Annotated in this window: 52 protein-coding genes and 1 tRNA gene (1 of these 53 cut by a window edge); 39 read left to right on the top strand and 14 right to left on the bottom strand. The window is 41.1% G+C overall.

What is annotated here, in order from left to right; translation table 11 throughout:
* From BLR37_RS18425 to BLR37_RS18395, 8 genes are all read left to right on the top strand, one after another.
* A protein-coding gene (locus BLR37_RS18425; protein ID WP_090771370.1) for a type I polyketide synthase crosses the window boundary here: on the top strand, window positions 1-980 show its 3' end. Its footprint begins 3,256 nt before the window's first position; the window shows 980 of its 4,236 coding nt (coding positions 3,257-4,236); its start codon lies beyond the left edge, outside the window; it ends in the stop codon at window positions 978-980.
* Window positions 968-1,264: an acyl carrier protein gene (locus tag BLR37_RS18420; protein ID WP_039479746.1), complete on the top strand. Its 297-nt coding sequence runs from the start codon at window positions 968-970 to the stop codon at window positions 1,262-1,264. The genes BLR37_RS18425 and BLR37_RS18420 overlap by 13 nt, the downstream gene beginning before the upstream one ends.
* Window positions 1,252-2,022, top strand: a complete 771-nt coding sequence (locus BLR37_RS18415) for an alpha/beta fold hydrolase (protein ID WP_090771155.1) — start codon at window positions 1,252-1,254, stop codon at window positions 2,020-2,022. The genes BLR37_RS18420 and BLR37_RS18415 overlap by 13 nt, the downstream gene beginning before the upstream one ends.
* Before the next feature lie 6 nt (window positions 2,023-2,028).
* Entirely contained in the window at window positions 2,029-3,231 is a 1,203-nt protein-coding gene (locus BLR37_RS25415) for a glycosyltransferase (RefSeq protein WP_167356644.1), read from the top strand.
* Window positions 3,232-3,237: 6 nt separating this feature from the next.
* Window positions 3,238-4,437, top strand: a complete 1,200-nt coding sequence (locus BLR37_RS25410; protein WP_167356643.1) for a glycosyltransferase — start codon at window positions 3,238-3,240, stop codon at window positions 4,435-4,437.
* 165 nt (window positions 4,438-4,602) lie between these two features.
* On the top strand, window positions 4,603-5,892 hold the full coding sequence (locus BLR37_RS18405) for a condensation domain-containing protein (protein ID WP_090771153.1): 1,290 nt from the start codon (window positions 4,603-4,605) through the stop codon (window positions 5,890-5,892).
* Window positions 5,889-7,157, top strand: a complete 1,269-nt coding sequence (locus tag BLR37_RS18400) for a phthiocerol/phthiodiolone dimycocerosyl transferase family protein (protein ID WP_090771151.1) — start codon at window positions 5,889-5,891, stop codon at window positions 7,155-7,157. Before BLR37_RS18405 ends, BLR37_RS18400 begins: the two co-directional genes overlap by 4 nt.
* On the top strand, window positions 7,150-7,656 hold the full coding sequence (locus tag BLR37_RS18395; RefSeq protein ID WP_090771149.1) for a hypothetical protein: 507 nt from the start codon (window positions 7,150-7,152) through the stop codon (window positions 7,654-7,656). The genes BLR37_RS18400 and BLR37_RS18395 overlap by 8 nt, the downstream gene beginning before the upstream one ends.
* A 265-nt stretch (window positions 7,657-7,921) precedes the next feature.
* On the opposite strand, the gene BLR37_RS18390 is transcribed toward BLR37_RS18395, so the two are convergent.
* On the bottom strand, window positions 7,922-10,000 hold the full coding sequence (locus BLR37_RS18390) for a CehA/McbA family metallohydrolase domain-containing protein (protein ID WP_090771147.1): 2,079 nt from the start codon (window positions 9,998-10,000) through the stop codon (window positions 7,922-7,924).
* Window positions 10,001-10,162: 162 nt separating this feature from the next.
* On the opposite strand from BLR37_RS18390, the gene BLR37_RS18385 reads away from it, so the two are divergent.
* The gene (locus BLR37_RS18385; RefSeq protein ID WP_090771368.1) at window positions 10,163-10,999 is read left to right on the top strand and encodes an alpha/beta fold hydrolase; all 837 of its coding nucleotides are present in this window, start codon (window positions 10,163-10,165) and stop codon (window positions 10,997-10,999) included.
* 31 nt (window positions 11,000-11,030) lie between these two features.
* On the opposite strand, the gene BLR37_RS18380 is transcribed toward BLR37_RS18385, so the two are convergent.
* Window positions 11,031-11,798: a response regulator gene (locus tag BLR37_RS18380; RefSeq protein WP_090771144.1), complete on the bottom strand. Its 768-nt coding sequence runs from the start codon at window positions 11,796-11,798 to the stop codon at window positions 11,031-11,033.
* Between the two features lie 5 nt (window positions 11,799-11,803).
* The gene (locus BLR37_RS18375) at window positions 11,804-12,499 is read right to left on the bottom strand and encodes a LytR/AlgR family response regulator transcription factor (RefSeq protein WP_090771142.1); all 696 of its coding nucleotides are present in this window, start codon (window positions 12,497-12,499) and stop codon (window positions 11,804-11,806) included.
* A 249-nt stretch (window positions 12,500-12,748) separates the two neighbouring features.
* Between BLR37_RS18375 and BLR37_RS18370 the strand changes: the two genes are divergently transcribed.
* From BLR37_RS18370 to BLR37_RS18350, 5 genes are all read left to right on the top strand, one after another.
* Window positions 12,749-13,363, top strand: coding sequence for a peptidase M16 family protein (locus BLR37_RS18370; RefSeq protein WP_090771140.1), 615 nt, complete (start codon window positions 12,749-12,751; stop codon window positions 13,361-13,363).
* Window positions 13,364-13,522: 159 nt separating this feature from the next.
* A complete protein-coding gene (locus BLR37_RS18365) occupies window positions 13,523-13,996 on the top strand; it encodes a TspO/MBR family protein (protein WP_090771138.1) in 474 nt (157 codons plus the stop codon).
* Between the two features lie 47 nt (window positions 13,997-14,043).
* Window positions 14,044-16,341 carry a patatin-like phospholipase family protein gene (locus BLR37_RS18360; RefSeq protein ID WP_244154693.1) on the top strand — a complete coding sequence of 766 codons (2,298 nt, stop codon included), beginning with the start codon at window positions 14,044-14,046 and terminating at the stop codon, window positions 16,339-16,341.
* Entirely contained in the window at window positions 16,338-16,868 is a 531-nt protein-coding gene (locus BLR37_RS18355; RefSeq protein ID WP_090771136.1) for a hypothetical protein, read from the top strand. The genes BLR37_RS18360 and BLR37_RS18355 overlap by 4 nt, the downstream gene beginning before the upstream one ends.
* A 159-nt stretch (window positions 16,869-17,027) precedes the next feature.
* Window positions 17,028-17,603, top strand: coding sequence for a 2'-5' RNA ligase family protein (locus tag BLR37_RS18350; protein WP_090771134.1), 576 nt, complete (start codon window positions 17,028-17,030; stop codon window positions 17,601-17,603).
* On the opposite strand, the gene tamL is transcribed toward BLR37_RS18350, so the two are convergent.
* Window positions 17,604-20,006 (bottom strand): translocation and assembly module lipoprotein TamL, encoded by a 2,403-nt coding sequence (tamL, locus tag BLR37_RS18345; RefSeq protein WP_244154692.1) that lies wholly within the window; start codon window positions 20,004-20,006, stop codon window positions 17,604-17,606.
* Between the two features lie 11 nt (window positions 20,007-20,017).
* Between tamL and BLR37_RS18340 the strand changes: the two genes are divergently transcribed.
* From BLR37_RS18340 to BLR37_RS18320, 5 genes are all read left to right on the top strand, one after another.
* Window positions 20,018-20,764: a TrmH family RNA methyltransferase gene (locus tag BLR37_RS18340; RefSeq protein ID WP_090771130.1), complete on the top strand. Its 747-nt coding sequence runs from the start codon at window positions 20,018-20,020 to the stop codon at window positions 20,762-20,764.
* Window positions 20,765-20,833: 69 nt separating this feature from the next.
* Window positions 20,834-20,907, top strand: a tRNA-Cys gene (locus BLR37_RS18335).
* Between the two features lie 33 nt (window positions 20,908-20,940).
* Window positions 20,941-21,111: a hypothetical protein gene (locus BLR37_RS18330; protein ID WP_029275070.1), complete on the top strand. Its 171-nt coding sequence runs from the start codon at window positions 20,941-20,943 to the stop codon at window positions 21,109-21,111.
* 525 nt (window positions 21,112-21,636) lie between these two features.
* Window positions 21,637-22,302 (top strand): DNA alkylation repair protein, encoded by a 666-nt coding sequence (locus tag BLR37_RS18325; protein ID WP_090771128.1) that lies wholly within the window; start codon window positions 21,637-21,639, stop codon window positions 22,300-22,302.
* Window positions 22,303-22,345: 43 nt separating this feature from the next.
* Window positions 22,346-22,825: a hypothetical protein gene (locus BLR37_RS18320; RefSeq protein WP_090771126.1), complete on the top strand. Its 480-nt coding sequence runs from the start codon at window positions 22,346-22,348 to the stop codon at window positions 22,823-22,825.
* Between the two features lie 42 nt (window positions 22,826-22,867).
* Here BLR37_RS18320 and BLR37_RS18315 read toward each other — a convergent pair whose 3' ends face one another.
* From BLR37_RS18315 to BLR37_RS18305, 3 genes are all read right to left on the bottom strand, one after another.
* A complete protein-coding gene (locus BLR37_RS18315; RefSeq protein WP_090771124.1) occupies window positions 22,868-23,914 on the bottom strand; it encodes a quinone-dependent dihydroorotate dehydrogenase in 1,047 nt (348 codons plus the stop codon).
* A gap of 188 nt (window positions 23,915-24,102) precedes the next feature.
* Window positions 24,103-24,753 (bottom strand): NAD(P)-dependent oxidoreductase, encoded by a 651-nt coding sequence (locus BLR37_RS18310; protein WP_090771122.1) that lies wholly within the window; start codon window positions 24,751-24,753, stop codon window positions 24,103-24,105.
* A 252-nt stretch (window positions 24,754-25,005) separates the two neighbouring features.
* Entirely contained in the window at window positions 25,006-25,416 is a 411-nt protein-coding gene (locus BLR37_RS18305; RefSeq protein WP_090771120.1) for an Rrf2 family transcriptional regulator, read from the bottom strand.
* A gap of 126 nt (window positions 25,417-25,542) precedes the next feature.
* Here BLR37_RS18305 and BLR37_RS18300 point away from each other — a divergent pair, with 126 nt between their 5' ends.
* Complete coding sequence (locus BLR37_RS18300) at window positions 25,543-28,623, top strand: AsmA family protein (RefSeq protein WP_279615746.1); 3,081 nt, start codon at window positions 25,543-25,545, stop codon at window positions 28,621-28,623.
* A gap of 42 nt (window positions 28,624-28,665) precedes the next feature.
* Here the strand turns inward: BLR37_RS18300 and nudK are convergent, their stop codons facing one another.
* Entirely contained in the window at window positions 28,666-29,250 is a 585-nt protein-coding gene (gene nudK / locus BLR37_RS18295) for a GDP-mannose pyrophosphatase NudK (RefSeq protein ID WP_090771116.1), read from the bottom strand.
* Between the two features lie 337 nt (window positions 29,251-29,587).
* Between nudK and BLR37_RS18290 the strand changes: the two genes are divergently transcribed.
* From BLR37_RS18290 to BLR37_RS18265, 6 genes are all read left to right on the top strand, one after another.
* Window positions 29,588-31,495, top strand: a complete 1,908-nt coding sequence (locus BLR37_RS18290; RefSeq protein WP_090771115.1) for an ABC-F family ATP-binding cassette domain-containing protein — start codon at window positions 29,588-29,590, stop codon at window positions 31,493-31,495.
* Window positions 31,496-32,092: 597 nt separating this feature from the next.
* Window positions 32,093-33,370, top strand: a complete 1,278-nt coding sequence (locus BLR37_RS18285; RefSeq protein ID WP_090771113.1) for a type IX secretion system plug protein — start codon at window positions 32,093-32,095, stop codon at window positions 33,368-33,370.
* A 167-nt stretch (window positions 33,371-33,537) separates the two neighbouring features.
* A complete protein-coding gene (locus BLR37_RS18280) occupies window positions 33,538-34,503 on the top strand; it encodes a formylglycine-generating enzyme family protein (protein WP_090771110.1) in 966 nt (321 codons plus the stop codon).
* Between the two features lie 31 nt (window positions 34,504-34,534).
* Window positions 34,535-35,854: a Gfo/Idh/MocA family oxidoreductase gene (locus BLR37_RS18275; RefSeq protein WP_090771109.1), complete on the top strand. Its 1,320-nt coding sequence runs from the start codon at window positions 34,535-34,537 to the stop codon at window positions 35,852-35,854.
* Window positions 35,855-35,866: 12 nt separating this feature from the next.
* Window positions 35,867-36,880 carry an FAD:protein FMN transferase gene (locus BLR37_RS18270; protein WP_090771107.1) on the top strand — a complete coding sequence of 338 codons (1,014 nt, stop codon included), beginning with the start codon at window positions 35,867-35,869 and terminating at the stop codon, window positions 36,878-36,880.
* 3 nt (window positions 36,881-36,883) lie between these two features.
* Window positions 36,884-37,810, top strand: coding sequence for a hydroxypyruvate isomerase family protein (locus BLR37_RS18265; protein WP_090771104.1), 927 nt, complete (start codon window positions 36,884-36,886; stop codon window positions 37,808-37,810).
* A 179-nt stretch (window positions 37,811-37,989) separates the two neighbouring features.
* Here the strand turns inward: BLR37_RS18265 and BLR37_RS18260 are convergent, their stop codons facing one another.
* Window positions 37,990-39,480: an alpha-amylase gene (locus BLR37_RS18260; RefSeq protein WP_090771102.1), complete on the bottom strand. Its 1,491-nt coding sequence runs from the start codon at window positions 39,478-39,480 to the stop codon at window positions 37,990-37,992.
* Between the two features lie 572 nt (window positions 39,481-40,052).
* Here BLR37_RS18260 and BLR37_RS18250 point away from each other — a divergent pair.
* Both BLR37_RS18250 and BLR37_RS18245 read left to right on the top strand, forming a co-directional pair.
* A complete protein-coding gene (locus BLR37_RS18250) occupies window positions 40,053-40,574 on the top strand; it encodes an acyl-CoA thioesterase (protein WP_090771096.1) in 522 nt (173 codons plus the stop codon).
* Window positions 40,575-40,645: 71 nt separating this feature from the next.
* Window positions 40,646-41,827 carry a cation:proton antiporter domain-containing protein gene (locus BLR37_RS18245; protein ID WP_090771094.1) on the top strand — a complete coding sequence of 394 codons (1,182 nt, stop codon included), beginning with the start codon at window positions 40,646-40,648 and terminating at the stop codon, window positions 41,825-41,827.
* 64 nt (window positions 41,828-41,891) lie between these two features.
* On the opposite strand, the gene BLR37_RS18240 is transcribed toward BLR37_RS18245, so the two are convergent.
* Together BLR37_RS18240 and BLR37_RS18235 are read right to left on the bottom strand one after the other, a co-directional pair.
* A complete protein-coding gene (locus tag BLR37_RS18240; RefSeq protein WP_090771092.1) occupies window positions 41,892-42,455 on the bottom strand; it encodes a hypothetical protein in 564 nt (187 codons plus the stop codon).
* Window positions 42,456-42,673: 218 nt separating this feature from the next.
* A complete protein-coding gene (locus BLR37_RS18235; protein ID WP_039479809.1) occupies window positions 42,674-43,078 on the bottom strand; it encodes an EVE domain-containing protein in 405 nt (134 codons plus the stop codon).
* A gap of 338 nt (window positions 43,079-43,416) precedes the next feature.
* On the opposite strand from BLR37_RS18235, the gene BLR37_RS18230 reads away from it, so the two are divergent.
* The 8 genes from BLR37_RS18230 to BLR37_RS18195 all read left to right on the top strand — a co-directional run bounded on the left by BLR37_RS18230 (window position 43,417) and on the right by BLR37_RS18195 (window position 50,533).
* Complete coding sequence (locus BLR37_RS18230) at window positions 43,417-44,043, top strand: DUF4145 domain-containing protein (RefSeq protein ID WP_090771090.1); 627 nt, start codon at window positions 43,417-43,419, stop codon at window positions 44,041-44,043.
* A gap of 1 nt (window position 44,044) precedes the next feature.
* Complete coding sequence (locus tag BLR37_RS18225) at window positions 44,045-44,854, top strand: hypothetical protein (protein ID WP_090771089.1); 810 nt, start codon at window positions 44,045-44,047, stop codon at window positions 44,852-44,854.
* 934 nt (window positions 44,855-45,788) lie between these two features.
* Entirely contained in the window at window positions 45,789-46,391 is a 603-nt protein-coding gene (locus BLR37_RS18220; RefSeq protein WP_090771087.1) for a hypothetical protein, read from the top strand.
* Window positions 46,392-46,435: 44 nt separating this feature from the next.
* A complete protein-coding gene (locus BLR37_RS18215; RefSeq protein WP_090771085.1) occupies window positions 46,436-46,873 on the top strand; it encodes a DUF4304 domain-containing protein in 438 nt (145 codons plus the stop codon).
* A gap of 230 nt (window positions 46,874-47,103) precedes the next feature.
* On the top strand, window positions 47,104-47,643 hold the full coding sequence (locus BLR37_RS18210; RefSeq protein ID WP_143009620.1) for a hypothetical protein: 540 nt from the start codon (window positions 47,104-47,106) through the stop codon (window positions 47,641-47,643).
* A gap of 115 nt (window positions 47,644-47,758) precedes the next feature.
* Window positions 47,759-48,391: a hypothetical protein gene (locus BLR37_RS18205; RefSeq protein WP_090771081.1), complete on the top strand. Its 633-nt coding sequence runs from the start codon at window positions 47,759-47,761 to the stop codon at window positions 48,389-48,391.
* A 467-nt stretch (window positions 48,392-48,858) separates the two neighbouring features.
* Complete coding sequence (locus tag BLR37_RS18200; RefSeq protein WP_090771079.1) at window positions 48,859-49,413, top strand: SMI1/KNR4 family protein; 555 nt, start codon at window positions 48,859-48,861, stop codon at window positions 49,411-49,413.
* Window positions 49,414-49,636: 223 nt separating this feature from the next.
* Window positions 49,637-50,533, top strand: coding sequence for a hypothetical protein (locus tag BLR37_RS18195; RefSeq protein WP_090771077.1), 897 nt, complete (start codon window positions 49,637-49,639; stop codon window positions 50,531-50,533).
* A gap of 310 nt (window positions 50,534-50,843) precedes the next feature.
* On the opposite strand, the gene BLR37_RS18190 is transcribed toward BLR37_RS18195, so the two are convergent.
* A complete protein-coding gene (locus tag BLR37_RS18190) occupies window positions 50,844-51,179 on the bottom strand; it encodes a hypothetical protein (protein ID WP_090771075.1) in 336 nt (111 codons plus the stop codon).
* A gap of 376 nt (window positions 51,180-51,555) precedes the next feature.
* Here BLR37_RS18190 and BLR37_RS18185 point away from each other — a divergent pair, with 376 nt between their 5' ends.
* Window positions 51,556-52,368 carry an MOSC domain-containing protein gene (locus BLR37_RS18185; RefSeq protein ID WP_090771073.1) on the top strand — a complete coding sequence of 271 codons (813 nt, stop codon included), beginning with the start codon at window positions 51,556-51,558 and terminating at the stop codon, window positions 52,366-52,368.
* A 124-nt stretch (window positions 52,369-52,492) separates the two neighbouring features.
* On the opposite strand, the gene BLR37_RS18180 is transcribed toward BLR37_RS18185, so the two are convergent.
* Together BLR37_RS18180 and holA are read right to left on the bottom strand one after the other, a co-directional pair.
* On the bottom strand, window positions 52,493-54,751 hold the full coding sequence (locus tag BLR37_RS18180) for a glycosyl hydrolase family 95 catalytic domain-containing protein (RefSeq protein WP_090771071.1): 2,259 nt from the start codon (window positions 54,749-54,751) through the stop codon (window positions 52,493-52,495).
* A 139-nt stretch (window positions 54,752-54,890) separates the two neighbouring features.
* Window positions 54,891-55,913, bottom strand: coding sequence for a DNA polymerase III subunit delta (gene holA, locus BLR37_RS18175; RefSeq protein ID WP_039479836.1), 1,023 nt, complete (start codon window positions 55,911-55,913; stop codon window positions 54,891-54,893).
* A 106-nt stretch (window positions 55,914-56,019) separates the two neighbouring features.
* Between holA and BLR37_RS18170 the strand changes: the two genes are divergently transcribed.
* The gene (locus tag BLR37_RS18170) at window positions 56,020-56,700 is read left to right on the top strand and encodes a formylglycine-generating enzyme family protein (protein WP_208599687.1); all 681 of its coding nucleotides are present in this window, start codon (window positions 56,020-56,022) and stop codon (window positions 56,698-56,700) included.
* Window positions 56,701-56,848: 148 nt separating this feature from the next.
* Window positions 56,849-57,319 (top strand): type I restriction enzyme HsdR N-terminal domain-containing protein, encoded by a 471-nt coding sequence (locus tag BLR37_RS18165; RefSeq protein ID WP_090771069.1) that lies wholly within the window; start codon window positions 56,849-56,851, stop codon window positions 57,317-57,319.
* Window positions 57,320-57,671 lie beyond the last annotated feature (352 nt).

Below are 57,671 nucleotides of genomic sequence, written 5' to 3'. Positions count from 1 at the left end.
GCGAACAAGGTATAACCGGAATTATTGAAGCTGCAGGCGGCAAAGGTTCATTGCTAGATAATGCCGGACAATTGTTTGGCTTATGGCTGCAACTCACCTTAACAAAAGACAGGATTGCCTTTCCGGTTAAAATTCAGGAAATAGAATTTTTCGGCGATATGGCCGATCAACAAGGCACGTTCGAATGTACCTGTGTACTAACCGAACTGAACGACGAATTCGCCACAGCCGACATCGTGATGAAAAGAAATGGCCTTACCTGGCTCATCATTACCGGATGGCAAAACCGTCGACTGGAAATAGATGAACCACTTTGGAATGTTTCGATGTCGCCATTGCATAACCGTTTATCGACAGAAGTGGCTCCAGGGGTTTTCATTTTTGGCAATGCTTATTCGCGGGTAGTTTCCTGGGATTTTATCCTGAAAAGGTATTTTAATCAGATCGAAAAAAAACACCATAATAACCTTTTGCCCAACAAGCGCAGAACCTGGATGATTAGCCGCGTAGCCGCCAAAGATGCTGTGCGCAACCTGCTAAATACCCAAAAACAACAGGCCTGTTATCCCATTACTTTCGAAATCTATGCCGACGATGTGCACAAACCCCATGTAAAAGGTGGTTTAACCGAAGACATTGAAATTTCCATTGCACATAAAGGAACCGATGCCGTGAGCATTGCCCGTTTGGGCCGGCCAGTCGGCATCGACATCGAAAATATAGAAGAGCGTAGTCCGGGCTTTTTCGATCTGGTTTTTAACGATCACGAAATGGCTTTACTGGCTAATCGCGATAAAACAGAATGGGCCACCCGCTTTTGGGTAGCGAAAGAAGCATATGGCAAATATCTGGGCAAAGGCCTGCAGGGCAACCCCAAAGCCTATACCGTTGAAGCGGTAAATGGCGAAGAATTAACCATCAATAACATCATCATTAAAACAATCAAACATAAAAACTATATCATCGGATGGACACTATAACTACAAAAATGAGCCGCGAAGAGATCTTTGATCTCATGAAAAAATTTATCACCGAAGTAATCGGAGAAGAATTTGTTGAAGAAATGGATATCAGTCCCGAGAGCTCTTTTACCAAAGACCTGGAGATGGACAGCATCGAAATCGTGTCTTTTTCAGAGAAAATTAAAGCCCATTTTGGCGAACAGATCGATTTTACCGGCTGGTTATCGGCAATGGATTTAGACCAGCTGATTAATTTAAACCTGGGCATGATCATTTCTTATATCGAAGAATGCCAATCTTAAACATAAACGGCAAGTCGGTTCATATTCAGGAGCTAAACAAAGGCGCTGCTGAAACCATCATCCTCATTCACGGGATGTTCAGTAACCTCTCTGTCTATTACTTTAATATCGCCCCTCTGCTCGCCACTCAATTTCACGTAGTGTTGTACGATTTGAAAAGCCACGGCATGAGCGAAAAAGTTTTGGAGGGCTACGACCTTGAAAGTATGACTGACGACCTGCTGCACTTAATGGAGGCGCTTGAACTTAAAAAAGTGCATTTAGGCGGCTATAGTTTCGGTGGGCTAATTGCCTTAAAAATGGCTATCCGCTTTCCTGAACGCATTCATAAACTGGCGGTTATAGAGGCGCCAGATCCCAACGACGATAAAACCCGGGGGATTATTGATGAATATAGCCGCGAATTTCTGGAGCATTACGTCGAAAATTTTACCGACACCACCAAAGTGAAAATGGGTAAAAGGCAAATGGAACGCAACCACCGCATGTATGAGTACCTGTTTTACCAGACTTCGATCAAAGCCGATATGGAACTGGAAAAGGGCTTTTTTGGTAGTGCGGCAATAACAACCATTGAACAGCCAACTTTATTACTCTATGGAACCGATTCTAACTGCCTCAATGCAGGTAAGCAACTGGAAGGCTTAATCGATCAGGCGTCGTTAATTGCAGTTCCCGGCGATCACAACATCCCCATTCAGGAACCTTTGGTTATTGCAGAAGCATTATTTCATTTTTTTAAGGAAACATCTAATTAAACATCAATGGCAAAATTCGTATTCGTTGTTCCTCCTTTAACTGGTCATATCAATCCCACGCTAAGTATGGGCACGGCCTTGCTCGAAAGGGGGCACCGTGTAGCCTGGATTACTTTAGACCAATCTTTAGGCACCAAACTTCCCGCTGGTGGCGAATTGCTCGTTATCCGCTACGATCAAAACGATCAGCAGAAAAAAGATGCTGAAAAATACCTTGATATCATTACCAAAAAAATCGTATACGGCATTGATAGCATCAAATTTCTATACGAAGAAGTACTCATTCCGCTCAACAGGCACAGTTACGAAGGCATTGCCAGTCTCCTCGATCAGTATCGGCCCGATTTGGTGATTACCGATCACCAGATGTTTGCCGGAGCCATTGCCGCCACCAATAAAAATTACCCTTATGTAACCTCGGTTACTGCGCCGGCAGCCATTAAGGTAATGGATGAGCTGCCCAAAGTGCACGAATGGGAAGTAAACCAGATTGTGGCATTGCAAAAAGAGTTCGGCATAAACGAAGTCGGCTCTATTGCCTGCTCTACTTTGGCAACACTGGTATTTACCTCGAAAGCATTTTTTGGCGAGATGGAATTGCCCGAACATTATCAATTTATCGGTCCGGTTTTCAATCGCCGTAAAACTAATGTTTCTTTCAATTGGGAAGCTTTCCATGCCAACAACCAACCTAAAATACTGGTGAGTATTGGCACCACTTTCGATCATGAGCACAAAAAAAGTTTCTTCGCCAAAGTAACCGAAGCTTTTGCAAATGAAAATCTGCATGTGGTTGTGGTATCCGATCCGGATTTATTTGAAAGCTGGCCTGCCAATTTCAATGTACAACGCGAAGTACCCCAGTTAGACCTCCTGCCCTATCTCGATGCTGTGGTTTGCCATGGCGGCCACAATACAGTTTGCGAAACTTTAATGCACGGCCTACCCATGGTGGTGATTCCTATTGCTTATGACCAAAGTCATGTGGCTGGGCGCGTATTCAGGGTTGGTGCAGGTGAACGACTTAATTTTAACCGTTTTAAAGCCAGCCACCTTAAAGAAGCCGTAAACAAAGTAATGCAAGATAGCAGCTACAAGATGGCTGCTGAAGAAATTAAACAATCTTTTACCGATGCCGGAGGAACAGCAAGTGCTGCCGGAGTATTGGAAGCATTAAATCAAAAAACCTCAAACCTACTCATCAGCTAATATCCTATGTCAAAATTCCTTTTTGTTGTTCCACCTTTTTTCGGTCACATCAGTCCCACGCTGAGCATTGGTGCAAGCTTACTGGCCCGCGGCCACGAAGTAAAGTGGTTGGGCATAACCCCGCTGGCACAAACGCACCTCCCTGAGGGTGGCGAATTCATTTACCCCGAAGCAGACCTGGCCGAATATCAGGATGAAATACAACGCATATTAAAACGTCAGGATGATGGACCGGCCTGTTCTGGCCCGGAAGTGATGAAACTCGCCCTGGAAGAAACCTATGTGCCTTTTGCCAAAATGATGATGAAAGGCCTAAACAATTTTGTAGACCGCTGGCAACCCGATGTGATCATTAACGATTGTATCACTTTTGCCGGTGCGTTGTGCGCGCATTTAAAAGGCATTCCCTCGGTTACCACTACGCCTGTTCCACCCGATGTTATGGGCAATACGGCCAATAGTGCGCCTAAAATATTTGAATGGCAGCAAAACCTGATTAAAGGTTTACAACGAGAAGTGGGCATTTACAGTGATGACATCCACATCCATTCGCATGCGCTGAACATGGTTTTTACCTCGCAAACCTTTGCCGGTTTTGAAGAAAAACCACCGCACATGCATTTTGTTGGCCCTGTTAAAGGCCGCCCCAATTTAGCCCCTTTCGATTGGGAACGTTTAAAACAGGTTACCACACCTAAAATTTTTGTTTCATTAGGCACTTTGCTGGTCGATATTCGTGCAGCATTTTTTCAGAAACTGATTACTGCTTTCGAAAACCAGCCCGTAACCATCGTAGCGGCAACCAATCCCGATATTTTTGAAAAATGGCCCGATAACTTTATCGTAAATGGTTTTGTGCCACAATCAGAACTGATGCCCTATATGGATGCGGTAATTTGCCATGGCGGGTTTAATACGGTAAACGATACCTTCACCAATGGTTTGCCCATGCTGATTACGCCTATTGCTTACGATCACTTCCACACGGCTAAATTAATTGAACAGGCGGGCTGTGGTATCAGCATCCGCTATAAACGTTTGCGCACAGATGAACTGCGCAATACTGTTTTTGAGCTTTTAGAAAACCCGAAATACCGTGAAGCAGCCCAGAAAATCAGACAAACCTTTATAGATGCCGGAGGTAATGATAAAGCGGTGCAATTGTTAGAAGATTTTGCAAAAACTGGAACATTAGAAACGGTTTAACAAACCTCTAGCTGGGATCGTCATTCCCACGAAAGTGGGAATCTTAAAGCGGCTTGCATCCAGATTCCCATCCGATAGCTATCGGATTTATTTCAGCATCTCTCTTAATTATTGAGACCCTGAAATAAATTCAGGGTGACGATCAACTTTATAAAATAGACCAATATGAAAAGAAAACTCCTGTTTGGCGAAAGAATGTTGTACGGAGACGGAACAAGCCCATTCAACGTAATTATACCTTTCAAAATCAAGGGAAATATAAACGAAGCAGATTTAAAATTTGCTTTATTCCGGATCCAGAAGAAACATCCCTGGTTATCGGCTGCCATACGTTTTGACGAGGATAAAAAACCCTGGTTTGTAACCAACCGTACCGAAAATTTTAAGGTACCGGTAAGGATAGTTGAACGCTTAGATGACCAAACCTGGGAGCAGGAATCGACCCAGGAGTGGAAAACGCTTTTCGATGCAACAGCAGCGCCGCTTTTCCGTGTGGTGTGGGTTAAGGGTAATCTGGTTTCCGAATTTCTGCTGGTTTTTCACCACTGTTTATGCGATGGCACCGCTGCTTTATCGATTTTAACCGAGCTGCTGCAATTGTTAGATGATCCGGATAGCCATATTGGCAGCGAAATCCCGATTATGGGAATTGAAGACCTAATCCCGGGCAAGATTCTGAATAGCTACCGCAACCGCACCAAAAACAGCATCATTGGCAAAATGGCTACGCTTGCCTTGTGGATCATCCCGGTTAAGAAAACAGCCATAGAACGCAAAAGGGATTTTATGCTTCGCTGGAAATTTGATGAGGAACTTACTACAAAGATTGTGCAGTACTGCAAAGCCAACCAATTTACTGTAAATACCTTGCTCAGCGCCGCGGTATTAATGGCATTTAAAAATGTGCGCAAAGAAAAAGCCTTTAATAAAATATCGCTCCCGGTCGATATCCGGAACTTTAACCCGTTGATTAAAAAAGACCACATTTTTGCTTTCGGTTTGATGATTGTGCTTTCCCTCTTTCCGGACAGGTTTTTTTTGAGCCAGGTAAAAGCCTTGCAGGCTGATGTAAATACAAAGTCGGCTAAACTCAATCCATACAGCTTAATGATGATGATGGAAGCCTGCCACCCAGCCCTGAAAAACTTTACCAACCTGCTAAAATATGGCAAATCGAGCAACGATTGTATGTTTTCGAACCTCGGCCGCATTGCCATTGAACACCAGTACCAGCATTTCGAAGTAGAAAGTATTTTTAGTCCTTCGGTACTGGGGCCTTTGGGTAATACCACCACCATGATTGTCTCTACCTACCGCAACCAAATGGATTTCACTTTTGTAGCCAGTGAAGGTTATGTTCCATTTGTTGAAGCTGAAGCGATCAAAGAGCAGGTGATATCCATCCTTAAAAGCCAAATCTTACAACCCACTGAAATTTTAACCGCTACCGCATGAAAAGGAGATTAATTTTAGGCGAAAGAATTATGCATGTTGATGCAAAAACGCCACTCAACTGTGTTTTCGGAGCCAAAATAAGTGGTAATATTAACGAAGTGCACTTATATCAGGCGCTTTACAAAATCCAGCAGAAACATCCGCTCCTGCGCATGAATATCGAAAATACGGGTCAAACCCCATACTTCATATTAAATGAAAATATCGGTAAAATACCGGTGCGGATTTCGGTTCGTACTTCCGACCAGGATTGGCTGCAGCAATCGAAAGTAGAATGGTATAAACTCTTTAACAACAACAGCAAGCCACTGGCCCGGGTGGTGTGGCTGCAGGGTGAAACTGAATCAGATTTACTTCTGGTGCTTCCACACTGCATCTGTGATGGAACCACCATTTTAAATTTATTACGTGAACTGGTGGCACTGATAGATGATCCTGAACAAGAATTGTTGCCTTACCCTTCTTTTAGCTCAGTTAAAGAACTGCTGCCAGATGATTTTACTCCCTCTAAAGTCAGCCATTTTAAAGGAAAAATCTTTGCAACACTAGGCCGTTTGTTTTTCTTTTTTAAATCTACCTCCTACCACAGTACTGAACAGCTTAACTACGCAATTAACTGGAAAATGAATGCTGCAGACACCGAAAACCTTTTGCAAAAATGTAAAGCCGAGCAAACTTCGGTGCATGCGGCAATTTGCGTAGCTTTTATGGAAGCATTTAAACAGGTACGCGGTGATAAAGCCCATGGAAAGGTAATCTGCCCGGTTGATATCAGACGTTTTGTACCAGCCATTAAAACAGATACTATGTTTGCCTTTGCCCCCATTGTGGAATTAAAGCTCCATCCGCAGGAAAATTTGTTCTGGGACAAAGCCCGCAAACTAAAAACCGATTTAGAAGCCAAAATAGCCGAAATGAAAGTTTACGACCTGTTGAACATGAGCGAATATTTTCATTCGTCGGTAAATAAAATGATTGGCTTTTTAAAAACCACCAAAGGGACGCACGATATTACCCTGAGCAATATGGGCTTGTTAAACATCCCTAAAACTTATCAAAACTTTAGCATTGCCACCATTTACAGCCCAACGGTTGCTTTCCCATGGCGTAATGCTAATACCCTTGTTTTGAGCACATTTGATGGCGAAATGGATTTCTCGTTCATGTCTAACGAATCTTTTTTCAGGGAATTTGATGCCTGGCAGGTACGCGATAAAGCCATGAAACTGATGCAGGAAAATTTAAATGAACCAGCCAATGTCTGATCTGGAATTAGCGGCGAAAGCTAAAGTATCAAACTGGAATAAGTTTGTGCGCAAAAATCTGCTGATACACCTTATTCCCAATACGATACTGAATACTGTTGTACCTTATTTTGCTTTTAAAGCACAAAACTCAGTGCATTTATTCAGTGGTGAGCAAAATTTAGCCCGGTTTTTATTGCCCATGTCTTTGCTGCTTCCCTTTATGATTACCTTCGATATTTTGAAGAAAATTAAGGAGCTACAGCATGCTGAAGCCATTCATTATAAACTCGATGAAAAGATTACAGGTTACCCCTTTATTTTAAAAAAAGCAGGATTAAACGGCTTGTGCACCACAGCCATTGTATTTACATGTATGCTGGTACTCCATTGCGCTTTTCCCAATAACCACGATTTTGGCATCGCACCATCGGCAATATCCGCTGGTTTACTGGCAGCGCTGTATTCACTTACTTTTTTCTATCTGGCCATCCGGAAGTTTAAAGATGATGCGGTTTGATCACTGTCATTCTGAACGCAGTGAAGAATCTATTATAGTCCTCGTTTGTAACGAGGATTAGCGAGAAGTGCATTTGTAATGCATAACAAACATAGCTTTAGCGATAAAATCGCCAGACTCATTCATCCCCGTTATTCCAAAGGAATCACTTTGTGACAAACGGGGACAATGAACATCTTTATCTGTGTGCATCGTTTTTATCTGTGGTTTAGTTTAAAATAAAGATTCTTCGTTGCACTCAGAATGACAATTGACAAAGAGGTTATTATTCCAGCCAAACCATCTGCGTAAAAGCACCATTGGTAGCAATATCCCAGGCTTCTACCCTTACCCATTTACGGCCTTTTAAATTTACCGGCCATTTAAAATCTTTTTTACCAAAGGCCTGTGTCGTGTTTAAGTTAATCCGGTTTCGATAAACTTTTTTCCCGTCGCCAGATACAATTTCTACAAAACTTAGCGGGAATGTCCAGTTCAACTGCATGCTTACATTGGCTTTGCCGGCCTGATCTAATTTTAACGTTTCGCCCGCACCTTTTCCGTTAATGTTAAATGCCGGGATGAGCACCTCGCCTGATGAAACAAAAAACTTTCCGGTGCGCATCACATCCAAAACGGGCTGCCAGCCATCGGCATAATTGGGCACCTTATCCATTTGCAGGTAATTCACGTTCAAATGGGCATACATCTCGTTCTGTTCGGTAATGGTAAAAATATCTGCTTCAGAAATCACGTGTTTTTTCAAGCCCCAGTTGGCCATATCGTCCATCAGGTTCAATACACGCTTACTTAAGGTGGGCAAAGAGAGATCAGCCGGAATGGCTTTCCAGGCAGCACCGAGGAATGTTTCCGATTTAAAAAAATCTTCATCCTTATATTTATCGGGATAACCTGTTGATGCTTTTGTTCTGGCATGAGCCGTCCATGCTAAACCTTTCTCCTGTTCCAGTAACTTTAACATCTCAACTTTATCGCTAATGCGGTAAACCTTTCCGTATTTCGGGTCGTTGGTTTCGAAAGGTTTATCATTATTTCTCGACATGATCCAGTAAACCGGCTTAGGAAAAAACGCCAGCCAGTGACCTCCATAAAAATTATTGGCCTCTTCACCCGGCAACAATAAGAAATTGGGATCTGATAATCTTTTGGTTTGGGTAAATAAAGCATCCAGTTCTTTTAAACGGATCGAATCTGGTCCTTTCGGATGGCCAGGCCCGTGAAATTCGGCAAGTTTAACAATATTTAAACCAGCTTTTTTAAGCACATCTACAAATTCAGGCTTTTCGGGAATGGGCTTACCGCTCAACACCACATCAGAAATAAATTCGTTGTGAAAATGGCTGGCCATGGTTTTATAACCTGGCAACACCGCATAACTATCGTTGTGGGTAAACTTTTTAACGGCCGTTAAAGCAGCATCAGCCTTGCCGTTACTCAACAAGCAGAAAAAATTAAGTCTTTGGGCAGTATGGGGCGGTGCATTAAACCAGGGTACAAAACGTTTATCGCCCACAGGATCCTGCCTGATACCGATCCCATAATCGGGAATCAGGTTTAAATAGTTACTCCCTTTCCAGGTAAATTTCAGGTTAAATGCTTCATCCAAAGGATAAAAATATTGATGCGGCGCCGGGAAAAGCGCTAAACTGCCGCCATTGTTTTCGCCTATTACGGTACGGTATTTTACCTCCAGGTTTTTACTGGCATCTGTTTTAACACCTTTATCTTTTAGGATATTTCCTTTTACATCCGACCAGGCTACATTGGCCCAAACTTCCTTTTTGTTTACCAATCCGGCATCGTATAAAATCGCAGTCGAATCTTTCGCCGTAGCTACTACCGCAGCCACATTAAACAGCGGACTGCCATTGTACAAGGTAATTTCTAAGGCACCTTTAAAAGTTTCGGCACTAACACCTTCTATTTTAACGATGGTTTGGGCGCCTTGGGTACGCACACTCGCAGCACCTTTTTCAAATTTTACAGCGTTGGTAGTGTAAGGCCGCGTGGGTACACGATCAAAAAACACATCCCAGCCCCCGCTTGAAGGACTTAAGGTACGTTTGCCCACCCTCAATACAAATGCAGGGTCGAGATCAGTTGCAATTTCTTTTATCGCCCCTTTTTTGCCAAACTGCAAACTGGTAAACAAAGGTTTCGCATTATCGAGGTTTAAAATCATTTTCCCTACAGCACTTTCGCCGGCCGGCCAGGTTAAAACCAGCTCTTTTTTATTGGAGACAACAGTGGTTCCATTATTTTTAAATGATTTGAGGTTTACCTGCGCTTTCGTATAAAACACTGAAAAGCAGGCAATAAGCAACAAAGTAATGTTTTTCTTCATATTTGGTTAATCGTTTTAGTAAGGATGTTAACGAAGATAATAATTACATCTAAAAAACAGCTTGTTCATCTATTATCGTTACATATTGTTCATTATTTCTTTTTTTATAAAATAATCGCAACATTGCTTACCTTACTCTTAGAATTACTAAACCATACTAAATTGCATTCCATACTGATTAGAAATAATGTAAAAATCATTGGCGAAGGTAGCCAGGTGATCATGTTTGCCCATGGATTTGGTTGCGACCAAAACTCATGGAAATTTATTGTCAATGCATTCCTCGAAGATTATAAAGTAGTACTTTTCGACTATGTAGGCTCAGGCGAATCGGATTTGAGCCAGTACGACAAACGGAAATACGCTACTTTAGAAGGATATGCATGCGATGTAATCGATATTATTGAAGCCCTCGGATTAAAGGATGTTATTTTTATCGGCCATTCTGTAAGCAGCATGATCGGAATGATCGCTGCACTGCAACAACCCGAAGCTTTTAAAAAGCTGGTATTCATTGGTCCTTCGCCCAGATACCTGAATGATCGGGATTATATCGGAGGATTTAACGCAGAAGATATCGAAACCATTTTTGAACATATTGCCGCCGATTATGTAGGCTGGAGCAAAGCAATTGCAGCTGTGGTAATGGATAAGCCTTCGCAACCCGAATTGGCCGATTTTTTACAGGAATGTTTCGAATCTACCGAACCCAGTGTAGCACTGGCCTTTGCAATGGCTACTTTTAAAACCGATTGCCGGGATAATTTAAGAAAATTAAAAATACCAAGCCTTACTTTACAAAGTGCACGCGATATGATGGCTCCGCTCACAGCAGGCGAATATATTTATAAAAATACACCCGATAATTTTCTGGTGGTAATGAAGGCAACCGGACACTATCCACATATTAGCGAACCTGAAGAAACCATCAGGGAGATAAAAGATTTTATTGGAGACAAACGACTAAGTTCGAACCCTGACCATCAATACGCTTCTTAAAATTGAGCTTAAAGTGTAAGCATGGGCTAATTTAATTATTTAAAAACGCCTGTGCTTCTTCTTTTGCCTTTTTGCAGATGGTAGCTACCAGTTGCACCTGTTGTACCAGCTGCGCTTTACTCAAATGATCGAACTCAATGGCATGTAGGTGGGTACTTACTTTCGAACCAAGGCCCATTACATAAATTGTGGAAAGCATTTTATGGGCCACAGCCTTAAGCTCATTGTAACGGTTGGCCACCAGGTAGAAATCCAACGCTTCCAGATCGGTTGAAATAATTTCGATAAACTTAGCTGTCATTTCCCGTTCATAATCCACATCGCCCATACTCACCTCTTTCAGGTAAGTTAAATCAATGGTTTCATAGCCTGATTCATTATCTACTGTTTGCTGCGTGAAGGTTTCGTTTTGCAGAAACTGTGTAAGTATGCCCATTACTTCAATCTTCGAAATGGGTTTCGTAAAACATCCGGTTACGCCGGCCTCAAAACACCGGCTTTGCAAGGCTTCAGCATTTTGTGGGATAATGGCCACAACCGGAATATCTGAGCTTTTCTGTGCCCGTATTTTATGCACAAGGCTAAATTCACTGTTTTCGAGTACGGCCAGATCTACAATAATCAGTTTAAAAGCAGTTTGTTCCAGAATTTGGAAAGCTTCAGTTTCATTTTGCACAACTTTAAAGCTTACATCATTTTCTTTCAGGCAAGACAGCAGTTGTTGCTGTTCGGCATTTTGCGGCTGTAGTACCAAAACATCGGCACCCGGATTTGACGCTTTCTTTGTTGCACTGCTCATGTCGGTTACAGGATTTGCATTCGCTTGTTCAGCGTTGCTTTATAGGCATCAGATACCGGTACAAAATTTTTATGCATAATTAAGGTACTACCCTCAACAGTATCTACCCGGCCAATATTAACGATGAATGAACGGTGTACGCGAATAAAAATTTTAGCGGGTAGCTTTTCTTCAATTGATTTTAATGAAGAATGAACAGCGTAGGTTTTCTCGTTCTGATAAATCTTCACATAATCGCCCTGGGCTTCCAGGTAGTTAATCTCGTCGAGCCTGATCCGCCTGATTACGCCTGCATCGCGAATAAAAACAAAATCATCTTGTTTATTACCCAAAAACAGGTTGCTGCTATTGTAAACTTCCTTTGCTTTGGTAATGGCTTTTAAAAAACGATCGGGTGTAATGGGTTTGGTAATAAAATCAACCACATTTAAATCAAAAGCTTCTGCTGCATGGTCTTTTTTGGCACTGATAAATATAATGAGCGGTCTTGCTTCGCCAAGGCCTTTTACCAGTTCAATCCCCGATATACCGGGCATTTCGATATCCAGCAACAGTAAATCTATTTTGTGAACAGCGAGATTGCGATAAGCTTCGCTTGCATTTTCACACTCAGCAACCAGCTTTAACGATGGCTCTATTTGCAAGAGATGGCTGACCGTACGCCGCGCAATGGCGTGATCATCAACGATTAAACAATTCATATTATCAGCTTAGCGTCATAAATAAAACTAAGCATAACCTTGAGGAATATTTTGCATGAATAAATAATGAACAAAATGAATAAAAATTATCTTTGCAGAAATCTGTCATCCGTTTCATCACGTATATACGCCCGTTCGTCTAGGATTTTTGCCTTTCTACCGCCTGGATATAGCCGAATAAATCATTCAAACGTACATTTGTTAAACATTTATAAACAATTCTTAAATCATAAAAAATAAAAAAATAAAATGAACACCATTAAAACAATTACACTTTCAACGCTATCTCTCCTATCGGTTTACACAGTTAAAGCACAGACTTTTAAAGAGCCTGTTGATTTTAAACTTAAAAACGGAATGAACATCATTATTTCTGAAAACGACAGATCGCCTAAGGCTTACTCTAGTTTTACACTGGATGCCAAAGCTTTTGAAGGTAAAAAAGATGGTGTAGTAGAGTTATTAAATGCAGTATTGAACGAAAGCGTTGCCAAAAATGCCAATATCAGCTTTAAAGATAACAGCGGTAAACTGGCTACAACCAATGCTAACCTGGAGCAAGATCTGACAAAAATGGCTGCATTGATCCAAAATGCAACTTTAGATCAAAAAACTTTCGATATAGCTAAGGCCAAACTGATTACCAGTTTAAAATTACAGGATTACGATTACGACCAAACTGTAAACGAAAAATCTATCAATGCTTTAACATTAGCCGATGTACAAAGCTTTTACAATCAGATTTCTCCTGAAAAAACCTATTTAACTATTGCCGGAGATGTACAGTTAAGCACTGCAAAAGCCTCTGCAAAAAATGCTTTTGGTAACTGGAACAAGCACGCTGCAAACACATTAGCAAAATAAGTCGTCTAAAACAATTATAAGAACTGCCCCTCGATTTATTGAGGGGCTTTTTTTTGCACCAAAAACACCTGATCTCTTCATTTTTCAGGTTCGTTCATTGCGTTGCCGTACACCGCGAAACATTTAGACTATATTATTGTTTAAACTGAAAATCATCCCATGAAATTTAAACCCCTTGCTTTCATTGTCAATATAGCCATCACACTTGGTATAGGTGCATTGGGCGGTTGGGCCACTGCACAATCGGTTAAAACCTGGTACCCTACTTTAAACAAACCCGCTTTTAACCCACCAAACTGGCTTTTTGCTCCGGTTTGGACAACATTATACATCCTTATTGGTATTGCTGCCTATCTGGTGTGGGTAAAACGTGATCAGATTACGCATTTCCCGCGGACAGTAGCCATATATTTAATCCAGCTGATGCTTAACCTGGCCTGGTCGTTCATTTTCTTTTACCTGCACGAAATAGGTTTTGCCATGGCCGAAATTATTCTGCTGCTTATTGTTATTGTGATAAACGCTGTTACATTTTACCGGATAGATAAGCGGGCAGGGCTATTATTCATCCCCTATATCCTTTGGGTAAGTTTTGCATCATTTTTAACCTACAATATCCTCATATTGAATTAATTTAAAAGAAAACCCTATTTTTAGGTGTGGTAACTTTTAAAAGATTTTTGCTGATACTTTTCGTTCTGTGCTGTAACCAGTTGCGCGCGCAAAAGGTAGGTCTTGTGTTTAGCGGAGGAGGCGCAAAAGGCCTGGCTCATATCGGGACGTTAAAAGCACTGGAAGAAAACCATATCCCAATTGATTACATTACCGGTACTTCAATGGGTGGTATTGTTGGGGCCATGTATGCTTCGGGGTATAGCCCGGCGCAAATAGAAGAGATTGCACTTAGCAACGATTTTCAAAACTGGGTAAATGGCCGCTATACCAGCGATTATACCTTTTATTTTCAAAAAAGAGCGCCAAATGCCTCCATGCTTACGGCAAAAGTGGCTATCGATACCGGTTTCCATTTTAGTTTCCGCTCTAACCTGATTAACGATATTCCCTTAAACTTTGCCTTTCTCGAACTGTTTTCGCAGGCTTCTGCAGTTTCAAAAGATAATTTCGACAATCTTTTTGTACCATTTCGATGCATGGCAGCCGATGTTTTATCGCAAAAAAGCATCACTGTAAGCAAAGGAAGTCTGGCCGAAGCCGTTAGGGCAACCATGACCGTTCCAATTGTTTACCGCCCCATAAAATTGGACGGAAAATATGTTTTTGACGGAGGGCTTTACAATAACTTCCCTGCCGATGTAATGGAAAAGGATTTTAAACCCGACTTTGTAATCGGTGCCAACGTTTCGTCTAAAACCTATAATGAATACCCTAAAAATATCGACGACCGTTTAATGAACCGTTTTTTGGTGTACATGTTCCTGTCCAAATCAGATTCGACCATGATTGGCAAAAACGGGGTTTACATCCAGCCCAATTTAGCCGGCTACAGCGTAACCAATTTTGCTCCGGTCGCCGAACTGATAAAAAAGGGTTATGATGCCACCATGGCCGATATGCCGCGCATTAAAGCTTTAATTAGTCGCAGGGTAAATGATGAAGAACTAGCCCGGCGCAGAGAAAAATTTAATGTCCGTAAACCTGATCTCAAATTCAGCAATATCATCGTTTCAGGAGTAAACAATCAGCAAAAAAAATATGTAGAACGGGTTTTTAAAAGTGATAAAGCCACCTTCGATTTAAAAGACATTAAGCGCGGCTATTACAAACTGGTTGCCGACCAGACTTTCGAAACCGTATATCCCAAAATCTCCTATCAGCCGACAACAGATAGTTATACTTTCGAAGTCGTGGCGCAACCTAAAAAGAGTTTCAAACTCGAATTGGGCGGCAATATTTCAACCCGCCCAATCAGCAATGTTTTTCTCGGTGCCGAATACAATTACCTTAACCGCAAATCGTACACCTTTGGCACCAGTTTCTATTCGGGCCGTTTTTACGAATCGGTACAGTTAAATGGCCGTATCGATTACCCAACCAAACTCCCTTTATTTTTAGCCGGGGAACTCACTTACAACCACTGGAATTTTTATAATACCAGCCAGATTTTTATCGAAAACCCCCGCCCAATTTACATCGAACAATCTGACCGGAAAATTGATTTAATGATAGGGATGCCACTCAATTACAACACCAAAATCGTGCTACATTCTACCTTTATCAACAATAACGACAGGTATAGTCCTAACAACACTTTTGCAGTTGGCGATTTATTGGATCAAACCATCTTTAATGGTTTCAGAGGTTCGTTAAACTTCGAAAAAAACTCGTTAAACCGCAAACAATATGCCACCAACGGGCAAAGCTTCTCGCTTAGTTTTAATTACACTACCGGGCGCGAAAACTATAATCCGGGCAATATTCTGCGCAATACACCTGGTTTTGTCAAAATTCCGGGCAGTAGTCAGCTGCGCCATTGGGGAAGCATAAAACTTACCCAGGAAAATTATTTCTTCCACCTAAAAAAGTATACACTGGGATACATTGTTGAAGGGGTAATTTCCGATCAGCCTTTATTCAGCAATTATTATTCAACATTGCTGGTGGCACCGGCATTTTATCCGCTGCAAGATAGCCGCTCTCTATTTCTGGATAAGTTCAGGGCCAAAACATATGCTGCCGGTGGGATTAAAAATATCTACAATTTGAAAAAAAATCTTGATTTTAGATTGGAAGGATATTTATTTTTACCGCATAAAGAATATGAACTGAACGGTTTCCAGGGGGTAGATTATGCAAAGGCCATTACAAAAGTCCGTTATGCAGGTACAGCTGGCCTGGTTTATCACTCGCCACTGGGGCCGGTAAGTTTAAGTTATAATTTATATAATGATGCAGTTAAAAGAAATGGTGTATTATTGCATATCGGTTATTTAATTTACAATAAACGTTCTATCGAATGAAACGAATCTTACTCTTGCTTTCCCTATGTTTAATTGGCTTTTTAGGCCAGGCACAAACAGCGGCCATTAATAATTTTCTGGTTAAAGAAAACCTGCTCAAAAATAACAAACTGGCCATTATAGCGGCCGATTCGCTCAATAACCCGAACGAAAATATTAATGGCACCTATACTTTTAGCGTGAGTGGTTTTACACAGGTTTTAAAATTTAACGATGGTATAGCTGTGCTGCCCTTACCCATCGATAAATCGACATTTGTGTACATTAAACATCAAAATGATGCCGGCACGCACAGTAAACTGGTTTATGTGTTTAAAAAAGATAGCGATTTAAGTCCTTACGCCATCAGCAGTTTATGGCTTTTCATTATCCCCATTGTATTGATTATTATCGCCTTTGCTTTTCGCAAACTCATCATTTTTGTGGTTATCGCCTTTCTAATATTTGTCTATTTCAACCACAGTAATGGCCTTAACCTTTCTACCTTTTTCGAAAGTATTTTTGATGGTTTAAAGAACCTCATTTGATAAATTTATACTGTCAACTGGTACCAGCTGACAATTATTTACAATCCCTTAAATATTAATGCTCACGCCCGTTTCCAACGGGCGCGTTCATATCCTGTCGTTTTTAACGACATTAATTCCTTACTTCATTTTACTAATATTTTTAGTAAATTTGCCGCTATGGAAAATCTTTTTTTAGTGTGTTTAGTTCCTCCCGTATCTATTGTTGAAGATGTAGATGAGATCAGAAATTACATTTCGGGCAAATTTAACGTACACGAATCGTTAAAGCGGCCGGCACACATTACTTTGTATCCTCCGGTAAAACTATCTTCGCAAGAAGCAGAAAAGAAGTTTTTCAATGCACTCGATGCCGCTTCATTTCTTAAGCCCTTTAATCAGGTATTAAAAAATTTTAATGCTTTTCCTGAGCATACTTTTTATATAGATGTAGAACGGAATGAAGGCATTGTGAGCCTTGAGCAGCAAATCAGAAAGGAATTATTGCCTTTAAAACTGCTGGATAAAAAAGACAGCAGTAAGTTTAACCCGCACCTCACACTCGCTTTCAGAGACCTGAAGCCACCTGTTTTTAAAGATATTTTAAGCGATTTTAAAGACCGCAAGTTTAAACGCGAATTTCAGGTTGCTGCTTTCTCCGTTTATAAACATATCGACAAGAGATGGCAACCCTATAAGGAATTTGCTTTTAAAAACGTTGCTGATAAACCTAAATTCCCAAGTCTGTTCGATTAATTAGAACGGCATACCAATCCCGAAATTATACTGTAAAAAGCGGTAAGTATCGGGGGCATGAGTTAAATTATAGGCATTTTTAAAATCTCTGGCACCAGATAAAAACTTGCCGATTACCCACTGTTCAGATCCGATAAACTGTGGATCTTTAAGTTTTAAACCGACATCAAACCTGAACACAAAATACTGCACATCGTAGCGCAAGCCCACACCTGTACCAATGGCAATTTGTTTAGCGAGTTTATTTAACCTGAAAATTGTCAGTTCGTCCAGTTCCGGAAATCCGGCGCTGATCGACTCGTTTTTACGAATGCTCCACACGTTACCGGCATCCACAAATGCAGCTCCCTTTAAAGTAGCCCCAAAAAAGTTTCGGGCAACAGTAAAGCGGTATTCAAAATTGGTTTCAATGCGCATGGTTCCCAATTGATCGAGCCCAAAAAATGCCTTGCGCAATTCATTGCTTGCAATCACCTCTCTGTTATAATTCCCCGGACCTAAAGTTCTGGCCTGCCAGGCCCTGATGCCGTTCGATCCTCCGGCAAAAAATTGTTTTTCGAAAGGAATACCGTTTAAAACAGAGTTACCGTAAGCATAAGCTACGCCTGTATTTAAACGCGCAATAAACTGCCTGTCGCCACCCAAATGCTTGTACCACCTGATATCTACTTCAGGTCGCATATATTGGTTAAATGGCAAGCCTAATATCTTTGCCGGATTATCATTGGCCGGGTCACTTTTGGTACCTGTTAATTTAGAAATTCCCTGAAGCAAATTACCCGCAATATCCATTCCTGCCCTTAAATACACAAATGTGCGGTACTGGTTTAGCTTATCGGCATTTAACGTATAGGTGTATTTCATGCCCAGGGTTAAATCCTTTCGATTTAACAGGGTAGAATAATAAATATTATTTACTACGGTAGCCGAATCTACATTGGGATCAAGGTTTCCAAAACGGTACTCAAAGTTTAAAGGTGTAAAGGAGTGCAGTTTAGATTTGGTTTCAAACCAATCGTAAGTGATCGAATTGATGAAAATCCTCCTTACGGAAACATCTTTTTGCAGTGCATAAATGTAACTGGAAGCAAAAGTAGTATGCGGCATGCCATTACCACCCAAAACCGGGTTATAGAACGGGATCATTAACCTGGGTACCGAAATACTGGCACTGATCGAGAAATCGCGCTGGTAAATATCGCTGAATACCTTTGCCCCATTGCCAATACGCGATTGCAAACCGCCTTTAACCTGGAGCTCGAAACGCTCGGCACCCCTGAAAATATTGTTATTGGTATAGGTATTACCAATGGTAAAACCAACCGTTCCACCATTAAAAGGCACCTCTCCTTCTACCCTGTTGCTCATTACCTTTTGTGGAATGAGCTGAATTACGGTATTGATTTTATTAGAAGTACTGTCTCTCCTGAAATAATCGATCTTAACGTTTTTAAACACATTCAGTTCGTACAAGCGATCGTATGTCAGGTTTTCGTTCCGGATATCGTATAGTTCGCCTTGTTTAAGAAAATCGTAGCGTACAATCGGGTTTCTTCTATAACGTTTAGAAAAATCGGTAAAAATAATGCCGTTCAGGGTATCCTTACTCAATTTATACCTTACTGAATCCGGGAATCCTTCCGGATTGGGAGCAATAATCATGTGGGTATAACCAATGTTAAACTGTTTGTGACTACCATTTTCGGGATCGGCCACATTTAGGTTTAAATCAATTTTATTGGTTTTAGAGCTGGGTTCGGCGCCAAAAACATCAAAAGTTACATAAGGCCGCAGGAAATAGAAGTAGCCATTCTCTTTCATAATCCGGTAAATCTGTTCCCTTTCGTAAGTTAACGAATCCTCATCGTACTGCATACCTTTATGCAAATGGCTAATTTTAGTTTTATTCGATTCGTAGAGGTTTCGGATATTCGCGTTAGGTATAGAATCGCTTATATTTTGAACCATGTAGGCCGGACCCGGCTTGGCCGTGAATACAATTTCTGCTTTTTTATTGGCCACTTTAATACTTGCATTCACATCAGCCTGCCGATAACCTTTACTTTTTAAAAACTTTTGGATCTGTGTTCTCGAAATTTCTACCAGGGTACTGTCCAGAATTGCAGGCGGAGAACCGAATGGTTTAATATCATTGGTTTTGTAACGGCCATCCCTGGTGTTGAACAAATTGTACAAAGGCACATTAATACTTAGCTTGGAAGCAGGCCTGATATCTTTCTGAACGTAATTGTATGCCTGCTCTTCAAATTTAGCGTCAACGCTGTCTATCCTAACTTTTTTAACAATCGATTGGTAATCGGGAATGTATTTAGTTGATGAACAGGCCTGAATTAAAAGAATAATAAATAGTAATATTGCAGTACTTTTCAGTTTAAAATTCATTAAGTATTGGTATGCTTTCAAAATCACAGATTAGTTTTATAAAGTCGTTACATCAAAAAAAGTACCGTAAAGAACATGGTTTATTTATTGTTGAAGGCATCAAATCCATTCAGGAGTTTTTTCAGTCAAGCTACCACATTCATACTATATTTTATAACAGCGAACAATACAATTTGTTACCCAAATTACCCGCAAATATAAACTTATTTGAAGTAAACAACGCTGAATTAGACAAGATTAGTACGCTGCAAACGCCACAAGGTTTTTTAGCACTGGTTCATATCCCCAAAAACAAAAGCTTAAACAGCAACGAATTGAAAAACCAGTTTACTTTGGTTTTAGATGGTGTGCAGGATCCAGGTAACATGGGCACCATTATCCGTACGGCCGATTGGTTTGGCTTTAAGCAAATCATCTGCTCGAAAGATTGTGTAGAGGTTTTTAACCCTAAAACCGTACAAGCCACTATGGGTTCGCTGGCCAGGGTAAATATTTATGAAGAAGACCTCCCTGCTTTACTAACCAATATTACAGTACCGGTTTTCGGTGCTTTGTTGGATGGTGAATCGATTTACCATACCCAATGGGGTAACGAAGGTTTAATTGTTTTGGGTAACGAAGGCAAGGGCATATCGGCCGAAGTAATCCAAAAAATAACCAAACAGGTAACCATACCGCGGGTTGGCGAAGCAGAATCGTTAAATGTGGCCGTAAGTGCTGCAATCTTTTGTGCTGAATTAGTGCGAGTTCGAAATTAAATTGGATAATAATTGAGATAATATTTGCGGGCTAACTAATAATTACTATTTTTGCAGCCTTGAATTTAAGGTCGAGTGGCCGAGTGGCTAGGCAGAGGTCTGCAAAACCTTCTACAGCGGTTCGAATCCGCTCTCGACCTCCATTTGTACAAATAAAATAATAAAAGGTTAATACCATGGCAGTTACCAGATTAAAAAGAAAAGACAGAAGAAATAAAAATACAGCTCACCAAGAGGTAGCATTTTTAAAAAGAGCAACTAACATCGAGTTAGGAAGCCGTTCTGCACAACCTAAAAACGATCAATTAGCTAAAAACAATGCTGTTTTAGCTGCTTTGGCAAAATAGTTTTTAGCAACAAAAAAAAATTTAAAGCATCCTTCTGATCAAAGGATGCTTTTTTTTTGCCTTAATTTTTTTGAGATTACACAGGGAATCATACTTATCGACATCATAAATAAAATTGTCATCCTGAGCCTGTCGAAGGACTTACCAGAAATTCATCAAGCCCAATCCTCAGTCGTCACCCTGAACTTCCGCCCGGCCGGTCGGACGGGTGTTTCAGGGTCTTTCAGCTAAAATTTCAACAAGTTGTCATGGAGTAGCGCCATTAATAGCATCGTTATACGAGAAGTCTTTTTCAGCCGAGGAAGCTGCCTGCAGCAGGCAGGCAATCTCTACAGTAAGGTAGCTAGCATGAAAGATTGCTTCGTCCGTTCCTCCTCGCAATGACGATCCTTTCAGTGTTGCGCTTTGAGTGCGAGCAATACGCTAATATTTTGGCTAAAATGATATCCTAATTTTATGCTTCCCCATGCATTCCATACCTAATTAAAAAACCTTAACTTTATAAACTCACCATTTTTACAGCACATGAACAGCAACGAAGTATTAAAGCAGCTCGAATCTCTTGCCGACGAGAAAGTACGTAAACAGCACATCAAAAACGGGGCCCGTGAGGATCTTTACGGCGTAAAAATGGGCGATATCAGAACCCTCGCCAAAAAGATTAAAACCAACCATGCCCTGGCGCTCGAACTTTGGGAAACCGGTAATATCGATGCGCGCATGCTGGCCATTTTAATCCTCAAACCGAGGGAGCTTTCTGCAGCCGAAATAGAGAAAATGGTGGCATCAGAACAGTTTGCCTGGGCTGCCGACTGGTTTTACAATTACGTGGTTAAAGAATACCCTGAAAAGGAACAATTTCGCGAAAAATGGATGAACTCCGGAGATAAAATGCTGGCCCGTGCAGGCTGGAGCTTAACCAGCGGGCGTATTGCCAGGGCACCGGAAGGATTAGATATCCCTGCTTTACTAGACCGCATCGAAAGCGAAATGGCCAACGAGGCTCCTGAAACACAGTGGACCATGAACACTGCTTTAGCTCAGATTGGCATCAACCACCCTGCCTATCGCGAACGCGCTTTAGCCATAGGCGAAAAATTGGGCATTTACCGCGATTATCCCGTTTCTAAAGGCTGTACTTCTCCATTTGCCCCGATATGGATTAATGAAATGGTGAGCAGACAGAAATAATATTGCTTCACAACCCGGTAAAGCACAACAAATAGCATAAGGTATGAGTAAAGAACAAACAAAAGACCTGCTAATATTTTTAAAGCCCTTTGGCGAAGAAATTACGAGCCTGGTGATGTGGCTGCGCGATTTTATTTGGCAACTTTACCCACAAACCAATGAGCTAATATACGACAATTATAATGCGCTTGCTTTCGGTTGGTCGCCAACAGATAAGGTTGGACATACTTTTTGTTCAATAGCAGTTGGACGAACAAGCAAAAATGTTCATTTCGGTTTTTACTGGGGTAGCGAGCTTACAGATACCAATAACATACTTTTAGGAAAAGGAAATCAATACCGTTATATTTTGGTAACTGGTAAAGAAAATTTCCCTCAAACTTTTATCCAAGACCTGATGAAAGAAGCTTACCTCAATGCAGAAGCAAAAGTTAAGGATAAAAAACTGATTAAACGCGGGCTAACCATAGTAAAATCAATTTCAGACAAAAAACGTGAGATAAAAACTAAAACGAAAAAATAAACTACCAGTCCGGAACTGAGCGTATAACCTTACACTAGAAAACTAGCTTAACGCTTTAACGTTTACCAGTGCTTTGCAGATGTTTTTAATCAAGCCTGGACCTTCGTAGATAAAACCGGTATACAATTGAACGAGGCTGGCGCCTGCATCAAGCTTCTCTTGCGCATCTTTAGCCGAATGAATACCTCCTACCCCAATAATCGGGAAAGCTTTATTCGATTTTTCTGAAAGATAGCGGATTACCTCGGTTGAGCGCACTTTTACAGGCTTACCACTTAAACCACCGGTTTCATCAGTCAATACTTTCTCTGTAGCCAGGTTTTCGCGGCTAATGGTCGTATTGGTGGCAATAATACCTGCAATTTTGGTCTCAGCTACAATCTCGATAATATCATCTAATTGCGCATCGGTTAAATCGGGTGCAATTTTAAGTAGTATCGGCCGGGAAATATTGTTTTTCAGGTTTCGCTGCTGTAAGGTATTGAGGATATTCTTTAAAGGTTCTTTTTCCTGCAACTCACGCAGGCCCGGTGTATTGGGCGAACTTACATTCACCACAAAATAATCTACCACATCAAAAAGCCTGTCGAAGCATTTAATGTAATCGCTTACTGCATCTTCGTTAGGGGTAGCTTTATTTTTACCAATATTACCGCCTACAACAATATCGGGATGCTTATCTTTTAGCAAGCGCAAACGCTCGGCCATTACATCTACTCCTTTGTTATTAAAGCCCATGCGGTTAATCAAAGCTTCATCATTTGGCAAGCGGAACATCCGTGGCTTATCATTTCCGGGTTGTGGCATTGGGGTAACCGTACCTACCTCGATAAAACCAAAGCCCAGATTACTTAAGGGCTCTACATATTCGCCATTTTTATCAAATCCGGCAGCAAGACCAACCGGATTTCGAAATTTAATCCCAAAAACCTCTTTTTCAAGGCCTTTAACATTAAAATCAAAACTGCTGCGAATGATGGTTTTACCCAAAGGAAACTTATCGTTAAACCATTTTAACCGCTTTACTACAAAATAATGTACATTTTCGGGGTCAAACTTGAAGAATATTGGTTTAATTAAGCGATACATGCCACGAAGATAAGTAAAATATAAAAAAATGGAAAATGTAAAAAGTCCATTCCTATCTTCAAAACCCAGGCATTAATTTCAGTTAGATTGATAGCTCATAGTTGATAGCTGAAAGCCAAATTACTCAGCAGTCAAACTATCAACCATGAACCATAAACTATCAACCTATTGTTAATAAAACGGCACGCCTAGTATGCCGCGGTAAACTGCTCCTGGTGATGCGCATTATTTTCGAGCTCATCAACAATTACAATGGCAAGATCTTCTACCGAAAGAATAGAGCGGCCAGCTTCGTTAAACACCGGACTTGTTTTGCCTAAACGGTATTTACCGGTACGACCAGTGGTGATGCCGTGGTGCATCTCTATAGCCGGGCTAAAAAACAACCAATCCAGTTCAGTTTCTTTTTTCAGTGTATTGAAATAATCGCGCACTGCAGTTGCGCCCGGCTTATATTCGGCAGGGAAATTTGGTCCATCTACAATTTGGTGTCCATCAATTTGCAGGGTACCTGCCCCGCCTATAAAGATGTAACGTTTAACACCCGATGCTTTAACCGCAGCCTGAATCGCCTCAGCACCTTTAACGGTATCGTTGTATAAGTTTGGGTTTGTCCAGCCGGCATTAAAAGCACTTACCACAGCATCAGCACCGCTTACAGCAGCAGCTAATTTTTCGGTATCCAGTACATCCGCAGCTACCTTTGTTACTTTTTCATCCGAACTTTCAATTTTGTCCGTATCACGCGCAATGGCAATTACTTCATTTCCGCGGTTTACCAATTCGTTTAGAATGGCTTTGCCTACAAATCCAGAGGCTCCTATTAATGCTATTTTCATATTTTTAAGTGATTATACAGATTTGGGAGATTACATTGATTTTTAAGCTCCCTCACTGCTTATTGTTTTATTTTTTGTTCATTCGTCATTTGTTCATTGTTCATTGGTCATTGGTTCATTGGTTCATTGGTTCATTAGTCAATAGTTCATAGTTGATAGCATGATCCAACTGAAAATTGCCAACTGCCAACCGAAAACTGTTTCCTCTTACAAAATTGTAACATTTTTTATTACAGTTTAAATCAAATTTTTTTAATCAAAACCCAGACTAAAATCTTTCAAAGTTTTTAAAGAAAGATCCTTAATCAAAGCATTTTCGGCATCGCTATACAATTTATTCAACTGCTGGGTAATTTGTTTCCCTACCGGACAATCGGGATTGGGTTCGTTTTTGCTTTCGCCCAGCAAACCTTTCTGTTTAACGGCTTTATACACCTCGCCCAGATTGATATCAGCTGGCCTTTTCGCTAAAGTAGAGCCACCGCCCTTCCCTTCTTTGCTTTGTACAAAACCATGTTTATGCAGATTAGCCAGCTCTTTCCGCACCAAAACAGGGTTACAATTAATGCTTCCGGCAATATATTCCGAATTCAATAGCTGCCCGTTCACCTTATCGAGGAGAGTTAAAATGTGTAACGATATAGAGAAATGACTGCTGTTCATACTGTAACTTTTATTATTACAGAACAAAGGTATTAAAAAATTCAGTAAAACAAAAAATGTTAAATCTTTATTCCTAATTCATCTAAAGCGTATCTTTGCAACCGAAACTCGCTTTATATTAAAATCTTGAAAAAGTTCTTAAAAATCATGGCCATAACGCTAGCAGCATTAATGGCGCTTTTATTTATTATCCCTTATTTAATCCCACAAACCGTTAACAAAGAGATTACCCAAATCATTAATAAAAACATAAAAGGCGAAGTAAAGTTTCAAAGTACCAATATTTCTTTTTTCAACCACTTCCCTTCTCTAACATTAAACCTGAACGAATTTTTGCTGAAAGGATCGGCTCCTTTTCAACGGGATACCCTGATTTACACCAAAAAACTGGCCCTGGGGATCAACCTGCTTTCTATATTTTCCAAACAGGTTAAAATTGATGAGTTTTACCTCGATGATGCACGCATCAATATCCTTACCGATGAAAAAGGTCATGCCAACTACAATGTTTACGAAAGCAAAAAAGAAACTAACGCTCCGAAAGCAGAAAGTTCAACAGCCATAAAAATTGAGGGCATTTTTATCAATAACAGCAACCTGACCTATAGCGATAAATCTATCCCGATGGTTATCCGCACACAGGGGCTGAATTATACCGGAAAAGGCGATTTAAGCAATGCCATTTTTGATTTGAAGAGCAATCTGTCAATCGATCAAATGGACGTTTATTATGCCAACACCCCTTACCTGCTGAAGAAAAAAATAAATGCAAAACTTATTACCAAGGTAAACACCAACTCGCTGAACCTGATTTTCGACGAGAATAACCTGATGATCAACTCGCTGCCTATCCGTTTTGTGGGTCATTTTTCATTTTTAAAGGATGGTTACGATATTGATTTCAGAACAAACGCCAAAGAAACCGATTTGCAGAATATTTTTACAGCCTTACCTCCTGAAATTGCTGACAGGTTGGAAAAAACCAAGATTAAGGGTTATGCCGAAATCAATGCCTCACTTATTGGAAAGTACCTGGCAGCAACACACAGCATGCCAACGCTCGCTTTTAACATGAAAGTGCGCGATGGTAACATTTCAAACCCCAATGCTCCCGAGCCAATCAGCAACTTGTTTTTAAATCTCAAAACCAGGCTGCCTGGTCTTAATCCCGATAGTTTGCTGATTGATATGGACAGCCTTTATTTTAACGTAGGGAAAGATTATGTAGCTTCGGTTACCAAACTTAAAGGCTTATCGGCACCCGAGATTTATACCGATACCCGCTCCAATATCGATTTGGCCAAATGGGCAAAAGTAATGAATATGGATGACCTGCAACTGAAAGGCCGTTTAAACATCAACCTCAAGGCCGATGGCAAATACACCAAAAAGGTACAACGCTCAGGCATCAGACAAGTAGATACCGTTATTGCTACCGTGCCTAAATTTTCGTTAAAAGCGAGCATGGCGGGTGGTTACTTCAAATACCCTTCATTACCCGCGGCTATTGATAAGATTAACTTCAACATAAATGGTTCCAATACCGATGGCGATTATAAAAACACCAAACTGGCAATTGAAAATATCGATATCCAGGCGCTGAATAACTATATCAGGGGCTTTGCCAAACTGCAAACTGCCGAAAATATGCCTGTAGATATTCAGTTGAAATCGCTCATTAACTTTGCCGATATCAAGAACATTTATCCCCTTAAAGGCTACGAGCTAAGCGGCATAATGAACATCGACCTGCAAAGCAAAGGACCTTACAATAAACTCAAAAAGCTTTTCCCGGTTACCACAGCCAGTATTAAACTCAACAACGGCCGCATTAAAACCCCAAATTTCGATCAGCCTTTAGAGCAGATCGAAATCGATGCCGACCTGATTAACACCGACGGAACCTTAAAAAACTCCAAACTGAACATTAAGCCCATTGCTTTTCAAATGGCAGGCCAACCTTTTACACTAAAGGCCGATGTGCATAATTTTGAAAATATTGCCTACAACGTTTCATCAAAAGGCACGGTTGATATCGGTAAAATGTACAAGCTTTTCGCAGTAAAAGGTTACCAGGTTAATGGAGTTATCTTTGCCAATGTTTCCTTTAAAGGTTTACAGGCTGATGCCATGGCCGGCAGGTATAGCAAACTGCAAAACAGCGGTGCTCTGAGTATTAAAGATTTGAATATCCAGTCTGATTTATTCCCTAAAAGCTTTTTAATCAAAAACGGTGTATTTTCTTTCCGCCAGGACAAAATGAATTTTGATGAATTTAATGCCACTTATGGCCAGTCTGATTTTAAACTCAACGGCAGCCTGAACAACGTAATCAATTATGTTTTAAACGATAAAGCCAAACTCGAGGGTAATTTTAAGCTCAGCAGCAAGCAGATTTTGGCTGATGAATTTATGGTGTATTCAGATGGTGCCACTAACAGTTCAACGGCTTCAAATGGTGTAATCTTAATTCCCGATAACCTGAACGTTACTTTTTCGGCCAATGCCAATGAGGTAAAATACAATGGGCTCAATATCAAAAATGCAAAGGGGACCATGCGTATCAACAATGGCGCGCTAAGCTTACAACAAACCGGCTTTAACATTGCCGGCGCACAGGTAGGCATGGATGCTACATACAAAAGCACAAGCCCTAAAAGTGGCTTATTTGATTTTCATTTAACCGCAAAAGAATTCGACATTGCCCGGGCTTACAAGGAAATTAAGCTGTTTAGGGAAATGGCCAGCTCAGCATCAAAAGTTAAAGGTATTGTGGGCCTGGATTATCAATTATCTGGTAAGCTTAACGACCAGATGTTCCCCGTATTTCCATCGCTTAAAGGTGGCGGTGTACTGAGCCTTAAAAAAGTAAGTTTAATGGGCTTCAAGATGATGAACGCGGTAAGTAAAGCTACCAAAAGAGACAGCTTAACCAATCCCGATTTATCAGATGTACAGGTAAAATCGACCATCAAAAACAACATCATTACCATCGAACAAACCAAAATGAAAGTAGCTGGTTTCAGGCCACGCTTTGAAGGTCAGGTGAGTTTTGACGGGCGTTTAAATTTAAGTGGTCGTTTGGGCCTTCCTCCCTTTGGTTTATTTGGTATCCCACTGAGCATTACCGGCACACAAGAAAAACCAGTTGTTAAGCTGAAAAGGAATAAGGAAGGAAAACTGGAAGAAACTCCTGAAGGAAAATAAACTGATCCTTGCTGCTGGCTAAAACCAGCAGCAAGGATTAAATTAACCCAGCAAGTGGTTAATCTGTGCATACTGCAAAAGCATAATGGTTTTACCATCCTTTATTTCGCCAGTGCCAATCATATTCAGCGCTTCGCTAAAGCTGGTTTCTAAAACTTCAATGTTTTCCTGCTCGTCATGATGCCCACCACCGTCGCTCACTTTCATATCCTTGGTGTATTCGGCAACAAAGAAATACAGGATTTCGGTTACCGATCCGGGCGACATATAAGCTTCGAATACCTTTTTAACATCCTTAATCTGATAGCCGGTTTCTTCCTCCGTTTCGCGTTTTATGGCCGTTTCCGGATTATCTTTATCCAGTAAACCTGCACAGGTTTCGATTAGCATACCATCGCTATTGCCGTTAATGTAAGTAGGCAAACGAAACTGCCTGGTTAAAATAACCGTTTGCTGCGCCTTGTTGTAAAGTAAAATCGTTGCGCCATTTCCCCTGTCGTAGGCTTCGCGGTTCTGCGTTTCAATACTGCCATCTTTTTTGCGGTACTCGAAAGTAATCTTGTTTAAGGTATACCAGTTATCCGAAAGAATTTCTTTGCTGATTATTTTAATGTTTTCGTTGTTCATAATTATTGGAGTAGCCCAAAAATACACCATAGTTGCTACGCCTCTTAAGTCCTATCGTAATAAATATATCATATTCCTTGTTAATTCAGCAAGCTCAATCCTTTTGCTTTTTTGAAGCGCAGTGGCAGCAGCTTTTTTTAATGCCTGTCCCGCTATCACTCAAAGTCCGCCCGCTACACCAGCCTCCCCACTTCGGGCTTTCCGTTCTATCGGGGCTATTTAACCCCATACCCTGCTAAAATGAACCTATAAGCAAACCGTTTTAAAAAGCGCATTCATTTCTATTTGAGTACCAGGCTTAAAAAAGCCTTTTAAAATTCGTACTTTTGCAGCCGAAATGATTTCAATAAATAATTTAACATTCCTGATAGGATCGAGAGCCTTGTACGATGATGCCAACTGGCACATTAAACCGGGCGACAGAGCGGGCTTGATTGGCGCTAACGGAACAGGAAAATCGACACTTTTAAAACTGATTGTAGGCGAGTACGCTCCAAGTTCGGGTACCATTTCTATGTCGAAAGACTTGAAAATAGGCTACCTCAACCAGGATTTACTTTCTTACGAATCGCACCATAGCATTTTGCACGTGGCCATGGAAGCTTTCGAGCGCCAGAACCAGCTGCACGATGAGATTGAAGAATTGCTTAAAAAAATCGAAACTGATTACAGTGAAGAGGTTTTATTTAAACTAAGTGATAAACAACAGGAATTCGAGGCCTTAGATGGTTACAACATCGAATACCGGGCCAACGAAATCCTGGCGGGTTTGGGTTTCAGTACTGCCGATCAGCACCGTCCGTTAAATACCTTTTCAGGTGGTTGGCGTATGCGTGTTATGCTGGCCAAAATCCTGCTGCAAGATCCCGATATTTTATTACTCGATGAGCCGACCAACCACATGGACTTACCCTCTATTAAGTGGTTAGAAAACTATTTAATGGGTTTTGAAGGCGCCATCGTAATTGTATCGCACGACCGGTATTTCTTAGATAAAATTGTAAACCGCACGGTCGAATCGCGTAAAGGAAAATTAACCATTTATGCCGGTAACTACAGCTATTATGTAGAAGAAAAGGCACTGCGCGGAGAAATTCAGAAAGGCGAATTTAAAAACCAGCAGGCTAAAATTAAGCAGGAAGAGCGTTTAATTGAGCGTTTTAAAGCCAAAGCCTCTAAAGCAAAAATGGCGCAATCGCGCATGAAAGCCTTAGACAGAATGGAACGTGTGGAAGATGTGGATGATGAAAACCCGACAGTTAATTTCAGTTTCAAATTTACTAAACCATCGGGCAGGCACGTGGTGCGCATTGAGCACGCTACCAAGCATTACCCCAATGTACACATCCTCGAAGATGCCGAAGCCGTAATTGAAAAAGGCGATAAAATTGCTTTGATTGGTGCAAACGGTAAAGGTAAATCGACCTTATTGAGGATGATTGCCGGAACAGAAAAGTTTGAGGGTTTCTGCGAAACCGGTCACAACGTTTCTACCACGTTCTTTGCCCAGCACCAGCTGGAATCGTTACACTTAGAGAATTCGATTTTAGAAGAACTCCAGGCTTTTGCCCCTAAACACAGTGATACCGAGTTGCGTAGTATTTTAGGTTGTTTCCTTTTTACAGGAGATGATGTTTTCAAGAAAATCAAAGTACTTTCAGGAGGAGAAAAATCACGTGTGGCCCTGGCCAAATCGTTAACTACCGACTCCAACTTCCTCATTCTGGATGAGCCTACCAACCACCTGGACATCCAGTCGGTTAATATTTTAATCCAGGCCTTAGATCAGTTTGAAGGTACTTTTATTGCCGTATCTCACGATAGGTATTTCCTGGATAACGTAGCCAATAAAATCTGGTTTATCGAAAACGAGAAGATTAAACAATATCCGGGTACTTACGAGGAATACGAAGAGTGGAACAGCAAACGTGTAATTCCGGCATCGAAACCTATTCCGGTTAAAATGCCCGAAAAACCAAAAGAAACACCAAAGCAAACCACCCCTAATACGGCCAATCAGTTAAAAAAGCTAAATGACGAGCTGAAAAAAATCGAAGCACAGATTGCTGAACTGGAAACAACGGTTAAAAACATCGAAACCGAACTGGCCGATGAATCGGTTTACAGCAACGCAGATAAACTGGCCGAAGCCAATAAACGTTACCAGGCTGCTAAACAGGATTTAGATAACAGCCAAACCAAATGGGAAACCCTGGCTACCGAAATTATGGAGCTGGAAGGTTAAGTACGCCGCAGATATAAAATTAAGCCACAGATAAATCTGTGGCTTTTTTGTTTGCAGTGCGGTCAGTTGTCACGGAGGCACTGATTTACACGGAATGCTTCTCCGTGGCTTCCGTGCCTCCGTGGCATTTTTAACCACAGATAAAAAGAATTAACACAGATTAACTGTGCAGTCAGGTGTTACCACCTGACTGTTTCTCACAACCAACGCCTACTAATCAGCCACGGAGGCACCGATTTACACGGAATACTTCTCCGTGGCTTCCGTGCCTCCGTGGCATTTTAAAAATGGTCGTCACCCTGAATTTATTTCAGGGTCTCTTCACATTAGAGAGATGCTGAAACAGGTTCAGCATAACGCTGAGGATTCCGTGGCTTCCGTGCCTCCGTGGCATTTTAAAGTGGTCGTCACCCTGACCTGTAGCGAAGCGGAAAGCTACGAAGTAAATTTATTTCAGGGTCTCTCCTTATTAGAGAGATGCTGAAACAAATCCGATAGCTATCGGATCAGCATGACGCTGAAAGCATCCGTGGCTAAACTAAGCCCCTCAAACAAAATTCCTTTTTTATCTCTGCCGAATACTGTGTAGCTTTAACCATGCAAAAACTAATCGCAGTACTCCTACTCTTTATTCCCACGCTAAGCTTTGCCCAAAACGATCAAACGTTTACCAGCGAAAACAAAATTTACCTTCCCAATATCAAAACGGTGTTGTGTTACAACAGCAATAAAGAGCAGAGTTTGCCGGTTATCATGCTCAACTCTTCAGAAACCATTACTTTTTCTTTTGATGATCTGCTCGCCGGCACTAAAAATTACTGGTACACCATCGAGCATTGTACAGCAGAATGGAAACCCTCTCAAATCTCTACAATCGATTACCTGGGCAGTTTCAACGACGACCGGATCATCAACTACCGCTACTCTTCTAATACCACCCGAAAATATACCCATTACGAACTGAGCCTGCCCAACACGCAAATTCAGCCTAAAATTGGGGGCAACTATATCCTAAAAGTTTATTTAGATGGCGATAAAAACAAACCCGTCATTTCACAACGTTTCTACGTATTGGATAGTCAGGTGGCCATTGCTGCCGAAATAACCAATTCTTTACAGGTAGAATACCGCAACAACAAGCAAAAAGTTAATTTCACGGTTAACCATGCCTTCCCCATCCCTAACCCTTACCAGGATTTAAAAGCAGTGGTGATGCAGAACTTCAATGCCAATACCATACAGGTTAACACGCGACCTGCTTTTGTACGCCCGAATCAATTGGTGTATAATGATTTAAATACCAACGATTTTTGGGGAGATAACGAATTCAGGAAGTTCGATACGCGAAGTTTAAGGTACAAAGCCGATAACGTAAAAGACATTTACCGCGATAAAGAATCGGTAAACGTAATGCTTTTTCAGGATGCTCCCCGCAGCGTTGGTGCCTTTGGTAACCAGTTCGATGAAAATGGTAACTTTTTCATCCGCAATACCGATGGCCGCGATGATAAAACAGAAGCCGAATACATGGGCGTACTGTTTACTTTAAATGCAGCTGCACCAGGCTCTAATGGCGATGCTTATGTAATTGGCCGTTTTAACAATTACACTATGAGCAACGAAAATAAACTCCTGTACGATGCCAGCCGCAAACAGTTTTATGGCAACATTATGCTTAAACAGGGTTTATACGATTACGAATTTGCCTGGTTTAATAAAGATACCAAAGTACTGGAGACCAAACCATTTGAAGGAGCTTTCTTCCAGACCGAAAACAGCTATCAGGTTTTTGTGTACTACCGCCGTCCCGGTGCCCGTTGGGATACCCTGGTGGGCTTTACCAACCTCAGCAATAAAGTTAGCGACAGGAGATAGATTAAAAACCGTCATGAAGACATTAATTGTCAATTTGACTTTTAATATTACAATGCTTACCTTTATTGTTACATTAATTTTCTTTTGTTTTATCTGCTGTTCTTTACTTTAGCAAACCAGAATAAGCAGATAAACACCTAGATAATAAGTGTTTCTAACCAAAAAATATGTTTAAGAAATTAATTGCCGTAGCATTATTAGCCAATCCTTGTGCCCAAATCTTTGCACAAAGCACCAACAATTCGTACACCCAGTTAATTAACGGGACTAAATTAAAATTTGATATGCAGGCCATCCCTGCTGGCAAATTTAAAATGGGAAGTAAAACCGGTAAACCCGATGAACAACCTGTACACGAAGTTAAACTCGATGCCTTCTGGATCGGGAAGCATGAAGTTACCTGGGATATTTTCGAACCTTTCTTATACCGCGATTACGAAAAAAAAGCCAGCGAAGGTGCCATTCCGGCCGAAGTTGATGCCGTAACCCGCCCAACCAAACCTTATCTGGATATGACTTTCGGGATGGGAAAAGAACACCAGCCCGCAGTAGCTATGACCCAATATAACGCCATTCAATTTTGCAAATGGCTCTATGTCCGTACCGGTGTATTTTACCGCCTACCAACCGAAGCCGAATGGGAATATGCCTGTAAAGCGAGTAGCGAAACCACTTACAGTTATGGCAACGATGCCGCCAAACTCGGCGATTATGCCTGGTATAAAGACAATAGCGACAACAAAACGCACCAGGTGGGACTAAAAAAACCAAACGCATGGGGTTTATTTGATATGCATGGCAATGTGAGCGAATGGACTTACGATCAGTACATCGCCGATTTTTATGCAAAAAGCGCAGGTAAAATAGCCGAGAATCCGGTTGCCGCACCTGAAAAACTTTATCCTAATGCAGTTCGTGGTGGTTCTTACGATGAAACCGCCGATAACTTAACCTCAACCGCAAGGCTGGCTTCAAACCCAACCTGGAAACAGTTAGACCCTCAAATTCCGAAAAGCAACTGGTGGTTCCCTGAAGCACCTTTTGTGGGCATGCGTCTGGTTAGACCCGTAAAAACGCCTTCAAAGGCCGAAATAGACGCCTATTATAACAAATTACCTATCAAAGACTATTAATAAATCCTAACCACAACAAAGAACTAAACACATGAAAAAACCAATTAATCAACAAGATCGTCGCGATTTTTTAAAAGCAACAGCCATGCTTGCCGGTGGAGCTATGATAAGCAGCATTCCATTGGCAGGAGCTTACGCATCAGGATCAGACACCATTAAAATAGCCTTAATTGGCTGTGGCGACCGCGGTACCGGAGCAGCATTTCAGGCATTAAGCACCAAATTTAATATTAAACTGGTAGCCATGGCCGATGCTTTTCAGGATCGGTTAGATAGCAGTTATCAATCTCTAAGTTCAAAGTTCGGCGCCAAAGTAGATGTTCCAAAAGACCGTCAGTTTGTAGGTTTCGATGCTTATTTAAAAGCCATTCCACTAGCCGATGTAGTATTGTTAACCACGCCTCCGGGTTTCCGCCCTATCCATTTCGAAGAAGCGGTAAAACAAAATAAACAGATTTTTATGGAAAAACCGGTAGCTGTAGATGCGCCGGGAATCAGAAAAGTACTTGCAGCTGCCGAAGAAGCCAAAAAGAAAAAACTAAACGTGGTGGTCGGTTTACAAAGACGTTACCAAACCAATTACCGCGAATCTATTAAACGCATTAACGACGGCGCTATTGGCGATATCATGGCCGGCCAGGTATACTGGAACAGTGGTGGCGTTTGGGTACGTCCGCGTACCGCTAACCAAACCGAAATGGAATACCAGATGAGAAACTGGTACTACTTTAACTGGTTATGCGGCGATCATATTGTAGAGCAGCACGTACACAACATCGATATTGCCAACTGGGTAAAAAATGCACACCCAATTTCAGTACAGGGTACAGGAAGCCGTGCATGGCGTACCGGTAAAGATTATGGCGAGATTTACGATAACCACTCTATCGAGCTAACCTATGCAGATGGCGCAATTATCCACAGTCAGTGCAGGCACTTTGAAGGCATCAGCAACCGTGTTGATGAATCATTCCAGGGTACAAAAGGTAAAATCTATCTTTCGGGCAGCAACCAGGCTATCATGAAAGATTACAGCGGCAAAGAATTGTACAACCACAACACCAAAGGAAACGCTAACCCGTACCAAACTGAGCACGACGAATTGTTCGATGCCGTTTCAAAAGGAGAGTATAAATTCAGTAACGTAGATTACGCGGCAACCAGTACATTTTCAGCAATTATTGGTCGTTATGCCACATATTCTGGCCAAACCATTAAATGGGATGAGGCATTGGCATCTAACATCAGTTTAATGCCTGAGCGTTTTGCCTGGGATGCCAACCCTAAATTAATGCCAGATGAAAAAGGTTTATATCCAATTGCGATGCCTGGACAGGCCAAAGTGATCTAAACCGATAGTGTAATGCCATATAAATTGCTTTTCCTGCTGGTACCCTTATTTTTAGGTTTTACTGTTCACCAGGAACTTAAACCTTACAAAATAAGCGGTTATGCGCAGGGAACAGATTATGCCATTACCTATTACGCCAGCGATAGTTTGGCGACTAAACAAGGTATAGACAGCTTATTGAATGAAATAGATTTATCGATGTCGCTTTATAAAAAGGGAACATTGATCAATCAGTTCAACACCTCCAAAAGCGGGGTTAAACTAGATCATTTTATGAGCGCTGTGCTGAAAAGAAGCTTTGAAATTAACCAGGATACCAAAGGTGTTTTCGATATTACGGTAGCACCTTTGGTACAGGCCTGGGGCTTTGGGCCTAAAGAAAACCGAACGGAACCCGATCCGGCAACCATCAAATCGATACTGGCCAATGTTGGCATGCAAAACCTGAAATTAAAAGATGGCAGGCTTATTAAACTCAAACCAGCCGTACAGATAGATTTAAATGGAATTGCACAAGGCTATAGTGTCGACCTGATTGCTGCATACCTCAACCAAAAAGGTATTAAACAATATGTGGCCGAACTGGGCGGCGAAATCCGCATTGCCGGACCAAAACCCGATGGGCAGCCAATGAAAATCGGCATTGAAGGACCTGATAAAGATGGTACCCCGGTAATCAGGCATATTGCAGCCATCAATACAGGCGCCATTACTACCTCAGGCAATTACCGTAAATTTCACCAGAGCGGGAAAAAGAAAATCTCGCACCTCATTAATCCCAAAACCGGCTATCCGCTGGATAACGAAATGATCAGTGTAACCGTTTACGCCAACGACGCCATTACTGCCGATGGTTATGATAATGCCCTGATGGCCATGCACCTCAAAGATGCTATGGCTTTTGTTGAACGCCACAAAAATCTTGAAGCTTATTTTGTGTACCATAAAAAAGATGGTACCGTAGCCGACACCCTGACTACAGGGTTTAAAAAATTGATTATCCCCTCCCCTCAGTTTAAAAACTAAACGATGAAAAGAAGTGAATTTATCAGAAATAGCCTGCTCACCGCCGGTGCTATAACCACAGGTGCAGGAATTACCAATACTTTTGCCGCCGAAAAGCGCAGTACTGCTTTTGGCGATAAGACCTTTAACCTCGATTACGCTCCGCACCAGGGCATGTTCGAAAACCACGCCGGCAAAAGCTTTTTAGATCAGATCCAGTTTATGTACGATAAAGGTTTCCGCTCAATAGAAGATAACGGCTACCTGAACCGCCCTGTTGAAGAACAGGAAAAAATCGGGAACCTGTTGTCCAAACTAGGCATGCGCATGGGCGTGTTTGTGGTTGATGGCGGTGATAACTGGAAAACATCGCTCACTACGGGCAAAAAAGAATTTAAAGATAAATTTGTAGAAACCTGCAAAAAATCGGTAGAAGCCGCTAAACGCTGCAATGCCAAATGGCTAACCGTTGTACCCGGCTTTTACGAACGCAATTTACCTTACGGCAACCAGTTTGCCAACGTAATAGATGCCATGCGTGCAGGCGCTGAGGTTTTTGAGCCACACGGCTTAATTATGGTACTCGAAACCTTAAGCGATACCCCTGAGCTTTTCCTGCAAAAAACCAACGAAACATATGCGGTTTGTAAAGCGGTTAAAAGTCCGTCGTGTAAAATCCTTTACGATATTTACCACATGCAGCGCACCGAAGGTGATCTGATCAAAACCATCGACCGCTGCTGGGATGAAATTGCCTACATCCAGATCGGTGACAATCCGGGCCGAAAAGAGCCAACCACAGGCGAAATCAACTATAAAAACCTATTTAAACACCTTCATAAAAAAGGTTATAAAGGTGTTATGGGGATGGAACATGGTAACTCTAAAGGTGGTAAGGAAGGTGAGCTGGCGGTAATTTCGGCCTACCGAACTGAGGACAACTTTTTGTAATCGATCCATACGCTGTGGTTCGTGTCTGCACGACCACATTACAAAACCTGGTGGCCTGTGTTCCCTAACTGATCGTCATTGCGAGGAGGAACGACGAAGCAATCTTAATGCATGTGCTTCTGGCGTTCGTTGTAAGATTGCTTCGTCGGCTGAAAAAGCCTTCTCGCAATGACGATTAACTACCCAACCTTCAAAACCCACACCGAAACACTACCTGCTTTACAGTAAAACTCAGCCCAGCCGTTTTCATCGATAGTTACCTCTTCTTCCCGGTTGCCCAAAGCATCAACAAAGGTTTTACCCGCAAAATGAGCGCCCAGTTCCATTTGTTTAAAGCCATCTTCTCCCGTACTTAAAAGCACTGCCAAACCACTGTTTTCATGCTCCTCATCGCCGGCGCGTGTCCAGCCGATGCAATCACTGTGATCAAAATAATCGCGCTGCTCACCATAAGCTAAAGCTGTACGGATTTTGCACATCGTTTCTACCTCTGGTATCCCTACAAGCTCCACATGTACATCCTCACCTGCTTCATTCTTGTCGTCATAAATTCCGCCATATAAATCCGGAAAAAACAAACAAGGGATGCCCTGTACGCGTAATAAAATTAACGCATAAGCCAATGGCCTGAACCAAAATTCCACATACGATTCCAGGGCCTGTAAAGGTTGCGAATCGTGATTATCGACAAAAGTAACCGCCAGCTCGGGCTTAACCTGAACTAGGGTACCCTCAAAAATGGTACTCATGTCGAATTCGCCTCCGGCTTTGCTGGCCAGAAAAAAATTATGGTGTAAAAGCGAATCAAAAATCTGTGTGCGTCCCCCTATAGTTTCAATATAAGCCAGCTGACCTTCAATATCCTCCACATTCCAGTCTTCGGCTACGATAAAGAATTCGCGGTTGTATTTATGGTTCAGGTGATCGATCCATTCGATAATGAAATCGGGGTTAATGTGCTTCACTGCATCCAGCCTGAAACCATCTACACCGGTGGTTTCTACTACCCATTCGCCCCAATACTTGAGCTCTTCAATCACCGCGCGGTTACGGTAATCAATATCGTTAAACATCAGGTAGTCATAATTTCCAAATTCTGTTGATGGCACTTCTTCAAAACCTTCGCCATAACTGTTTTGGATCGAGTAAATGGCAGTTTCCTGCAAATCTTCCGCCCAATCAACCCCGCTGAAACATTCGTGGTTCCAGATAAATTCCGAGTATTTACCCTGACGGCCCGGAAAAGTAAACTTCGTCCAGGCTTCTATCTCAAAAACATCGCTGGTAAACTCGTTTCGGTCTTCAGGGTTAACGGTTCGAACGGCTATTTTCTCCAGTTCATCGCCCCCGGCTTTATGGTTAAATACCACGTCGGCCAAAGCCGCAATACCTTCCTGGTGCAGGGCTTCAATGGCTTTTACATATTCGTCTTTCGAACCATATTTGGTAGGTAAACTACCTTTCTGGTCAAACTCGCCCAGATCAAACAGGTCGTAAACAGCATAGCCTACATCGTAAGCTGCATTATGCGATTTGTAAGCGGGTGGCAACCACACCGCAGTTACTCCAAGCGATTTTAAATGACTGGCCTCTTTGGCCACTTTAGTCCATAATTTTTGTTCTTCGTTATAATACCAATGGAAAAATTGGATCAGGGTCTGGTTCTGCATCAAATAGATTTTTGATTACATAACAGGTTTTATACGCAATTGGTTTTTCAGATCCGCAAAACAATAAATCTGCGCGCCAATCTGTTTTATCTGCGGGAAAAAACCTTAACCATAATTGCCCGCTGATTACGCAGATCACCGCTGAAGAACAAAACAATAAATCTGCGGAAATCCGTTTGATCTGCGGGAAAAAACCTTGACCATAATTGCCCGCTGATTGCGCAGATCACCGCTGAAGAACAAAACAACAAATCTGCGGAAATCCGTTTGATCTGCGGGAAAAAACCTTGACCATAATTGCCCGCTGATTGCGCAAATCACCGCTGAAGAACAAAACAATAAATCTGCGGAAATCCATTTCATCTGCGGGAAAAAACCTTAACCATAATTGCCCGCTGATTGCGCAGATCACCGCTGAATAACAAAACAATAAATCTGCGAAAATCCATTTGATCTGCGGGAAAAAACCTTGACCATAATTGCTCACTGATTGCGCAGATCACCGCTGAAATAAGCTGACTTTCCTCTTTTACATACCATTTTAACAACATTTTCCTTATTTTTGCCGGCAAATGAGCTTAAAAAAGAAATTTGCAAGAGAGAGTTTTACCATCATGAACGAGTTGGTATTGCCGAACGATACCAATACGCTGAACAACCTGATGGGCGGTCGCCTGCTGCACTGGATGGATATTGCAGCGGCAATTTCGGCGCAAAAACACTGCAACCGCATTGTGGTAACGGCATCGGTTGATAACGTTTCTTTTAAGCAACCCATTAAACTCGGTGATGTAATTACCATCGAGGCCAAAGTTACCCGCGCTTTTAATACTTCGGTAGAAGTACGTTTAGACGTATGGGCAGAAAACATTCCGAGTGGTGCACGCCAGAAAAGCAACGAAGCGTATTACACTTTCGTAGCGGTTGATCAGAGTGCACGTACCATTCCTGTACCCGAGCTAATGCCCGAAACACCTGAGGAAATAGACCTGTATGATGGTGCCCTGCGCCGCCGCCAGTTACGCCTCGTTTTAGGGGGTAAAATGGATCCCGATGATGCCAGCGAACTTAAAGCCCTGTTCTTTAAAGCCTAATTTTTACATTAAAACTTCTTCGTAGTTAAACGGTTTGTTTTATTTTAGCAGCTTACCTTACGCTGAAAAATATGACAACCTATACGATACTTATTATTTTAAGCGGATTGGTGATCTTCTCCTATCTGTTTGATTTGGTGGCCAGTAAAACCAAAGTACCATCTGTTTTACTGTTGCTTTTACTGGGTATAGGCCTGCGTTTTCTGGTCGATTACCTCCAGATCCATACCTTCAATTTCCTGTCTATTTTACCCATGCTGGGTACAGTTGGTTTAATTTTAATTGTTTTCGAGGGCTCGCTCGAACTGAAATACGACCAGCATAAAAACAAAGTCATCCGCACCGCTTTATTGTCGGCCCTAAGTATTTTACTCGGTTCCATTGCTGTTATTACCGCCATCATTTACCAGATCACGCATCAGGATTTATACACCTGCATGGCCAATGCCATTCCCTTTAGTGTAATCAGTTCGGCCATTGCCATCCCTTCGGCAGCGGCACTGGGCAATAAAGACCGCGAGTTTGTAATTTACGAATCTTCCTTTTCCGATATCCTGGGAGTAATTATCTTTAACTTTGCCATTACGAACCATGGCTTCAGTACTTCGGCGGTGATTGGTCTCGGCTTAAGTACTTTTTTAATTGTACTGCTCTCGGCCATTGCCTGCGTGGTATTGCTTTATATCATGGGCAGGCTGGTACACCATATTAAATTCTTTCTCATTATTGCCATCCTCATACTCGTTTACGCCATTGGTCAGTCGTACCATTTATCTTCGCTAGTGCTCATTCTAAGTACGGGTTTATTTCTCAACAATGCCGATACGATTCAAAATGCCTGGTTCAGGAGTATATTTTTGTACAAGAACCTTTCGGCAGATTTATCGCAGCTTTACCAACTTTCGGCCGAGAGCGCCTTCATTTTACGGACTTTCTTTTTTGTGATATTTGGCTTTACCATGAACCTGAACGAGCTGAACAACCAGAATGTACTCGCAAACGGATTTTTCATCCTGCTCGCCATTTACCTCATCAGGCTAGTGTTTCTAAAAGTATTTAAAAAAGAAAGCCTGAGTCCCATTTTATACATTGCTCCGCGTGGTTTAATCAGTATATTGCTGTATTTGCACCTGCCCGAAAGTTTAAAAATACCCGAAGTAGGCACGCCGTTTTTGTTCCTGGTGGTATTGGGCTCCAGTATCATTATGACGCTGGGCATTACGCTAAGCAAAAGAAATGCTGTGGTTCAATAGTCATTGGTTAACTGGTTAATCGGTTAACTGGTTAATTGTTAGATCGGTTAAATGGTACCAAGTACTAGGGTTTAAAGCTGCCTGAAATGGCTTTGAGCTGTTGCAGCTCGGCCAAAGTGTTGGGGTTAGCCTGGTAGTAAATAGAATAATAACTCAGCTCGTTTACCTGTTTGGGAGCTTTATCGTGAAATTTAAACCGCGCAACATTGGGGTTAATGGCATGGATGGGTAAAGCAATGGCATTGCCAATTGCGGTAAAAATAACCGAAAATACAGTGGCCGATACATCTTCCTTAAACGTGGGTTCTTCCTTGCCCCATTTATCTACCATTTTACCACTGGCATCCATTTTATATTCTTCGGCCCGGTCTTCGCCGATTTTAATCAAACTAAAGCCTTCATAACCTTTTTTAACCGTTCTGATTTGTACGGTTTTAATTTCATTCAGCAGCACCGGAATAAGCGTACCATCATGATTTAACACCACCTTTACCGAATCTACCCTTTGTAAAATACCTTTGTATTTAGCCTTTTCGGTTTTAACAATGGCGATGTAAGGTTTAATGCTTTGGGCTATGGCGAGGCCAGCAGTAAACAAAAGAGCGAAGGTAAAAGAGAGTTTTTTCATATGAGGGCGATTAGCGGTTAGGGTAAGGCGTTTAGCGGTTAGGGTTTAGCGCCTGGCGTTAAGCTTAGTTCAGTAACTGAGAACTGCCAACTGAAAACATGGCGCTAAGCGTTTGTCGTGCGGCGTTTGGCGTTAACTCATAACTGAAAACTGAAAACTCCAGACTGCCAACTGCTAACTGCCAACTGAAAACTGAAAACTCCAAACTACCTAACTACCTAACTCCCCATCTCCAGGATCTTATCAAACTCGGCTGCTTTTAAAGGCATAACCGACAAACGGCCCTGGCGCACCAGCGAAATATCAACCAAACTCGGCTCGGCTTTAATCTGCTCTAAGGAAACCGGATTTTTTAAGCTTTCAACCGGCGATAAATCAACCACAACCCAATTGGTATCATCGGTAGTAGGGTCCTGGTAAAACTCTTTTACTACTTTGGCAATACCCACCACATTTTTACCCTCGTTACTGTGGTAAAAAAGTACCAAATCGCCTTCTTTCATGGCTTTCAGGTTGTTGCGGGCCTGGTAATTACGCACGCCATCCCAAAAGGTGCGGCCATCTGCATTAAATTTCTCCCAGCTGTATTTAAAAGGTTCTGATTTGACTAACCAATGATTCATGTATTGTATTGTTTAAAGGGCTTTACCGGTAACGATAAGCCGTTTGTGTAATGTTCTTGTTTAAACTTCAAAACTAAGAAAAGGGAATGGATTAGGAAATAATTATCGAAAGAAGGTAAGCCTAAAATCGAGAAAGAAATTACTGGTTTTTACCTTCGTTATAACGCTTTAGCTCAGTATGAATTTCTCTTAAAATATCATTCCACTCATCATTAGCACTGCATCGCTTCTACAAAGCTTTACTTCGTTGACTTGCTTTCACCATCGGCAGTTTGAGTTCGCTGATTGCTTATATGTTGTACATTCTTCTTACCTTTGAGTTATCAGTTAACACTCAAATGAAATTTATAAAGCCAGAATCTTTCTCTCCATCATTTACTTGTCCAACTTGTGGCGCCATAGCCCAACAAAATTGGCTATCTACAGATTGGGATCTTCGTCCAAATTCAATTAAGTATCAAAACCCTGTTAGGATTGCAGATTGTGTGCACTGTTCAAGCAAATCTCTTTGGGTTGAAGATTACATGGTTTTTCCAAATAGCAGCGATGCTCCTATCCCAAATGAAGATATGCCTGAAAAAGTCAAACTAGTATATCTTGAGGCGGCTTCTATATATCGAAAGTCACCAAGAGGAGCAGCAGCATTGTTAAGATTAGGCATTCAAATCTTATGTAAAGAGCTTGGAGAATCAGGAACAAACATTAATACTGACATTAAACACTTAGTCGCTAAAGGCCTACCTTCAATAGTACAACAATCTTTGGATATAGTGAGAGTAACTGGTAATGAAGCTGTGCATCCTGGGCAGATTGATACAGATGATCCAGCAGTCGTTGGTAGCTTATTTGACCTAAAGAATATTGTCGTCCAATACATGATATCACTACCAAAGCAAGTCGGGGATCTTTACAATGCTTTGCCTGAAGATAAAGTTTCCGCTATTGAAATAAGAGATTCTAAATGATATGAGTGAAGCTGTAAATGATAACTTAATGGAAGTACGAATAGAATCTTTTAATCCATATGAGTCAAGATTCCCGAACAGAAGGGTTATCACTAGAGATGCTTTGATACTTGTTAAAACCTTGCGAGGCAAAGGATATAGTGTGGTAATAGAGCCAGATAATGGGCTTCCAGTTTACTATCTTTACAGTAAGGGGCTTAGAGAGTGGTTTGCTGATCCTGTGAATCTCCTTCTATTTGGTATTCCAATCAATGTAATAACAAACTTAATAGTTAACCAAGTGCAGAAGTTATTAGATTGGGATGGAAAACAGCCATCCCATAACCTTAACATACAGATCGATGGCTCACCTACTTCATATAACTATTTGGGGTTGGAACAGCCGAAAGGGAACAAACAACGAATAACTGCCATAAGAAAAGAGCTTAAAGACGGGTTTGATCGTTGCTTTAACACAGTGCCTCCAAATATCAAATTTCCCACACCCATATATTTGGAGCACAAGCCCAAAATTGTTGGTTGGTGTAGATTATGGGAGGATGAACGTGGTTTAGCATCTGAAGGTTACATAACAGATAAATTGGTCAAAAGAAGGATTTCTCAAAATCGACTAAGTGGTGCAAGTGTTACAGGTATGGCAGGTCGTACGTTATGTTCTATTTGTAACTCTAGCTATCTCGATTGCAACCATATAGCAGGGAATGAATACGAAGGGCAAAGCTGTAGTAACATTATTATTGAGACGGACTTTGTTGAAACCAGCATTGTCAAAACGCCGATTAATTCGCAATGTATATTGGGATGGAAATAGCATGAAATGATTAAAAGGAGCATATTGTCAACCGTTGATGTCTTTAATTAGTGTAATGAAGATCAAGTGGTGCTAATAAGGTTACACATTTTATTACCATATCTGTTTTATTAACTCTATCTATATAAAAATGTGCAATGAGTGACCTGCATTATGAGTGACGTTTTAAGAGGTAAACAGCTGTTTTGGAGCACGTCTGACCTTATAAACACAACATCGACAATTATACCTCTTTTCAGCATATCCAAAATCTGGTTTCTCCCCCTTAATATGCGAGTTTGATCAAATCTTGGATGCGCAGGAATCACACATATTATTATATTAGTATCTTAATCTATGTACAATGACGTTTAACCAATCATCTGGAAATTCAAACGAGTGGTTTGCAACCGAGAATTGCAATGGAGTTGAAATTGAATTCTGTGTTGATGCATCTTACTTTGCTGATAACATTATAATGTGGGAGCATGTAGATTTAATCACAGCTAACTATTAAAAGACCTGGACTTCATATATGAGATAAGTAAGAGATGGGCCGTCAGGCTTTATAATGGCTATGGTAATCAATTGGAAGAGGTCGATAGATTCAACAAGGATGGTTGTGAATTTCAACAGCTGCTATTGGTAAGGTTGGTTGAGCCTAGACCTAAGTATGATGAGGCTTACCATAGTCTACGGAGCAGCCCAAAATTTCTAGTTGACAACGTATTCTATAGTGAGTACACCTATATTGACTCATCATGCTTATTCACCATCTTTAAAGGAACACATTTCGTAGGCGTGATGGGCAGCAGTGTACAGTTGTAGTATCTATGAATCTGTTTCAGCGCCTTTGTGTATGATATGTGATAGACGAACTAATTGTTAGTCTTGCAAGCACCGCTCGTTCTCTTATCTTTGCTATTCTAAATCCATCTTTTAAATTGAACTCTCAATGAAACGATACGCTATATCTTTATTAACTATGGTTATGCTGATGATCTCAGTAATAACGTTCGCACAAAAGCCAACCACCCAACACTTAACGTTTAAAGGAGTGCCTATTAACGGTACTTTACTAGACTATGTGTCTAAGATGAAGCAGAATGGTTTTAGCCAGTTGGAAACTGAAGGTGGTATTGCAACCCTCCAAGGAGATTTCGCAGGTTACAAGAATTGCGTGGTCGTTGTGTCAACGCTTAAGCAAAAAGACTTGGTACATCAAATAGCTGTTGCCTTTCCACGCAGAGAAACATGGTCAACACTACTCGGAAATTATAGTAGCCTTAAAGAGTTGCTAACAGAGAAGTATGGAAAACCAACTACAGAAGTGGAAAAATTTGATGACGAGCGGTACAATAGAGGTGAAGATGATGATCGTAAAATGTATCAAGTTAAGTTTGACAAGTGTAAGTACCGCTCCCTTTGGAGAACAGAGAATGGTGAAATAGAGCTTTCAATTGAGCATAACAGTGTGATTAGTTGTTTTGTTAAGCTAGCTTACTTAGATAAAATCAATGGAGCTATCATCAGAGCAAAAGCAATAGATGACTTGTAAAGTAGATCGCTAATCAACCAACAAGTTCAAACTGATATTAGATTATGAGCTACTCCAATAGAAACCAGATGGTTAAGTGTCTAAATGAAATAGTAGTACCAGCATTAAGAAATTTAGACTTCAAAGGCTCCTTTCCGCACTTTAGGCGAATTAAGGATGATCGGATTAACCTTTTAACTTTCCAGTTTGACAGAAGTGGAGGTGGATTTGTTATTGAAATAGCCAACTGTCGATCTGATGGTGTCACAACCGCTTGGGGACTTGAGATTAAGCCTAATAAGGTAACAGCTCACGATGTTAATAAGCGGAAACGCATTCAAAGCAACATGGATACAACAAGTAGTTTAACTGATGACTGGTTCCGTTATGATAAAGAGTTCCTCTTTGGATTAGTTAACGTTTACAAAAAGCTCTGCAAAGAGGTGTTGCACAGAATACCTATAGCAGAAGACTATTGGCAAAACGGGGAAGTTAATGATTGAGAGGCATCTCTATCTAACTATTACACCAATTCAATCTTATCCTCCCAATACGTTTAAAGGAATTCCGGTATAAACGCTCATATGGCAGCCGCAAAGTCTATTTATTCCGTTCCTCCTTTGCTTAATTAATTTGAAAGCTTGGTACGAGTGCCATATTTAAATACATACAACTATAGGGCTAGATTTTGGATATATACGAGGTACGTTTTATATTTAGTAAAATTAAAGATATGGCTCAACTAATTTGCGCATTAATAGTATTGGATGATGTGGTCGTACCTCCTGAAATCGTACACTTTAGGGAAAACAGAGCATTTATAATACCTTTAGACCCTGATAAGTATGATGTAGACTGGACTTCTCTTAGCGTTTTTATTGCTCATGTCTTTAGTTGTAATGACCTGGCTACTGCATTAAGTACCTCTTCAGCAGTGCAGGATAAATATGATGATGATGACGATGAACTATTTACCTACGACTTTTCAGCACTAGCTTCGTTAATAAAAGAAATTAATCCAGATAGATTCATACTCACCTATTATGAAGACTTCGCAGATATCACGGTGCATCAATTATACTTAACAGTTATTGACGGTAAGGTTGTAAGGGAGGCTACTTGCTTTTATGATGGGGAATTTGAGCTCAACCCTGAATTTGATGATTACCAAGCGCATCGTGCGTTAATTAACCAAGGGACAATGATTAGTTGGCTTAATCAAGAGAAATATCGGAGTTATGACAATGCAAAAAAGGCATTTGAAAAGGGTTAAGTTATAATAGTATTTATTAATACATTCCTCAAAGCTATCTTGTAATCTCAACACGTTTCAAGAAATTCCGCCATAAACGTCAAAACTAAAATCCAAAAACTCACAATTACATAAAATGATAAAAATTAAAATGACCAAATATTTGATTCTTTTTCTGACAATTATATTTACAAGTTGCAAAGGGCAAACTCAAAAAACTAATGAAAAGGAAGAAGTAAAAGACCCAATTGCCATTATTCAGGAAAATGAAAAGAAAGCAACTGAAAAGAGAAGTGAAAATATTGGTGAGTTGATTTCTATAATATCATTTAAAGTAAAAACGGACAATAAAAAAGATTATGAAGACGGATTTATTCCCTGGGCGAGCATTGAAAATGCTAAACAAGACCTTCCAAACCTATACGAGGGTGACGAAATAGTCATCAAAGAGAATTCTGTAAAAGTTATTATTGACTACCCTCTCACAAATCAATACGAATTTACAATAACATCAAATGACGGTTTTTCACGAAAACAATTATTATCAGAAATAAATTTGCATTATTTTAAACTTTATGAAGAAGAAGAAAAAAGTGCAACTGTTAAGACTATTCCGATTGATAAACGGACAACAATGTACAATAGAAATCAAACGAACGGAAAATATGGAATTTGGGGGCACGACATAGCAGACTTAGTTTTATCTGCAATTGAAGTTTATAAAACATCAACAGGGCAAATTATTCTAATTTTAGGAATTGAGTCATAGAAAGAATGACAGCTGACAAAATCAATTAAAAAATAGTGGAATTGAATTACAAATCCCGCAGCTCGACCACGCTATCAAAATTGCAAATTATTCCACCATACCCTACATCAGCAAAATCTTATGGCTTGTGCGCTCACTTCAACTGTTACATTGTTACATCGCAAGGAAATGCGATAAAATTGCTTATAAAAAGAGGGAATCAATTTTATTTCAAAGCGAATTGTTATTGATAATTTAATTATTTACCCAAATTAAACTTGTGGTCTTAACACATTAAAGTAACTATTGCATAAAAATATGGAAATATACTGGGCATTTAGGTTTCATTCGCCGGTTCCAATTAATTTTATAAGTTCATGGTTAAATTGAAATCTCAGAATCAAAATCAACATTTGGTGTGATCTTTCATCCATCAAATAGCATTTAAGCACTTCCGGGTATATTTTTAGCCGTATTTTACCACCTCAATGAAAGAACAATTAATAAAAACAAAAATTGACTTCTACTTAAAAAAGTGGGTTGACATTGAACTCAATAAACTACCAGGACAAATTGAAACTGAAATGTCCGACCCAAACCAAAACAAGCAAGAAGAGTGGCGTATTTGGTTTCCAATCGACAGTAAAGTCACAGCAAGTGAAATTGAAGAAATCGAAGGTAGAATTGGACACAAACTACCTAACGACTATAAAACTTTTTTAAAACATAAGCACTTTTATGAACTTCATATTTCAGAGGTTTCATTTTGCAGGCACCCGGTTAATGCCTGGAGAGCAAAACTAACAGAAATGATTTTTGACGGTTATCCAACTGAATACTTAATTGAAAAAGGTTATATTCCATTTGCGGATTGGAGTGATTGGGGACTACTGTGTTTTGACACAAACAGAAATCAAGCAGACAAGAATTATCCAATTGTGCTGTGGGACCACGAAATAGCTGACGAAGTTCAGGATCAATATATAGACTTCTACGACTTAATTATAAAACTCGACGAGGACGAAAGAAAAAGCACCAGCTAACAGGCGTTTGGCAAAAGTGCTGGTTACAATCAACCACAGCACAACAATCAAAACCTCATATCTCATTTTAACCACCTCACCACATGACTAACAGCTTCATGGTCATTGAAGGCAATTGTTTTAATAAGGCAGCAAAAATCTTTGCCGCTTTTAAATACAATACCTTGCTTTGCAATTTGAAATTATACTTTACTGCGGTGCCCTAAAACCTAAGCATATCATTATGAGCTTCGACCTATACTTCTACAAACGAAAAGATAACCCATTAACAGCAGAACAAGTTGCAGCATATCTGACTAAAAACCTTGCCTATAACATTAGTGATCATGAGCGGCAATGGAACTACGAAAACCCGGAAACAGGAGTATACTTTCTTATTGACTGGAATACACCAGAAGACGATCCGGAAGAGGTCGAGATCTTTGACGGTTTTGCCGACTATCAAAATTTAAACTTCAGTTGCAGCATTAATTTTTTCAGACCCAGATTTTTCGCTTACGAAATATTCCCCATCATTGAAAAGTTTATAAATGATCTGGACCTGTTTGTTTTGGATTTACAAGACAGCGCAGAACCAAACTCGCCTAAAAAATTCCCTGCCGGCTATCTTCAGGACGAATGGATCAGGCACAATGACGGCGTTACGCTAGACCATTTTGCCAGATTAAATTTCGAATACTTACCTGTTGAAAAATCAGACTATTTGTGGTGGTTTCAAGTGCACAGAGTCGAATTTCAGGATAATTTATTAGAGGATTTATTTGTTCCAGGCTATTTTGTTTTAAAAAGTAAAGAAGACGGGCAATTATATACCGCGTGTGTTTGGCCAAATCACATTTCAATAATATTACCTCCGGTTGATTTTCTAATCGTTAAACAAGAATATAAAAAGCTTTTTAGAACCGTAACAGAAGTCGGCCTTGTTGATTATGATACCGTTCTCAGCGAATTTGCCGACGAGTTTGAAGACTATCCACACGAAATCCCAAACCTGAAAGTTTTCAGGAATACGGGTGCTGATAAAATTAAAAAGAGATTTAACGCATTAAAATTAGGAATGACAGCAAGCGAATTTGGTAGCGGCGTTAGCTTTGATAGTTTTGTAAATGTTAGACCTTGATTAATATAACTGTTAAACCTCACAGGTTTTTAAGACATTAATAGTTCAGCACTAAATCTGTGAGGTTTTGCCTAAGCCATCATCCCCCTGCCCCTTCGAAGGGGGAAAGACCTGCTTTAAAGAGAGTGCTAATCGAAATCAAAATAGCGATTTAACCGCATAGAAAATCCCGTCCCCCTTTGAAGGGGGTTGGGGGATGAATTTTAGGAACTTTACAACCTTTTCTAAGGTTTCGGGCGTGACCGATTAACCTTTCTACGGCATTAAGATTGCCAGTCAAGCTGGCAATGACGATTAGCGTTAAGGGATTTTAAAAAATGTGGCTATACCATAGTTCAAGAATCCCGATGACCCCGTTCCGAACCCCGACGACCTTGTTCCGAACACCGATGACCTCGTTCCGAACACCGGTGCCCCTGTTCTGAACCCCGATGACCTTGTTCTGAACCCCGATGACCTTGTTCCGAACCCCGATGACCTCGTTCCGAACCCCGGCGATCTCGTTCCGAACCCCGGCGACCCCGTTCCGAACCCCGATGACCCCGTTCCGAACCCCGGCGACCCCGTTCCGAACCCCGACTATCCTCGTTCCGAACCCCGACGACCTCGTTCCGAACGCCGACGACCTCGTTCCGAACGCCTGCAATCTCGTTCAGAGCTACCTTTTAGTATCTCCGAGTGTATTCGCCGAGGCTCCGAACAGCTTTTTTCTAGCTCGGCGTGTGTTTTTTCTACTTCTGAAGTACCTTTTAGTATCTCAGAAGACCAAATTAGTCTTCAGGAGTACTTTTAAATGCACGCTAGGAACGATTTCATCTTTTCAACAATGCTGTGTTTGTCAAGTTATCATCCCTTTGTACATCAGTATGCCCTAAGCATTAAAAATAATAACTGCCATTTATAACAGCTGGTAAACATTAAAAGTTAAGCCAAAAAGGCTGAAAAAGTTCATTTGTTATGCGTTTGCGATGTTATGTGCCATCATCTGCAATAATTACCTGTTTGTTTTTTACCTTTAAGCCATGAATAAGTTTTCCCTTTCCGAGATCTATGTATACCCCATTAAATCTTTGGGTGGCTTTAGCCTCAATGAAGCCGAATTAGAAGAAAAAGGCCTTAAATACGACCGGAGGTGGATGCTTGTTGATGAAAATGGTACATTTATAACCCAACGCAAACATTTTGAACTGGCCCTTTTACAGGTAAGCATTGCTGATGGAAAACTTACCGTAACCCATAAACTAACGCCAGCGCAATACATTTCTTTTGGCTTGGATGAAGATACAGGAATAGCGGTACCGGTAACCATCTGGAACGATACCGTAACAGGTGTAGAAGTAAACCCTGAAGTGAGCAACTGGTTTTCGGCCTACCTGAAATTTAAGGTGAAACTGGTAAAAATGCCATTAGCCGAAAAGCGTTTCGTTGACCGTGATTATGCCACAAATGATGAAATTGTAAGCTTTGCCGATGGTTATCCCTGCCTGATGATTGGCCAATCGGCTTTAAACGGGTTGAATGAAAAATTGCAGGAACCGGTATTGATGGATAGGTTTCGGCCCAATTTTGTATTTACCGGTGGCGAGCCGCACGAGGAAGATCGTTTTAAAACTTTTTACATCGGTGAGATCCCCTTCTCGGCGGTAAAGCCCTGCGCACGCTGCGTACTGATTACGATCGACCAGCAAACCGGCGAAAAAGGCCAGGAACCTTTGCGTACCCTGGCCAGCTACCGCACGGTGAACAAAAAAATTATGTTTGGTCAAAATCTTCTTCCACAGGCATTAGGTACTATCCGTATTGGAGATGAGATTAAGGTTGTGGATTGGAAGTAAGGTTTGGTAGTGGTTCGTGAGGATACGAACCACTAGGATTATACATATACAAGCTTGGCCAAAGCATTAAGATTCCCATCCGATAGCTATCGGATCAAGCTGGGAATGACGATTATCTAAAATTTTACTCGTAACCATTCTCAAAAGTCACAGTCTGCTTGGCTTTCAGTTTTATTTCTGCAATACCATCTTCCCCCATTTTTACGCTACCCGCAGGTACATCTTTGGCCACATAGGTTTTAAAAGGGAGCTTAACACGCAGCAAACCACCTTTTTCGGCATAGATTTTTACTTTTGAGGGCACACCATTTTCTTTGTTAGCGCTTACCAAAAAGGCTCCTTCTGTGCGTAAATCTTTAAAAGAAACATTGGCCCAGCTTTGTGGTACAGCCGGAAAAACCTGAATGTAATTGTTTCTGCTTTGCACCAACAGTTCCTGTACACCCTGAGCAAAAGCAAAGTTGCCTTCGAGCGTAAAGGGACGGTAAGTGAAACCTGAATATTGTCCTCCCTTTTGATCGCCATTTAAGTGGAAACTGTTTGCCGAGCAGAAATTGCTGGCAAAAATTTCGAGTTGTTTTACAGCTTTATCCGCCTGGTAAGCCCTGGCGTACAAAGAAGCCATCCAGCTAAAAGAATAACCACACCAGGCCCTGGTACCCATTTCTTCTATCCGTTTTAAAGAGTTATCGATTACTGTTTTATCTTTTTCTTTGTTGGCATCGAGCAAATCGAGCGGATAAATGGCCATGTATTGCGACATGTGCCTGTGCGAGCTGGTTAAATTGGCACCAGGTGCAATGGTAAAACCGGTTTCATTTACTTCATATTCGGGCAACTGACTCAAAATGGTTAGCCAGTGTTTGCGCTCTTCTTCTTTACCATTGGCCTGACTCACTTCGGCTGCTGCCTTAAATAGAAACTTAGCTAGCGATAAATCAAAATTAGTCCACTCTAAAAACCAGGCTTTAATACTGTTATCGTTATACTCAGGACTTGAACTTAATGGTAACTTGCGCACGCCATCTTTTAAGCGGGTAATATTTTCGAGGAAAGTGGCTACATCATGAATATAAGGATAGGCCCTTGTTTTCAGAAAAGTATCGTCCATGCTGTATTTCCACTGCCAGTAAAAGTGCTGAGCAGCCCATGCCCCAACAGTTGGCGAAAGCGAATATTGGATCCAGCCTCCCATAGGGTCGCCATTTAAGGTTACAACCCCAGGCACATTCATTCCGGCTACGCCAAAATACTGTTTGGTATAACTCAGGTTACGGTCTCTGATTTTCCACAGCCAATCGGTAAAGGTAACACCTTCTGCCAAACGGTTACCGGTATAGGTTGGCCAGTAGCTTAACTGGGTATTCAGATCGTTATGGAAATCGCCTTTCCAGGGTGGTAAACTTCCGTTATCGGCTGTCCAGACAGCTTGTAAAGTAATGGCTGGCGCACCTTTTCTCGCTACGCTGCCCAGTTTATACATTTCGAGGTAATATTGTTTCTGAATGACTGCATCCGGAACCGAAATGCTTGATTTGCTCCAGAAATTTTTCCACCAGGCGGTATGCTCAACCCAGCCGGTAGGTTCTTTGGCGTTTTTTGAAACTGCAGGTAAACTTGCGGCCTTATCGCTGGTAATCGTCCACGAACCGATAATTTGGTTCTTACCCATTTTCTGCCATTGCACCAGCACTTCGAAATAATGCCCTTCGTAAGTTGGCTGATGGTAACGTACGCTATTGGGGGTATTTACCACGGTACCTTTGCCATAACCCAGTTTTTGCAAACCTACGCCAGCATGGCTGTTATCCCCTTTTTCGGTTTGGTTGTTGCTGTAATTGTGCACAATTAAGGATGGCAAAAGATCTGCCGCTTTTAAATCGCTGAAACTGAAATAACCACGCTGCTCAGTAGCATGAATGTAGCAGTTAAAAACGGTTCCATTTTCGAATTTAACAGTATTTAAAGCAGTTTCGATATCGAGATCGTTGGCAACCACCTTGCCCAGTTTGGCCATATCAAATTCGAGTGCCGCAGCAGGAAGTTTGGTTGGGAAAGGACTCCGGTCGTAAGGTTCGTCGCCCAGCTTTTGCACTGCACCGTAATTATTTTTATGCACCTGCTCTTCAACCCACTTGAAATTGAATTTCGAAATATCCATGGCTTTACGCTCGTCCCATAAATCGGCACGGTCTAAAGACAGACGAAGTTTATTGTTTTTCTCCCATATTAATGCACCCAGCATCCCATTCCCCAATGGCATGGCTTCATCCCACTTATCGGCTAGTTTAGGAAAGGAAAGGTTGTAAGGTTTTAACTTTTGTGCGTAACCTGTAAAAGAAAAGCAGAGCAGCAGTAAGAGGATCGTAATTTTGGTCTTCATTTGGTTCTTTTAGAATTGATTAGCATTTGTGTTTAATGTATCAATCCCTAAAATACCGATATTTAATTACAATAAAATCGCCTAAAAATTACGCAAACGTTTGACAGCTAATATAAAATTGCTTTTTGCGAATAAAAGATTAATGTATGATTTTAAAAACAAGCTCTTTCAGCAATTCGCCGTCATCAACGTTGCCGGTGCTGTCTAATCCTTTGCTTTTTAAATCGTACTCGCGCAGTAAACTGATTACCTGAAAAACTTTACCGGTATTGTAATTTCGGGCGGCTACCTCGTAATCTTTAATAAAAAATGGTGGTACCCCCAGCGCTGATGCCGCATCGGCCTTATTGGGCACATAATGGTATTTTAGCAGCTTGGTAAAATAGCCCCCTAAATTGGCCAGCACCATTACCGTAGGATTTGCTTTGGGGTTGCTGGCGAAATAATTGATGATTTTATTGCATTTCAACACATCGCGCATCGAAAGTGCTTTCTGCAGCTCAAAAACATTATACTCTTTACTGATACCTATATTTTTTTGTACCAGATCGGTATTGATGGTTTGATCTTTAGGCACATTGAGCATCAGTTTTTCGATCTCGTTGGCGATTTTGGATAAATCGGTACCCAAGTACTCTGCCATTAAGGCTGAAGCCTGCTGATCGATCTTGTAACCTTTTTCTTTGATAAACTCTTCAATCCAGGGCACCAGTTTGTAATCACGAACCGGATCTGACTGAAAAATTAACCCGCTTTTACTTATGGCTTTGTAAACCTTTTTACGCTTATCGAAATTGGCATATTTATAGGCGAGTACCAAAATGGTGCTGGGCAAAGGTTTTTCGAAATAATTGAGCACAAATTCGCCCTCTTTGCTGCCACCATCTTCTTTGCCCCATTTTAAATCCTGGGCTTCCTTTACAATAACCACCTGGTAGTCTGACATCATAGGATACCGCTTTGCAGCCCCCAGGACCGTTGCCATATCGGTATCCTTACCGTACAATACGGTTTGGTTAAACCCCTTTTCAGCATCATTTAACAGCTTATCTTCGATATAATCGGTTACCTGATCGATATAATATGATTCTTCGCCATGCAGTAAATACACAGGTTTGAATTTTCGGGCTTTAATATCTTTGATAATTTCGGCAGCAGTCATGACCGGTAAAATTACGATTTAGGTTGAACGATTAAAGAAATTAACTGATTTGTTTATGCACATAATATTAACTTTGGGCTTAAGAAATTGATGAGGCACAAAAACAATGGTTTACGACATTAACCTTGCAGCTATTGAAATGGTAGAAATACCTGCCGGAACAATAGTGTTGCGCGATGACAGGATTAAACAAAGCTGGACAGTTGAAATAAAGCCTTTTTATTTAGCGAAATACAGCGTTACACAAGCACTTTATTTTGAGATAACAGGTCAGCGGCCCAGTACATTTGCAGGAGATAAGCACCCTGTAGAAACGGTAACCTGGCGTGATGCCGTAGCCTTTTGTAACGCCTTATCCAAAAGAAATGACCTAAACCCTTGTTATGTTTTCGATCAGAAAGCTGATGAGGTAATATTTAATCCGTTGGCCAACGGTTTCAGACTGCCCACAGAGGCCGAGTGGGAATATGCCTGTAAAGCAGGTAGCACTGGCATCAGGTATGGTGAGCTTGACGAGATTGCCTGGTACAAAAAAAATGCTGAAAAAACTACGCAGCAGGTAGGCCTCAAAGCGCCCAATGCCTGGGGCTTGTATGATATGCTGGGTAATGTTTGGGAATGGTGTACCGACATTTATGACGAAACCGTGTACGGCTCCTACCGCATTATCCGTGGTGGTGGCTGGAGTGATGAAGAAAGAGGTTGTATGGCCACTAACCGCAGGCGCAGTCACCCTAAATCATTTAAAATAGAAGATTTGGGTTTCAGGCTGGCGAGGAATATTTAGAAATTGTTAACTGGTTAATTGTTTAATTGTTTAAACTGGTTAACTGAAAACCCCAAACTGATAACTGTAAACTGAATACTGCCAACTGAAAACCGCAAACTGATAATTGAACACTGCCAACTGAAAACTGTAAATTGAAAACTGTAAATTGAAAACTGAAACATTTACCCCTACCCCACTTAACCTACCGCCTTATCCATTTAAAATTACAAGAAAGGATAATGTGATTTTTATTTTCGACGAGTTGAGGAAGAAACACCTGGTACTTACGCCTGAAGAATGGGTACGCCAGCATTTTATACAGAACCTCATTTCGGAGAAAAAATTTCCCCGTACGCTGATTCAGATTGAGGGTGGTTTGGTATTAAATCAGCTGCAGAAACGAAGTGATATTTTAGTGTACAACACTGCCGGTGAAAAACTAATGTTAATTGAATGCAAAGCCCCAAAAGTAAAAATTACCCAATCGGTTTTTGACCAGGCTGCGAGATACAACTCCATCCACCAGGCCAAATGGATTGTGCTCACCAATGGTTTGCAACACGTTTATGCCAAAATGGATCTGGAGAAAGGGAGTTTTAGCTTCACGGAAGAAATGCCTGAGTATTTGAGTTTGTAGTTTAGGTCTCTTATAGAAAATCCGTCATTCCCAGCTTGCCTGGGAATCTTAATGCTGTAGTGAGCGTAGCAAATAGCTTTAAAATTCCCGTTTTAACGGGAATGACGGATTTGCTAAGGAAGATATGTCAAGTGAATCACCAATAGAAAATCATCCATAAAAAATCGTCATTCCCAGCTTGCCTGGGGAATCGTAATGTTGTAGCTACAACTGCACATCGCTTTTGGATTCCCGTTTGCACGGGAATGACGATTTGCTAAGGAAGATATGTCAAGCGCATCACCAATAGAAAATCATCTATAGAAAATCGTCATTCCCAGCTTGCCTGGGAATCGTAATGCTGTAGCTATAA

Origin of the sequence: Pedobacter soli (genome assembly GCF_900101435.1) — a bacterium.
Classification (GTDB): domain Bacteria; phylum Bacteroidota; class Bacteroidia; order Sphingobacteriales; family Sphingobacteriaceae; genus Pedobacter; species Pedobacter soli.
Note: the sequence above shows the minus strand (reverse complement) of the source record. Positions and strands in the feature narration are given on the sequence as shown.

Excerpts from the sequence above, each read along its gene's own strand:
- BLR37_RS18420 (WP_039479746.1), top strand. The coding sequence starts at position 968 with ATGGACACTATAACTACAAAAATGAGCCGCGAAGAGATCTTTGATCTC.
- BLR37_RS18415 (WP_090771155.1), top strand. The coding sequence starts at position 1,252 with ATGCCAATCTTAAACATAAACGGCAAGTCGGTTCATATTCAGGAGCTA.
- BLR37_RS25415 (WP_167356644.1), top strand. The coding sequence starts at position 2,029 with ATGGCAAAATTCGTATTCGTTGTTCCTCCTTTAACTGGTCATATCAAT.
- BLR37_RS25410 (WP_167356643.1), top strand. The coding sequence starts at position 3,238 with ATGTCAAAATTCCTTTTTGTTGTTCCACCTTTTTTCGGTCACATCAGT.
- BLR37_RS18405 (WP_090771153.1), top strand. The coding sequence starts at position 4,603 with ATGAAAAGAAAACTCCTGTTTGGCGAAAGAATGTTGTACGGAGACGGA.
- BLR37_RS18400 (WP_090771151.1), top strand. The coding sequence starts at position 5,889 with ATGAAAAGGAGATTAATTTTAGGCGAAAGAATTATGCATGTTGATGCA.
- BLR37_RS18395 (WP_090771149.1), top strand. The coding sequence starts at position 7,150 with ATGTCTGATCTGGAATTAGCGGCGAAAGCTAAAGTATCAAACTGGAAT.
- BLR37_RS18390 (WP_090771147.1), bottom strand. The coding sequence starts at position 10,000 with ATGAAGAAAAACATTACTTTGTTGCTTATTGCCTGCTTTTCAGTGTTT.
- BLR37_RS18380 (WP_090771144.1), bottom strand. The coding sequence starts at position 11,798 with ATGAGCAGTGCAACAAAGAAAGCGTCAAATCCGGGTGCCGATGTTTTG.
- BLR37_RS18375 (WP_090771142.1), bottom strand. The coding sequence starts at position 12,499 with ATGAATTGTTTAATCGTTGATGATCACGCCATTGCGCGGCGTACGGTC.
- BLR37_RS18370 (WP_090771140.1), top strand. The coding sequence starts at position 12,749 with ATGAACACCATTAAAACAATTACACTTTCAACGCTATCTCTCCTATCG.
- BLR37_RS18365 (WP_090771138.1), top strand. The coding sequence starts at position 13,523 with ATGAAATTTAAACCCCTTGCTTTCATTGTCAATATAGCCATCACACTT.
- BLR37_RS18355 (WP_090771136.1), top strand. The coding sequence starts at position 16,338 with ATGAAACGAATCTTACTCTTGCTTTCCCTATGTTTAATTGGCTTTTTA.
- BLR37_RS18350 (WP_090771134.1), top strand. The coding sequence starts at position 17,028 with ATGGAAAATCTTTTTTTAGTGTGTTTAGTTCCTCCCGTATCTATTGTT.
- tamL (WP_244154692.1), bottom strand. The coding sequence starts at position 20,006 with ATGAATTTTAAACTGAAAAGTACTGCAATATTACTATTTATTATTCTT.
- BLR37_RS18340 (WP_090771130.1), top strand. The coding sequence starts at position 20,018 with ATGCTTTCAAAATCACAGATTAGTTTTATAAAGTCGTTACATCAAAAA.
- BLR37_RS18330 (WP_029275070.1), top strand. The coding sequence starts at position 20,941 with ATGGCAGTTACCAGATTAAAAAGAAAAGACAGAAGAAATAAAAATACA.
- BLR37_RS18325 (WP_090771128.1), top strand. The coding sequence starts at position 21,637 with ATGAACAGCAACGAAGTATTAAAGCAGCTCGAATCTCTTGCCGACGAG.
- BLR37_RS18320 (WP_090771126.1), top strand. The coding sequence starts at position 22,346 with ATGAGTAAAGAACAAACAAAAGACCTGCTAATATTTTTAAAGCCCTTT.
- BLR37_RS18315 (WP_090771124.1), bottom strand. The coding sequence starts at position 23,914 with ATGTATCGCTTAATTAAACCAATATTCTTCAAGTTTGACCCCGAAAAT.
- BLR37_RS18310 (WP_090771122.1), bottom strand. The coding sequence starts at position 24,753 with ATGAAAATAGCATTAATAGGAGCCTCTGGATTTGTAGGCAAAGCCATT.
- BLR37_RS18305 (WP_090771120.1), bottom strand. The coding sequence starts at position 25,416 with ATGAACAGCAGTCATTTCTCTATATCGTTACACATTTTAACTCTCCTC.
- nudK (WP_090771116.1), bottom strand. The coding sequence starts at position 29,250 with ATGAACAACGAAAACATTAAAATAATCAGCAAAGAAATTCTTTCGGAT.
- BLR37_RS18290 (WP_090771115.1), top strand. The coding sequence starts at position 29,588 with ATGATTTCAATAAATAATTTAACATTCCTGATAGGATCGAGAGCCTTG.
- BLR37_RS18285 (WP_090771113.1), top strand. The coding sequence starts at position 32,093 with ATGCAAAAACTAATCGCAGTACTCCTACTCTTTATTCCCACGCTAAGC.
- BLR37_RS18280 (WP_090771110.1), top strand. The coding sequence starts at position 33,538 with ATGTTTAAGAAATTAATTGCCGTAGCATTATTAGCCAATCCTTGTGCC.
- BLR37_RS18275 (WP_090771109.1), top strand. The coding sequence starts at position 34,535 with ATGAAAAAACCAATTAATCAACAAGATCGTCGCGATTTTTTAAAAGCA.
- BLR37_RS18270 (WP_090771107.1), top strand. The coding sequence starts at position 35,867 with ATGCCATATAAATTGCTTTTCCTGCTGGTACCCTTATTTTTAGGTTTT.
- BLR37_RS18265 (WP_090771104.1), top strand. The coding sequence starts at position 36,884 with ATGAAAAGAAGTGAATTTATCAGAAATAGCCTGCTCACCGCCGGTGCT.
- BLR37_RS18260 (WP_090771102.1), bottom strand. The coding sequence starts at position 39,480 with ATGCAGAACCAGACCCTGATCCAATTTTTCCATTGGTATTATAACGAA.
- BLR37_RS18250 (WP_090771096.1), top strand. The coding sequence starts at position 40,053 with ATGAGCTTAAAAAAGAAATTTGCAAGAGAGAGTTTTACCATCATGAAC.
- BLR37_RS18245 (WP_090771094.1), top strand. The coding sequence starts at position 40,646 with ATGACAACCTATACGATACTTATTATTTTAAGCGGATTGGTGATCTTC.
- BLR37_RS18240 (WP_090771092.1), bottom strand. The coding sequence starts at position 42,455 with ATGAAAAAACTCTCTTTTACCTTCGCTCTTTTGTTTACTGCTGGCCTC.
- BLR37_RS18235 (WP_039479809.1), bottom strand. The coding sequence starts at position 43,078 with ATGAATCATTGGTTAGTCAAATCAGAACCTTTTAAATACAGCTGGGAG.
- BLR37_RS18230 (WP_090771090.1), top strand. The coding sequence starts at position 43,417 with ATGAAATTTATAAAGCCAGAATCTTTCTCTCCATCATTTACTTGTCCA.
- BLR37_RS18225 (WP_090771089.1), top strand. The coding sequence starts at position 44,045 with ATGAGTGAAGCTGTAAATGATAACTTAATGGAAGTACGAATAGAATCT.
- BLR37_RS18220 (WP_090771087.1), top strand. The coding sequence starts at position 45,789 with ATGAAACGATACGCTATATCTTTATTAACTATGGTTATGCTGATGATC.
- BLR37_RS18215 (WP_090771085.1), top strand. The coding sequence starts at position 46,436 with ATGAGCTACTCCAATAGAAACCAGATGGTTAAGTGTCTAAATGAAATA.
- BLR37_RS18210 (WP_143009620.1), top strand. The coding sequence starts at position 47,104 with ATGGCTCAACTAATTTGCGCATTAATAGTATTGGATGATGTGGTCGTA.
- BLR37_RS18205 (WP_090771081.1), top strand. The coding sequence starts at position 47,759 with ATGATAAAAATTAAAATGACCAAATATTTGATTCTTTTTCTGACAATT.
- BLR37_RS18200 (WP_090771079.1), top strand. The coding sequence starts at position 48,859 with ATGAAAGAACAATTAATAAAAACAAAAATTGACTTCTACTTAAAAAAG.
- BLR37_RS18195 (WP_090771077.1), top strand. The coding sequence starts at position 49,637 with ATGAGCTTCGACCTATACTTCTACAAACGAAAAGATAACCCATTAACA.
- BLR37_RS18185 (WP_090771073.1), top strand. The coding sequence starts at position 51,556 with ATGAATAAGTTTTCCCTTTCCGAGATCTATGTATACCCCATTAAATCT.
- BLR37_RS18180 (WP_090771071.1), bottom strand. The coding sequence starts at position 54,751 with ATGAAGACCAAAATTACGATCCTCTTACTGCTGCTCTGCTTTTCTTTT.
- holA (WP_039479836.1), bottom strand. The coding sequence starts at position 55,913 with ATGACTGCTGCCGAAATTATCAAAGATATTAAAGCCCGAAAATTCAAA.
- BLR37_RS18170 (WP_208599687.1), top strand. The coding sequence starts at position 56,020 with ATGGTTTACGACATTAACCTTGCAGCTATTGAAATGGTAGAAATACCT.